Below are 41,995 nucleotides of genomic sequence, written 5' to 3' on the forward strand. Positions count from 1 at the left end.
AGATAATACGATCAATCTAGCGGATATCCTCATCTCCTCAATACCCCTAAATTTCATTCAATTATTTAGGGAGCTCCTCACAAATACCTTCACAAGAATACAATTGATTGCAGGCTGAGACCTTTGCAAAACTCCCATCTACGGCTCATTTCTGCGTTGTGTGCTGGTCGCTTGCCTATCTATATGATATGTCTGCCCACAAGGATTTCTGGCGTTCACGCTCGCTGCGCTGCTACGCCTTGAACTGTATCCACATCTGGGGGTTGCAAAGGCATCAGACTATACTTTTGGGCCTTATAACAATCAGTCTGTTTCTGATCGTTTTGAGAGGGGAGGTAAGTAATGTTTAAGTTGAATGAGAAGTTTACTATTGTTTTTTCAATAATCAGTGCTATTGCGGTTATTATTGGTGTTTATTTTGATATGCCGGACTCGGAGGAAAAAGTATTTCAAGATAGAAATAAAGCATTGGCGATAGAAGAAATTCATCGGCTAGCAGAAAATATGGGGGCAGAAGTACTGAAACAGGATACAAGCCATTAGGAGCAACTACAGTTGCCTATACTGCCGATTACCGATTACCTGAGTGTATCTCGTCTGAGAAATGGAAGGCCGTACTCACTCAGTCAGGCTATGAGTTTTCAAAAGTTGTTCCTGAAAATAGAGGTTTTTGGAAAAGAGGAATTATCGGCAGTGCCCCTCTGGGAAAGGATCAATATTGCAATGAAGAATTATGGATTAACTTGCAAGTTTCATATTATAGAAACAGCCAGAATAATCTTTTTTAAAAAAATCAGATATTTACAATACAAATTAGATACTTTATTATTTTATCTTAGAATAATTTATGATCATAGGTATAGAAGTGAAAAGATTAAATCAATTTAAGCCGTTCATTAACCTTTTGGGCAGGATATGTCTATTTTTTATCAGCGCCTATGTTTTATTTAACATTATTGACCCTCAAGGTTTTCTTTTTAAGAATAAATTGGATGGTTTTGAAAACGACAGATTGAGGGTAGTTAATGAAGTAACTGCATTATTATCTGATGATTATCACGTTACTTATACGGGAAAGGGGTTCCGAGCAAATATTGCTTATGTCTATCTTGAAGTAAAAAGTAAAAAGAAAAATGGAGTGGATGATTTAGATGTTATAAATTTGATTAGAACTTTGGGATTTGATGAAAGGCTTTGTCGAAATTTAGAAGCAATTTCCGTTTCTGGTGATGATAAAATTCAACCAGACAGAACTTATCAAACCGTTTATATAAAATGGAAATATCCTGATTATTCCTGCCAGAAGACAGCATCAGAATAAGAATTAAGCATTACTGTCCGTCCGGCCCGCCGTACCGGCAGCGCCAAGAAAGCCTGCTGTCCTTTTCCCTCATGACAGAGGCCGGGAATAAGTGAAGATAATCGGTAGTGTCAGAAAACCCGTATGCTTATCGTCCAAGCAGCAACTCCGCTCAAATAGGGGTTTTTGCCCGCTTTTACCCGACCGCCGGCCACGGCGCGGGGTGTTTTCCGTATAATCGCCGCCGTTTGCTTTTAACGGCCGTTTCGTTTTCAGGTAGCCTGATGTTCACCAAAATCTTCAAACCGTTTCTGTTCCTGCTTTGCCTCTGTTCGGCCTTTCACACCGCCCACGCGGTGGATGCCTCCGAGCTGCTGCCTGCCGATCAGGCCTTCCGCCCCACGGTGTTTGCCAATGCCGACCATTTGGAGCTGAATTTCCAAATTGCCGAAGGTTATTATTTGTATCAGGCCAAAATCGAGGCCGAAACCGAGCCGGCCGGCTTGTTGTCCGCCCCGCGTTTTGAGGGCGGTCAGGAAAAAGAAGACGAGTTTTTCGGCAAGCAGACGGTGTTCTACCGCCAAGCGCAAGGCCGGGTGGATTACACGGGCACGCCGCCCGCCGCCTACCGCCTCACTCTGCACTATCAGGGTTGCGCCGATGTGGGCGTCTGCTATCCGCCGGTGAGCAAAACTTTTGATATCCAAGGCGAAGGCGTGTACGGCGACACCGCAGCACCCGCCGGCGGCAGCCAACGCTTCGCCCCCGACAGCCGCCCTGCCCTGACGCCGGCGCCTTCCGCCGTGCCTGCGGAGAAAAGCCCGTTTTCCCTTTCGCGAGACACGCTCGGCGCCAATTTATTGGCGTTTTTTGTTTTCGGCATCGGCTTGAGCTTTACCGCCTGTATGTATCCGCTACTGCCCATCGTATCGGGCATCATCGTCGGCGACCGCAGCGCTTCCAAAGGACGCGGCTTCCTGCTGTCGTTTATTTATGTACAGGGTTTGGCCCTCACTTATACCTTGGTCGGCGTGGCGGCCGGTCTCACCGGCGCCCTGCTCACCGTGTGGCTGCAACAGCCGTGGGTGGTGCTGTCGGCAGCGGCTTTGATGGTGGTGCTGGCCTTGGGCATGTTTGACGTCTTCACCATTCAACTGCCCAGCCGTCTGCAAAGCTATTTCCAAAACCAGAGCAATAAATTATCGGGCGGCAAAGCAGCGTCGGTGTTTGTTATGGGCATGCTGTCGGCGCTGATTGTCGGCCCCTGCGTGGCGCCGCCGCTGGCGGTGGCCTTGGGCTATATAGGCCAAACCGGCGACGCCGCACTCGGCGGGCTGGCTTTGTACAGCCTGGCTTTGGGCACCGGTGTGCCGCTGATGCTGGTGGGCACCTTCGGCGGCCACATTCTGCCGCGTGCGGGCGACTGGATGAACGGCATCAAATATGCCTTCGGCGTGATTTTGCTGGCCGTTGCCGTTTATCTGGCGACACCGTTTTTGCCTTATCCGCTGGTGGCGGTGCTCTATTCGCTGCTGTTGGTGATTCCCGGCGGCCTGCTGCTGGCCCGCTGGCGCCGGCAAGCGCCGGCCGTGAAACCGGTGGCGCTCGGCTTGGGCGTGGCCCTGCTGACCTTGGGCGTGTTTTTTGCGGTGCAAAGCGGCCGCATGCAGCCCACTTTCCTCCATCACGCCTTAACCCTGTTTCCGCCCACAACCGCTGCCGAAGGCGCGACACACCACCGCTTTAGCGAGCCGGATAAATTGTCCGCCGCCATGCGCGCGGCTTTGGCCGAAGGCCGGCCGGTGCTGCTGGATTTTTATGCCGATTGGTGTGTAAGCTGCAAGGAAATGGAAGCCAAAACCTTTAACCAGCCCGAAGTGCAGGCCGCCGTACCTTTGGACCGTCTGTTCCAAATCGACCTCACCGCCAATACGCCCGAGCATCAGGCGCTGCTGAAAGAATACGGTCTGGTGGGCCCGCCCGGCCTGCTGGTGCTGTATCCGGACGGACGGCGCAGCGATCCCCTGATTGGCTTTGCGGCACCCGAAGAATTCATCCGCTGGTACCGGGCACGGCAGCACTAAGCCTGCGCTTACCCTACCCCTCTAAAACTGCTGACGGCACAAGGGAAAACCTTGTGCCGTTTTTTTGCGCTTAAAGATGCCCGCCTGTCCGAAAACATCTTGAAATTTTGCTTTCGCGCAAACAAGCGGCAGATTTTTCTGTATCCGGCCCGTCGGCAAATTGCCTATCGGGCGGGAAACCATTATCATATTCACGAATAAATAAGAACCACTATAATTCTCTTTGTTGCCCGTTTCCCCGGGTGATGCCGTGCTCGCCGCGTTCCTTCCCGGTTTTCAGGTAGCCTGAAGCCTTTGTCCGGCAACGTTTCTTCTTTTCTATCCCACTCTTGTGAGGTCATCCTTATGTCTGTTTTGCCCCTCTCCCGTGTGCCCAAAGGCGCACAGGTGCGGATTGAATCCATTGCGCCCAATCCCGCTTTCGGCGAATTGGATGCCGTGGTCAGCCGCCGTTTGGCCGATTTGGGTTTTTCCAACGGCATGCCGCTCACCCTGATTGCCGTCGGCCTGCTCGGCAAAGGACCTTATGCGGTGCGGCTGGGCAACCAATCCCAGTTTTCCCTGCGCCAGGCCGAAGCGCAGAAGATACTGTGCTGCACCGGCGATAGCTGAGCCGGCCGTAAGTATTCATCAAAACGTTTTTTCCGGCAGCCTGTCTTTCAGGTAGCCTGCCGCCCTGCTGAGGAACACAAAATGGATTTCAGTTATTACGTCTTGGTCGGTGCGCCCAACTGCGGCAAAACCGTGCTGTTCAACGGCCTCACTGGCTCGAATGCCAAAGTGGCCAACTACCCCGGCGTGACGGTGGACAAACGCGAAGGCGTCTTTATCGACGACAGCAACATCCACATCATCGACCTACCCGGCACCTACAGCCTGCGCACCACCAGCCCGGATGAAAACGTGACCCGCGATATGGTGCTGGGCAAATACGGCCAAGTGCCCGACGCCATCATCGCGGTGGCCGACGCCACCAATCTGCGCATGACGCTGCGCATGATTTTGGAGCTGAAAACGCTGGGCATACCGATGGCGGTTTCCTTAAACATGAGCGACGTCGCCCGCGCCCGCGGTCTGGAAATTGATGCGGCCAAACTGAGCGGGCTGCTCGGCATACCGGTATTGGAAACCGCCGCTGTGCGCCGCGAAAGTATTCAGACCGTACGCGAGGCGGTGGCCAAATTGCCGCGCAAACACACGCAAACATTCGACCCCGCCGCAGCGGCGCGCGATTTGGAAGCGCTGGACAGTGCTGCGCTGTACGCCGAAGTGGAAAGCATTTTGGCGCAAGTGGTACGCAGCGAAATGAAGCTGCCTGCTTGGCACCGCCGCTTGGACAGCATCGTGCTGCATCCGTTTTGGGGCATGCTGATTCTGATGGCCGTGCTGCTGTTGGTGTTTCAGGCCGTGTATTCGTGGTCGGAACCGCTGATGGGCTGGATTGAAGAGGGCTTCGGCGCCTTGGGCGAATGGGTGGCGGCCACCCTGCCGCCGGGCATTTTGCAGGATTTGCTGGTCAACGGCGTGATCGCCGGCATCGGCAGCGTGTTGGTGTTTCTGCCGCAAATCACCATTCTGTTCGCCTTCATCCTGCTGTTGGAAGATTCGGGCTACCTGCCGCGTGCGGCCTTTCTACTCGACAATCTGCTCGCCCAAAGCGGGCTGTCAGGCCGCTCTTTCATCCCGCTGTTATCGAGTTTTGCCTGCGCGGTGCCGGCGGTGATGTCGGCGCGCACCATTCATGATCCGCGCGAACGGCTGGTAACCATCGCCATCGCACCCATGCTCACCTGCTCGGCCCGCCTGCCGGTGTATGCGCTGATTATTGCGGCCGTGATTCCGCAGCAAACCGTGTGGGGAGTCTTCAATCTGCAGGGGCTGACGCTGTTCGGCCTGTATGCGGTGGCGATTCTGTCAGCCGGCTTGGTGGCCTATGTGATGAAGCTGCTGGCCACCCGCCGCGGCAAAGTGCAGCAGTTTCCGCTGCTGATGGAGCTGCCTACCTTCCGTATGCCCAATTTCAAACACATTGTGACCAGCTTGTGGGAGCGCGTTTCTGCCTTCCTGAAACGCGCCGGTACGGTGATTTTCGCCATCAGCGTGGTGTTGTGGGTGTTGGTGAGTTTCCCCGCCCCGCCGGAGGGGGCAACAGGTGCCGCCATCGACCACAGCTTTGCCGGCCAACTCGGCCATTTGATCCAACCCTTGTTCGCGCCCTTGGGCTTTACTTGGGAAATGTGCATTGCCATGATTCCCGGCCTGGCGGCTCGTGAAGTGGTGGTGGCGGCGCTGGGCACCGTGTACGCGGTGGGAGCCGATTCGGAAGAAGCGGTGCAGAACGCCCTGATTCCGGTGGTATCCGGCGGCTGGGGCCTGCCCACGGCCTTTGCTTTCCTGGCTTGGTATGTGTATGCCCCGATGTGCATGGCCACGCTGGCAGTGATCAAGCGGGAAACCAAATCGGCCAAGCATACCTTGCTGATTACCGCTTATCTGTTTGCACTGGCTTATGCCGCGGCTTTTGTGGTGTATCAAATAACTTCGAGGTTAGTCTGATGGAACAAATGATTATTGTCGGCATCATCGTGCTGCTGAGCGCGGGCTACCTGCTCCGCAAGTTTGTTTTCAAACCGAAATCGGGCGGCAATTCGGCTTGCGGCGGCTGCGACCGCTGCGGCGGCCGCAAAGGCGGCTGTCATTAGAGAATAGATGGATTTCTGTTTTCAGGTAGCCTGAGACGCCTATAAAAACAACCCCGATGCCTTTTGGCAGCAGGGCTGTTCTATTGGTGTCAAACCTTATTGGCCGGCGGCCTGACGGTTGATTTCCTGCAACACCGCCAGCGGATCGGCGGCGCGGGTGATCGGGCGGCCCATCACCAAATAGCTGGAGCCGGCGGCCAGCGCCTGTTGCGGGGTCATGATGCGGCGCTGGTCGTCTTGCTTGGCCGCGGTGTCCAAACGGATACCGGGCGTCACCAACACGAAATCGCCGCCCAAGCTTTGGCGCAAGGCAGCCGCTTCGTGGGCGGAGCAGACCACGCCGTCCAAACCCGATTGCTGCGCCAAGCCGGCCCACCGCAGCACGCACTCCTCAACCGGCAGCGGCCAGCCCAGCTCGGCCAAATCGGCCGCTTCCATGCTGGTGAGTACAGTGACGCCGATCAAGAGCGGTTTGTTTGCATAATTGGCCACTGCTTCGGCGGCAGCCTCCATCATGCGGCGGCCGCCCGAAGCGTGCATGTCCACCATCCACACGCCCATTTCCGCCGCCACCTTGCAGGCCTGCGCCACGGTGTTGGGGATGTCGTGGTATTTCAGATCGAGAAACAGTTTGAAGCCCTGCTGAATCAGCTGTTCGGCCAGGCGGCGGCCGGTGGCGGTAAACAGCTCCTTGCCGATTTTCAGCTGGCACAGATCGGGGCTGAGACGGCGCACAAAGGCCAGCGTATCGGCCTCGTTGGCGAAATCCAACGCCACAATCACCGGCGTGCGAGCAGAGGAAAGCGGATAGTCGGTAAGCAGGGGGTTCATCTTCGGTTCTCCTAATCTATGGAAGCGGAATGAATAAGGTATTCAATAAAAGGCCGTTTGCTTTCAGGTAGCCTGAGACCTTAGCAAAACCCCCAGATGTGGATGCAGTTCAAGGCGTAGCAGCGCAGCGAGTGCAGACATATCATATAGATAGGCAAGCGAGCGAGCAGCACACAACGCGGAAATGCGCCGCAGATGAGGGTGTTGCTAAGGTCTCAGTGAGCGCAAACGGCTTTGCTCTGTTTGGGGCCCGGGCAACCATTCATACAGCCACGCCGGCCAGTTTGCCGACCATGGCACTCAGCGCCAAAGCCGCCACGCCCCATCCCGTGATGCGCCGCACCGCCGGCCACGCAGGCGCGCCGCCCAATCTGGCCGACACCGCGCCCAATATACCCAAACCGAGCAAGGTGGCCGCTGCCAGCGCAGGCAGACGCCCACTTTCCGGCATGCCCGCCACGACCAGCAGCGGCGGCAAGGCGCCGGCGGAAAAAGCCAGCGCCGAAGTCCAAGCCGCCTGCAGCGGTTTGGCCTGCGCCGCATCGCTGAGGCCGATTTCATCGCGGGCGTGGGCGTCCAAAGCATTGTGTTTGGTGAGTGCTTGGGCTACCTGAAAGGCCAGTTTTTCATCCAGGCCGCGGCTGCGGTAGATGGCGGCCAATTCGGCCAGTTCGGCTTGCGGATTTTGCGCCAGTTCGCGGGCTTCCTGTTGCAGGTCGGCCCGTTCGGTATCGGCCTGGCTGGACACGGAAACATATTCTCCGGCCGACATCGACACCGCGCCGCCCACCCAGGCGGCAATGCCCGACAAGAGCAGAAAGCGGCTGTCGGGCGCGGCGGCGGCCACGCCCATGAGCAGGCTGGCGGTGGAAATCAAACCGTCGTTGGCGCCCAGCACCACCGCGCGCAGCCAGCTGTTGCGGCTGCTGTAATGCGGTTCGGCATGGTGGCTGCGGCTCACGACGCTCCCCTTTCGGTTTTCAGGTAGCCTGTTTGGCGGCGGCGCTTTCGGCCAGCAAAGCGGGGAAATCTTGCGGATGGGCGCGCACATAGGCGCTCACCAGGGGAAAATCGTCTTCGCAGATTTCGTAATACTCGGCATCCAGCTCTTCAAAATCGTTGAAGCGGCGGCGCAGGCTGTCCAGGTCTTCGCCCGCTTCGGCCAAGCGCTCGATTTCCGCACCGTGCTTTTGATACAGCGTCCGCGCTTTATCCAAAATTTTGGGCGTGGTTTTGATGCCCCAGCGGCGCAGGCTGTCGGCCAGCGGGTTGTCCAACACATAGCCGCCGTTACCGGCCGCAATCAGGTAAACCAAACCGCCGGCTTCCATGTGCTGGTCCATAAACAGATAGGCCAATAAAGTGTTTTCGGCATCGTTGTAGGCGGCTGCGGTCTGCTCGTCGAGTTCGGCCAGACGCAGCAGAGAATAATCGAGCAGATGGTAGAGTTGTTTGGAGTTCAGGGGTGTGTTCATAAGGGGGCCAAATCGGTTCAGGTAGCCTGAGACCTTTGCAAAACCCCCATCTGCGGCGCATTTCCGCGTTGTGCGCTGCTCGCTCGCTTGCCTATCTAGATGATATGTCTGCACTCGCTGCGCTGCTACGCCTTGAACTGCATCCACATCTGAGGGTTTTGCAAAGGTCTCAGCCTGGGGGGCGGTCAGACTTCGATTTTATTGGGGGTAAAGGTTTCCCATTTGTTGCAGGCGGGGCAGTGCCAGAAAAACACCTGCGATTTGAAATGGCAGTGGCGGCAACGGTACATCACGGCTTTTTGCAGCTGGCGGCCAACCACGCCGCGCATCATGTCGGCATCCGCCCGCCAGCTGGGGGTGAGACCGGAGAGGGTGAGGCCGAGCAGACGGTAAACGCCGCCCAAATCGGGCTTCTGGCGCACCAGTTCCACCGCCAGCGCGGCGGCTTGGTCTTCGCCGTGCAGCAGCAGGGCTTTTTCGTACACCACATTGATCAAATCGAGTTGGGGGAAGGTTTTCAGGTAGCCCGTGAGCACCGCCAGCCCTTCCTCGGCCTTGCCCTGCGCTTCGTAGGCGTCATACAGACGCTCGCCCACCATGCTCAGATAAGCGTGGTTTTGTTTTTCGATGGCGCTGTAAGCGGCCACGGCGGCGGCGTAGTTGCCCTGTTTCTGCTCGATGTCGCCCAAAATCATATTGGCGCGGGTACATTTCTTATTGGCATTCAGGGCATTGGCCACATGGCCGCGCGCCTCTTCGAAATCGGATTTGAACAGCGCCGCTTGCGCCAACTCGCAGTAAAACTGCGCGATTTCAAACTGATAGGTCTGCTCGTCGTGGCTGAGCAGCTGGGCGGTACGGATGGCTTCTTCCCAGTCGCGGTCCTGCTGGTAAATATTGAGCAATACCTGATGCGCCTGCTTGGCCATATTGCCTTCCCGCAGGCCGATGAAAATCTGCTCGGCGCGGTCCACCAAGCCGGCGCTTTGGTAGTTTTGGCCGAGTTCGAACAAGACCTGCTCGCGCTTTTCGCCCACGGTGTCGGGCATATCGAGCAAAGACTGGTGCAGCTGGATGGCTTTGTCGTTTTCGCCGCGCTGGCGGTAGAGCTTGCCCAAAGTCAGACTCATTTCGTAAGAATCCGCCCCCGGCCTCGCCTCGATGGCCTCGGCCAGATTGCGGGCGGCCTTGCCGGTATTGCGGTCCACCAAGGCATCCAAGCCGGCGTAAAAGCCGGCCGGCACCGATTTGGCCTGCTTCAACACCGCTTTCATGTCCACCCGCGCCGCAAACCAGCCCATGGCGAAGAAAACGGGCAGCAGGATAATCGGCGTCAGCCACCACCAGATATTGCCGTCCATGGGCGCTTATTCCTTCACCACCGGGTGCGCGCTTGCCGCCGGCACCGCAGGCGGTGTGATTTCTTCGCGGGCCACGCGGGCGTTTTTCTTCACCTCCGCGCGCAGGCGGTTGTTTTCATTTCGCAAGGTCAGCAGACGGCCGAACATGGCCAACACGCCAAACAGAGCGCCGATGACGAAAAACGCCAGCAACAGCACAATCAGCGGCAGCGTAATTTGGCTGCCCGGCAGCCAGCTGAACGGCACGCTGTGGGTGTTGAATACGGCCAATACAATGAAAAACAGCAGAATCAGTATCTTAACAAGCAAGGCAATCAGTTTCATGAGTCCGTCCCTTCCCGTGCGGATAAAGCTAGTCTGGAAAACGCCGAAGTGTAAACGATTTGGCGGTTTTCAGGTAGCCCGCCTCCGCCTGCCTAGGTGAGCCGAAAGACTACCCGCCGCCCATAGCAGGCGGTATAATCCGCCGCTTATTTTCAGCCTGTGCCAAACCACACCCTGACATAAGGACACGCCATGAATCCGCAAAGCGAACCCGTCATCCTCACCCCGCACGATCTGCCCCTGCATTGCAGCGGCCCCACCGGCCAACCCTGGAACGGCCACCCACGCGTATTCCTGCCGATCGAATCCAACAGCAGCATCGAATGTCCCTACTGCGGCACGGTCTATCAATTGGACGGCGAAATCAAAGGCCACCATTAAGCTGCCTTTCGCCGATCTCAAGCCAACCCACAAAGGAGTTTGCCCATGACCCGACACATCGCCATTTTGCCCGGCGACGGCATCGGCCCCGAAATCATCGCCCAAGCCGTGCGCGTGCTCGACAAACTGATTGCCGACGGCCTGGACGCCCGTTACGACTACGCCCCCTTGGGCGGCGCTGCCTACGACGAATACGGCCACCCCTACCCCGAATTCACCCAAAAGCTGTGCCGTGCCGCCGATGCTGTGCTGCTCGGCGCCGTGGGCGGCCCGCAATACGATAGTCTGGACCGCCCGCTGCGCCCCGAGCGCGGCCTGTTGGCCATCCGCAAAGATTTGAACCTGTTTGCCAACCTGCGCCCCGCCGTGCTCTACAAAGAGCTGGCCAACGCCTCCACCCTCAAGCCCGAAGTGGTAGCGGGCTTGGATATCCTGATCGTGCGCGAACTGACCGGCGACATCTACTTCGGCGAACCGCGCGGCATCCGCACGCTGGAAAACGGCGAGCGCGAAGGCTTCAACACCATGCGCTACAGCGAAGCCGAAATCCGCCGCATCGCCAAAGTTTCTTTTGAAGCGGCGCAAAAACGCAACAAAAAACTGTGTTCGGTGGACAAAGCCAATGTGTTGGAAACCACCGAGCTGTGGAAAGAGATTTTCACCGAGGTGGGCCGAGACTACCCGGACGTTACCCTCTCCCATATGTATGTGGACAACGCCGCCATGCAGCTGGTGCGTGCGCCCAAGCAGTTTGACGTGATCGCCACCGGCAATATTTTCGGAGACATCCTCAGCGACCAAGCCTCCATGCTCACCGGCTCCATCGGCATGCTGCCCTCGGCCTCGCTCAACGAAACCGGCAAAGGCCTTTACGAGCCTTCGCACGGCTCCGCGCCCGACATCGCCGGCCAAAACAAAGCCAACCCACTGGCCACCGTTCTTTCCCTGGCCATGCTGCTGCGTTATAGCTTGAACGACGAAGCGCGCGCCGCCCAAGTGGAGCAGGCGGTACGGAAAGTGCTGGAGCAGGGCTACCGCACCGGCGACATCTTCGAAGAAGGCTGCCGCCTGGTGTCCTGCTCGGAAATGGGCGACGCCGTTTTGGCCGCACTGTAAACAAACGCCCTTGAATTTTGCGGAGCCGCCCTTAATTAGGCTGCTCCGCACATTCATTTAAGAAAAGGAAAAGCTTATGGGCATTATTTGGTCGATCATCATCGGCTTCCTGATCGGCGTGTTGGCCAAGTTTCTGCATCCGGGCAAAGAAAACTTCGGTTTTATCGCCACCACGGTTTTGGGCATTCTCGGCTCGGTAGGCGCGGCCTTTGTCGGCCAGCAGCTGGGCTGGTACGCGCCCGACGAAAGCGCCGGCTTCTTCGCTTCCGTCATCATGGCCGTGGTGTTGCTGTTTGCCTATACCAAAATCAAAAGCAAGTAAACGCGCCTAAACCGTCAGGCTACCTGAAACCCTTTCAGGTAGCCTGACGCCTTTGCCTCCTCTGTTTACCGGCCGCCATGTCCCGCCATATCCTCATCATCACCCCCTCTTGGATCGGCGACTGCGTGATGACGCAGCCGCTCTACCGCCGCCTGCACCAACTCCATCCCGGCTGCACCATCGATGTACTGGCGCCCAAATGGTCGATGGCCGTTTTCGAACGCATGCCGGAAATCCGCCGCGTGCAGGAAAACCCCTTCGGCCACGGCGCCTTGCGCCTGCGCGAGCGTTGGCGTTTGGGCAAAACCTTGGGCCGGCAGGGTTACGACCAAGTGATTGTGTTGCCCGGTTCCTTCAAATCCGCCCTGATTGCCCGCGCCAGCGGCATTCCCCTGCGCACGGGTTATGTGGGCGAGAGCCGCTATCCCCTGCTCAACGACATCCGCAAACTCGACAAAGCCGCCCTGCCCCTGATGGTAGACCGCTACACCGCCCTCGCCCACCCCTGCCAAGCCGATTTCAACGGCCATTCCGACACCCCGCAGCTCAACATCACGCCCGCCGGCCGACAAGCCGCCCTACAGGCGCACGGGCTGAACACCGCCCACCCGATTGCCGCTTTCTGCCCCGGCGCCGAATACGGCCCGGCCAAACGCTGGCCGGCGGCGCATTTTGCCGAATTGGCCCGCCGTTATGCGGCGGAAGGTTATCAAATCTGGCTGTTCGGCTCGGCCAAAGACCAGGCCGTTGCCGACGAAATCAACCGCCTTTCAGGTAGCCTGTGCACCAATTTGTGCGGCCGCACCAGCCTGGCCGAAGCCATCGACCTGCTCTCCTTGGCCGATCTGGTGGTGTGCAACGACAGCGGCCTCATGCATTTGGCCGCCGCGCTCGGCCGGCCGCTGGCCGCAGTATACGGCTCCTCCAGCCCCGAACACACCCCGCCCCTCAGCCCCCGCGCCGCCGTGGTGAGCCTAAACTTAGACTGCAGCCCCTGCTTCAAGCGCGAATGCCCGCTCGGCCACACCCACTGCCTCCAACAATTGGATCCACAGCGGGTGTATGAGGCCGCCGAAAACGTGCGCCGGCCGGTTTAAAATCAGCGGCCATGCAGACCACAGGCTACCTGAAACGTTTTCAGGTAGCCTGTGGCTTTCCAAGCATGCCGATACACCTCCAGCAGCCGGCAAGGCCGCGATTCACACTTCTTTTTCCTGCGATTCCCGCGGCCGCCCCCAACGCGCCCACACCCGCAAGCGGCGCCAGCTGTCGGCATCGGTCATGTCCGGCAATACCGCCATATCGATGCGCCGGCCGTCGCACCGCCATTGCAGCAGCACCAGCCACGGCGTCACCCAGCCTTCGTGCAGCTGCGCTTCGGCCCACAATCCTTGCGGCTGCAGATACAGCGCCGCCCGCCCCTGCCGGTCCACAGCCACCCCTTCCACCCGCCGGCGCGGCGCACGCAAAGCGTAGCCGGCCAAAACAGCCGCAGCGGCCATGCCGCCCCACCGCCAAGCACCGGAGAAATAGACGGCAGACAAAGCCAGCAGCCACAAAAACGCCGCCGCCTTCAGCCAAAACAGGCGGCGCGAGGGGCGCAAGGCTAGCTGAAACGCTTGCATGCCGCGCTCACATCATGGTGTCCACCAGAGGGCTGACCAGCAATTCCTCCTCATCGGTATCCATCACCATATCGTGAAACTCCAAATCGAAGAAGCGGGCAAAGTTCTCCGGCGACAACGTCGGCCATTCGGCTTGCGGCACTTCCCAAGACGCCAACTCGCCGCTGAAGATTTCTTTCCAGCGCTCGCCGAAATAACCGGCACTCTCTTCCGGCGTCTCGGCCTGCGGCACCAAATACACGCTGCAATTGCTGCGCAGCTGCGAAAGCGTCAAATCGGGCAATTCGTCGGAGGTGCTTTTGAGCCAGTTTAAAAAAGCCTCGGTCGGCTTCACCACCACCGCGCTGCGGTCAACAAAATACATATTGTTTTTCCTTATTCAAACAAAATCGGGCTGAGACCTTTGAAAAACCTTCAGATGTGCATGCAGTTCAAGGCGTAGCAGCACAGTGAGCGTGAACGCATCTCGTGGGACAGGCATATCATGAAGATAGGCAAGTGAGCGAACAGCACACAACGCAGAAATGCGCCGCAGATGGGGGTTTTGCAAAGGTGTCAGGTTGTAAAAGAAACGGATTATAGCCTGAGGCTACCTGAAAACAAAAAACGGCTGCCCCACATGGGAGCAGCCGTTGGCGGGCATCGGCCCCGATAGCTTAGAAGCGTGCGCCCACGCCCAGTTGGACGGAGGTGCCGCCGCCGTCGCGGCCGAAATCACGCCCCAATTGGCCGAAAGCGCGCCATGGGGAGTTTTGCGGCTGCCATTGCACGCCCAAGCGGGTACTGAGCCAGCTGCGGTCGGCCTGCGGGGCGGCCAGGCTGAAACGGCTGCCGTTCATGCCGGCTTCTATGGGATCCTGATGGTTTTTCCAATCCCGCACCCAGCGCAGATTGGCATAAGGCTGCCAATCGCCCATGCGGTGGGCCGCTTGCCCGCCCAAACCGCTGCGCACCGAGGTATAGCTTTGCTTGCCGAACTGCATTTGGGTGGCGCCGCCGTCACGCTCCCCGAAGCCTTTGACTTTGCCGCTGAGCAGCATCAAATCGCCCAAGGCCGCCACTTTGGTCTGGCCCCATTGCCATTCGTAACCGCCGAATACGCCGGCGCCGAAGCTGGTGCCGCCGGTTTCACCGGTTTGCGTGAGATCGGCCTGCCCCAAACGGATGCTGCGGCGGGTTTGGTAATCGCTGTCGTTGAGCTGCACCATACCGCCCAACCACCATTGCGGGGCATCGTAACGCAGGGTGGAGGTGAGGCTGTTGGTTTTGGCATTGATGCGGGTGTGGCCGAATTGACGGTCTTGCTCTTGCCGGCTGAAGACCACGCCCAGCTGCCAATTCGGATTCAGACGGGCTTTGCCGCCGGCATACACGGTATGGCCGCCCGCGTCGTTGCTGCTGTGCTGGTAGGCAGCCACGGCATCCAGCGTCCGTCCGGTCTGCACGCCGCGCAGGCGGTTGCTGTCTTCGCGCACGAAATCCCAAGCCGCTTCGCCGTTTTGGCGGGCGGTCTCGCTCAAGCCGCCCATGTCCACCGGCGCACGCAAGGTGCTGAGCAGGTAGTCGGCCATGATGCGGTGGGCTTTGGGGCCGGGGTGGAAGCTGTCGGCAAACAGCAGGTTGTCGGGATTGGCATTGGCAGCCTGTGTATTGGCGCTGCTCAAGCCTTCGCCGCACAATACCGAAGCCGTGGCTTGGTTGCAGGCGCGGCCCAAGGTGTTGCTGAAACCGTATTTGGCCGGGTCGCTCAACATATCGGTAAACAGCTGGTTCACCGCCAAACGCACCACATTGCCGCCTTGCTGGTTGAGGGCTTGGGTGGTTTGCGCGTTGAGTAAGTCTGTGGCTTGGGTGGCGGCCGCGCCAAATTCGACATATTTTCCGGTTAGCTGGTCTTTAAAGCTTTCGGGAGTGTAGCCTTGGGCTGCCAGCATTTCGCCGTAAGTGCCATACGAGGCATATACGGGATACACGGATTCCGCCGCCCAAAAATCGTCCGCTACCTGCTCCAATATTGCCAAGCGGGCTTGCTTGAAATCCTCTAGGTTGTTTTGCCCACTGAGATTAGCCTCTTTGAGCCGTTTGTTATAAGCAGCGGAAATTTTCGATTCTATGTCGCGTTTTACCCGAGGTGCGCCCCATGCCGTCCAAATGCTGGAGGCCAAGGTATCGTACACCTGCTGACTCAGCGTGGTTTTGAATGCGGCCGTGTATTGATCTTGTATTTCCGGAGTGTAGAGCACATTCGGCACATCCGGCGCCACTACCAAATCGACGCCGGCCGCACGCAATCGCTGCCATTGGGCGCCGGAAGTGGCGGCGGCTTCGGCGGTGCGTTGTAGCACCAAGGCCTGGGCTTCAGCCGGATTGGCGAGCTTGTCGGCCGCATCGGTCAAAATGGCGGCCATGTCGTTGCCGCCACCCCAGAGGATGTGCAGATTATTGGCGTTCACTTTGCCGGAGGCGAGGTAGGCATCGATCTGGGTGTCGATGGCAACGCGCTGATTGGAATCTGGCAGATTGCTGCCCGATGCATTGGTACCCACCACCACGCCGCCGCTGTGGGCGTAGTTGGTGCCGGGCGCGGCAGCCGCATCCAGCGGGAAGGCCGCTTTCGGATTGCCGCCCAAGGCTTGCGCCACATGCTCGCCGTAGAGCAGGTTTTCGCTGCCGTCGGCTTTCAGGTAGCTGGCTTTTAAGTGGAGGTTGGTGGGATGGTCGGCCCAGCCTTTTTGGCCGACATCGCTTAAGCTGTCGCCGAAAATCACCACCTCCTGCGCCAGGGCCAAGGGGGTGTAGGCGGCCAACATCAGGGCCATCCATTTCATTTTCATGATTTCTCCTGTTGATGAGTGGGTTGCGTTGGGGGCGGTTAAGGCAGGCAGAATCCGGCGCCCCTTCCGGCTCCTGCTTGTGCTTTTCAGGCTGGCTATTTTCAGCCTATGCAGCAATTCGATGTTTAAGAAAGGCTACCTGAAAAGGCTTTCGCTTGGCAGAAACCTGCCCGCCCGTTTTCAGATAGCCCGATTCACCGCTTAATCGGCTTATTGATCAGATTTTTCTTCTTTTTTTCCGGCTTTTTCTTCTTTGGCCAGTTTCTTGTCCATCATTTGCTCAAACTCGCGCATGCACTGTTCGGCAACGGCCAGCATTTTGTCGATTTCTTTTTTGGTCATCACCAAGGGGGGCGCGGCCACCATATGGTCGCCGCAGGCGCGCATGATGAGGTTGTTTTTGAAGAAAATGTCGCGGCACATCAGGCCGGTTTCACCGGTATTGGGGAACAGCTCGCGCCTAGCTTTGTCTTTCACCAAAGTGAAGCCGCAAATCAAACCTTCGCTACGGATGTCATCCACGTATTTGAATTGGCTGAAGGTTTCTTCCCAGCGTTTTTTCATGTACGGGCCGGTTTCGTTTTTCACCTGATCGACAATGCCTTCGTCTTGCAGGATTTCCAGGTTTTTCTTGGCCACGGCGGCCGCCACGGGGTGGCCGGAGTAGGTAAAGCCGTGGTTGAACTCGCCGCCGGCTTTCAGGCCTTCGGCCACTTTGTCGTTCACCAGCACCGCGCCGATGGGCAGGTAGCCGGAAGACAGACCTTTGGCAGTGGTGAAGATATCCGGTTTGAAGCCCATGGTTTCATGGCCGAACCAGTTGCCTGTGCGGCCGAAACCGCAGATCACTTCGTCGGCCACCAAAAGAATGTCGTGTTTGCGGCAGATTTCTTCAATGCGCGGCCAGTAGGTTTTCGGCGGGATGATTACGCCGCCGGCACCCTGAATCGGCTCGCCGACGAAGGCGGCAATCTTGTCGGCGCCGATTTCTTCGATTTTCTCTTCCAGCCAATTGGCGGCGCGCAGGCCGAACTCTTCCGGGCTTTCGCCGTCTTTGGCCAAGCCGTAGTACCAAGGCTGCTCAATATGCACCACGTTCGGAATCGGCAAATCGCCTTGGCTGTGCATGCCTTTCATGCCGCCTAGGCTGGCGCCGCCGATGGTGGAGCCGTGGTAGCCGTTCCAACGGCCGATGATCACTTTTTTCTGCGGCTTGCCCACCGACGCCCAGTAGTGGCGCACCATGCGCATCATGGTGTCCACCGATTCGGAGCCGGAACCGGTGTAGAACACGTGGTTGAAGCCGGACGGCGCGATGTCGGTGATGGTGGCAGACAACTCCACTACTGCGGGGTGGGTGGTTTTGAAGAAGGTGTTGTAGAACGGCAGCTCCTTCATCTGTTTTTTGGCCACTTTGGCCAGCTCTTTGCGGCCGTAGCCGATGTTCACGCACCACAGGCCGGCCATGCCGTCGAGGATTTCGTTGCCCTCGTCGTCATACACATAAATGCCTTTGGCCTTCACCATCACGCGCACGCCTTCGCGTGCCAGAGCGGCGTTGTCGGAGAAGGGGTGGAGGTGGTGTTTGCCGTCTTGGCGGCTGTAGTCTTGTTTACTCATGCTTTACTCCTTTGAAAAATAAAGGTTATCAACAAAATAATCGGGATCATATTGCCCGAATGGAAATATTATAGCCAATGGCTGTCCGGTTCGGAAAAGGCGGCTCGAAAACCGGTTTACGATTTCCTTTAAATCATGACGATGGGGTTCGGGCCGACATCCGCCACCGTCAACCGGGAGGCTTCACTCAATACTGCGGCGCAGCAGCCACACCGAACCGACCACCAACAACATGCCGCCAACGGTCAAGATGCCGATGGGTGTGCCGAACACCCAATAATCCAGCAGCAAGGTACACACCGGCACCAAATACAACACGGCATTCACCCGGCTCACCGCGCCCTGCGACAGCATATAGAAAAACAGCAGCAGCGCCCCCACCGACACCAAGCCGCCCATCCAAGCCAAAGCGCCGACAAAAGGCCAGCTCCATTGCACTTGCCAGCCTTGATGCCATACTGCCAGCAAGTACACCGGCAAGGCAAGGGCGTATTGCAAAGCGGTCAGCGGCAGCAGGTGGCCGTCGAGCCGTTTCTGCACCATCGAACCGAGGCTGAACGAGAGCATGGCCGCCACCGCAAACAGCAGCCCCAAGCCGTTGACGCTGCCCAAATCCTTGGCGCCGTACACGGCCAGCACCACGCCGGCGAAGCCGGCAACCAAGCAGAGCATACCGGTTAAACTGCGGACATCGCGCAGCAAAAGCGCGGTGGCCAGCGGCTGCAAAGCCAATACTATCGTCACCAAGCCCGGCGAAAGATGATGGCGGATGCTCAGAAAATAGCAGCTGATGTACATCACTTGGATCAAAAACCCGCACAGCAAGAGCCACGGCCATTGGCCGGCTGCCACTTTCAGCGGCGGGCGCAGCCAGGCGATGGCCAAACCGAGCAAGGCCAGCGCCACGGCCATCCGCAACAGCAAGAACGACCAGACATCGGCATATTGCAGACCGACCTTGGTGGCGATGGCGCCAATGCTCCAGAAAGCCAGAAACAGCAAAGGGGCGTAGGTTTTCAACTGCATCACAAAACTTTCCGTTCGGTTTGCGCCTGCCGTTTCAGGTAGCCTGAAAGGCTACCTGAAAGCCGTTTATTTTGACACTTAAACGTGCAGCAGCAGGTATTTGCGCTCCCACGGGCTGATGACGCGGAAGTATTCGGCCACTTCTTTCTCTTTCAAGCCGATGTACATTTCCACAAAACGTTTGCCCAATACCTCGTGAATCGGCTCGCAAGTGCGCAGGCGCTCGATGGATTCTTCCACCGTGGTGGGGAATTGGTAAGGCAGCTCGTAGGCGTTGGAGAAATTCGGCGCGCTGGGCTGCAGTTTTTCCTTGATGCCCAAATAGCCGCAGGCCAGCGAACAGGCCACCGCCAGATAGGGATTAACGTCCACGCCGGGCAGGCGGTTTTCCACGCGGCGGCCTTGCGGCGAGGAGCGCGGCACGCGCAAACCTACGGTGCGGTTGTCGTAGCCCCACTCCACATTGGTGGGAGCGGCGGTGTAGCGGGTGAGGCGGCGGAAAGAGTTCACATACGGCGCAAAAATCGGCATGGTTTCGGGCAGGTATTTTTGCAGGCCGCCGATGAAGTGGAAAAACAGCTCGGACGGCGAACCGTCTTCCGGGTTGCTGAAGGCGTTTTTGCCGCTTTCGATGTGGGTCAGGCTTTGGTGCACGTGCATGGCGCTGCCCGGCTCGCCTTCCAAGGGTTTGGCCATGAAGGTGGCGTACATATTGTGGTGGAAGGCCGCCTCGCGCACGGTGCGCTTGAAGAGAAATACTTGGTCGCACAAATCCATGGCGTTGCCGTGCAGGAAATTGATTTCCATCTGCGCCGGGCCCAGCTCGTGAATCAGGGTGTCCACTTCCAAATTCTGCTTGTCGCAGTAATCGTAGATTTCTTCAAACAGGGGATCGAATTCGTTGACCGCGTCAATGGCGTAGGAGCGGCGGCCGAACTCTTTGCGGCCGGTGCGGCCGATGGGCGGCACCAGGGGAATGTCGGGGTCGGGGTTTTGCGCCACCAGATAAAACTCCATTTCCGGCGCAATCACCGGCGCCAGGCCGATGTTTTCATACAGCTTGAGCACGCGGCGCAGCACATTGCGCGGCGAAGTTTCCACCGGCAGGCCTTCGGGGGTGAAACAGTCGAAAATCAGGCTGGCGGTGGGGTCTTGCGCCCAGGGCACGTGACGGATGGTGCTGGGGTCGGGGCGCAGTTCCATATCGGGGTCGGTCAGATCCAGCATGTCGTCGCTGGGGAAATCGCCGGTAACGGTTTGGATCAGCACCACTTCGGGCAGGCGCATTTCCGGCTCCGACAAGAATTTGTCTTTGGGAATAATCTTGCCGCGGGCCACGCCGGTGATGTCGGGCAGAATACATTCCACTTCGGTGATGTGATTGTCTTTCAGCCACTGTTCGATATCTGGGTTTAGCATAATGGGGTCATCCTCGTTTCTGGTGGTTTCGTTTGTCGTTGGAATGGGTGCAGCTAAAGGCTGCATTAACAGGCTACCTGAAGGAGAAACCGGCTTTCAGGCAGCCTGAATCGGGTGTTTGCGGGCAGGTTTAACGGATGGTTTCCGCAGCCGGCTCATGATAGGCAGTAAGCCGCTTAGCCGGGGGCGGCCACGCAGATGCTGCCCCGGCCGCCCTGTTCGATTTCAATCAAATAGCGTCCGCGGTCATTCTTTCGCGCACCGTGCAGTTCCAAAAACAGACTGGCTTGGCCGGTATCGCCGTCCAAACGCGACTCCATACGTTGGGTGATGTCGTCATTGCCTTTGTAGAGCCGCACACGGATGTCGCCTTGGATCATCACGGCCCACATGCCATCTTGCGCATCAACACTGAACGGGAAGCGCTCGTCTTTTTGTATCTGCCTCGGTTGGCATTCGTAAGGATCGCTCTGCCCGTCGGCGGCGGCGATGGCAGGGGCGGACAAGGCCAGGCTGGCGCTCAGTAAAACCATGGATTTGAGGTAAGACATCGTATTCTCCTTCAAATGGTACCGAAAACAGCTGCCGAACGGATGTCGGCAAAGACTTCACACACGCTGTTGCAAATCAGGCTACCTGAAACCGTGTTGCCGATGGTTTTCAGGTAGCCTGTGTTCAGGATTTGCCTGCCCGGTAGGCTTCGCAGGCTTCTTTGAAAGCCTTGAAGAGGGCAACGGAGGCCGGTTTTTCGTTGAACAACCATTCGGGGTGCCATTGCACGGCATAGCCGAAATGGCGGGCGGCATCGATGCGGAAGGCTTCCACGATGCCGTCGGGTGCCAGCGCTTCTACGGTGAGGCCGCGGCCCAAATCTTTGATGCCCTGTTGGTGCAGGGAATTGATGGTGATGGTGTCGGCGCCGCTCAGCCATTGCTTGAGCAGGCTGTCGGCCTGCAAATGGGCCTCGTGGGCGTCGGCATAGAGGGTGGGGATGTCGCCTTCGGGCGGCTCGCGGTGGTCCATCTTGCCCGGCAGTTCCTGAATATGCTGGTGCAGGGTGCCGCCGAAGGCGACGTTGATTTCCTGAAAACCGCGGCACACGCCGAACAAGGGCATGCCCATGTCGATCACGGTTTGAATCAGCGGCAGCGTGGTGGCATCGCGGGCGGGGTCGTGCAGGGTACCTTCCCGGGCGGGCGGCTCGCCGTAGTGGTGCGGCTCGACGTTGGACAGCGAACCGGTAAGAAACAGGCCGTCCAGCAGCGGCAGGAAACGGGCCAATACGCTTTGGTCGCCCAAGGCGGGCAGAATCATCACGTCGCCCACCGCGGTTTGCACGGCGTGCACATATTTGTCGCCGACCGAATGGAACGGCCATTGCCCCTGGTATTTGATGTCGGCCGGAATGCCGATAACGGGACGGGTCATGAAACAGGCTCCTTTGTCGATTTTGGCATGGTTTTTATCAGGCGGGCGCTACTATCCCATGCGGCAGAAAAATTGGCAAGTGCCCGTATATCGGGGCATACGGGCTACCTGAAAGATTTTTGAGCCGCTTTCTGAGCATTTATTTGCTTAAGGGCTTGAGGCGAAAGACTTGGTGCTCTGCAGCAACGGTTTGCAGAAAATCTACGTTCGGATGCTTGCCCGGATGGGCCTGTGCATCAGCGGTGTGCTCGGCAAACCAGAGCAGGCCCTGCGCGGCGGCTTCGGCATCCAAGCGGCCGTTGAAACGCTGGCAGAGGGCGTAATACAGTTTGAGCGAACCGAGTTTGCCTTCCACGGCGGGGATATGGTGCACGGTATGGCCGGCGGCGTCTTCGATGTCCAAGCCGGCTAGGTGGACGATGTCGGGAAAAGTGGCGAGGTGGTCTTGAAAATTCATGGCAGGTCTTTCGGAAAGGGCGGCAGTCAAACGGGCGGGATGCCGACGCTGCTGCGCAAGGGGGAAAAGCAAGGCAGCCAAGCACCATAGCAAAGCCGCCGCCATTACCCAGCAGCGGAAACCGTTACAGCGTGCAGGAATATGGCGGCAGGCTACCTGAAAAGGCTGGCCGAGAGGCGGTTAGACTTCTTCTTCATCACCGTAGTATTTCACGCCGATTTTAATCGGCGCCCTGCCCTGTGATTTGCGGTGGTGGTTGGTATCGCGCAGAGAATAGGCGCAGCCGCAGTATTCCTGCTGGTAGAAATGCTCGCGTTTGCTGATTTCGATCATGCGCGCGCTGCCGCCGCCTTTGCGCCAGTTGTATTCCCAATAGGTGAGGCCGGGGTATTTTTCGGCCGCACGCACGCCGCATTCGTTGATTTGGTTCATGTTTTTCCAGCGCGAAATGCCCAGCGAACTGGTGATTACCGGAAAGCCGTGCTCATGGGCATACAGCGCGGTGCGTTCGAAGCGCATGTCGAAACACATGGTGCAGCGGCGGCCGCGTTCGGGGTCCATCTCCATGCCGCGTGCCCGCTCGAACCAGTTGTCCACATCGTAATCGGCGTCGATAAAGGGAATGCCGTGCTTTTCGGCAAAGGCGATGTTTTCGTTTTTGCGGATTTCGTATTCTTTTTTGGGGTGGATATTGGGGTTGTAAAAGTAGATGGTGAAATCGATGCCCGAAGCGAGCATGGCTTCCATCACTTCCCCGCTGCAGGGGGCACAACAGGAATGCAGCAGCACTTTCTTTTCGCCGCCGGGCGGGGTGAGCACCGGGCGCTCGATGGGGGTGGTGTTCGGTTTGTCTTGGCTCATGATGTGTGTAAAGAAGTATAGAGTGGACAACAGGCTACCTGAAAACGGGAAAACTATTCTTTCCTTTCGGAGTGAATGGCGGGTTCGCCCATCACGAATCCTGAATCTGGTGGCAGTGCGGCTTCGCGGCGAGTTGGTTCCGATAGCATCGGTCGGGCTTCTGCCGCAATACTTTTCGGATCAACCGGCCTGCTGTTTACATCCCAAGCTTCTGCTGTTTGTCCGAAATTTGTGGGATGCAGGCTGCAAGCGTCAGAATCAGGATACTCAAACCAAACCTCGGTTCATGTTTTTTCCTCGGTGATTATTTTCGGTTCGACCGCCGATTTTTGTTTTCTTGAAAAACGAATTGGCTTTAATCGGGATTCAAGATTATGTACAGCAGCCATTTTAAAGGAAAATCCCGTGCTTTGCACCGCTGGGTTGCGGTTTGGACAAACCATATGTGGTGGTGAAACTCTTATTTTTATTCCGTTCAAAACATCGGAAGCGGCATGTTGAATAAGAGAAGCATCCGCTGAAGCAAGAGAAAAGCTGCCGGATCATGAATACGGCAGCTTTCGAAAACCCCAATAGTTAACCATTTTTAGGTTGGGTTGTTTTAGGTTGGGTTGGTATCTGGGCTGCATTCAAAGCCACCGGTAGTTCCGGTGCTTTGCCGCACAAGCTGACCGCCACTACCGCCAATGTTGCGGCAGTAAAGCCGGGAACCACTTCGAATACTTCGAAAATTCCGCCCGTCTGCTGCTTCCAAGCGACCACTACGACGGCACCAGTAACCATACCGGCAATGGCAGCGGTGCCGGTCATGCGCTTCCAGAACAGGCTCAATAGAATTACCGGGCCGAAAGCGGCTCCAAAGCCACCCCAAGCATAAGCCACCATGCTTAACAGCGTACTGTCCTTTTGGCTGTATGCCATATAGATTCCCATACAGGCAAGAACCAGTACGGCAATGCGGGATACGTTCAGAATTTCGCGGTCGGAAGCATTTTTACGAAAATAGGTACGGTAAATGTCCTCCGAAAATGTTGTGGAACAAACCAAGAGTTGGGAGTCGATGGTACTCATGATGGCGGCTAGGATCCCCGCTATCACCAAGCCGGCAACAAACGGATGAAAAAGTGCCTGGGAGAGGGCAATCAACACAGTCTCGCTGTTAGGCAGCGGCGCTTCTTTGAAATAAGCTGCCCCCAAAAAACCGACAGCCAATGCCGACAGCATGGTTACGGTACTCCAAATCATGGCGATACGGCGGGAAACCTTGATGTCTTCGACACGGCGTACGCTCATGAAGCGTACCAATACATGGGGTTGTCCCAAATAGCCGATACACCAGCCGCTTAGGGAAATCAGTCCTAACAGCCAACCCATTTGTGGCTTCAAGTTATCGAGGGTTATCCGGTGCAGTTCCGCAGCTTGGTACGTCCCGGAAACACCGCCAAACAGGAAAAACAGCATCAGGGCAACCACCAGCATCGAAGCAGCCATCATCAGACCCTGGAAAAAATCCGTCCAAGACACAGCCAGATAACCGCCCAAAAAGGTGTAGGAAATAATTGCAACGCTGCCGACCAATAAAGCAGTATCATAATCGATACCGAATGTTTTTTCGAATACCACGGCACCGCCGCTGAGACCAGCTACCACATAAAGGGTAAAGAAAAACAGGGTAACTGCGGCAGAAACGGTTTTCAGCAGGATATTATTACCAAAGCGGTTCGACAGATATTCCGGGATGGTTTTTGCATCGTTCAAAGCTTCGGTCAGGAGACGCAAGCGTGGGGCAATCAGCTTCCAATTCAGATAAACGCCTGCCAAAGTAAAGAAAATAATCCAAATATTGCCGAAACCGCCGGCATAAATCGCGCCGGGCAGCCCCATCAGTGCCCAACCGCTCAAGTCCGAAGCGCCCGCACTTAAAGCAGCCACAGAAGGGGGCAGATTGCGCGAACCGAGGATATAGTCGGAAGCGTTTTTGGTTTTCAGATAAAAATAGATACCTACGGCCAGCATACCCAGAAAATACAGGCCGAAAGAAAAATAAAGGTTATTCATAATTTGGCTTTCAGGCTACCTGGAAAAGGTGTGTTCCATGATGAAAAGTCGACAGAGCCATGCTACTTGGATGACTGCTGCGGCATGGCCTGCCGCAATCAGTAGGCGGAGGATTCGCTGCCGTCCAGTTTGTGTCGCTCGTTGCCTTTAAGCGGCGGATTGAAGACGCTGACCAAGATCAGATCCACGTCGGCGTCGGCACGCAGATAATGCTTGTCGTGTTTGTCCAGAACATAAATTACACCGGGAACAATACGGTAACGTTTACCGTCCATATCTTCCACCTCACCACGACCCGCGATGCAGTAGCAGGCTTCCAAGTGGTTTTTGTACTCCAGCAGAGATTCGCTGCCTTTGGTAACGACGGTGTGGCAGACGGTAAAGCCCATGCCGTCGGTTTGGGTCAGCAGGCGGTGGCTGGTACCGTTGCCCCAATCGACAAAGTTTTCGGTTGTTGCAACTTCTTCCAAACTGCGGATAAACATATTTATTTTCCTTTCTCAAAAAACGAAAAAACGGCAGAAATAAGCTGCCCGCAGCGCTTATGGCGCTTCCGATAGCCTGAAGTGTCTGCTTATGAGGAAGGATAAAGTTGCGTAAAGATCTATACAAATCATTATTTCTTGCGTATTTTGTCAGGAAATCTGACAGCAGACGAAACCTGTCCTTTACGATGAATCTCCCCTTGAAAGCCATCCAGTATTTCGATGCCACTGCCCGTTTCGGAAGTTATAGCCAGGCGGCAAAGTTTTTGTGCGTCAGCCACGGCGCGGTCTTGGCACAGGTGCAGAAGTTGGAAGCCTATCTTGGGGTTAAGCTTTTTGTCCGCCATAAAGGACGTATCGTATTAAGTGAGGCGGGCTTGCATTTATCCCGTGCGACTGCCCCTGCTTTTCAGATGATAGGTGCGGCGGTTCAGGAATTGAAGGCTGTGAAACGGCAAACTCTGGTGCTCAGTACCATTCCTTCTCTGGCCGCTCATTTCTTATTACCGAATATTCACGAGTTCCATGCGGTCTGTCCGGAAGTCGATTTGGAACTGCATTACTGTATCAACGGCCAATATCATCCCGGCAGCCATTTCGTTTTGGATTACCATGACAAAGGGCTACCTGAAAGCCCAGATACGTATTTGCTGTTTTCCGGCGCCAGCGTTCCGGTTTGCGGCAACGGTCTGAAACAGGCGCGGGAACGTGGAGATTGGGTATTTGAAGACGGTATGCTGCTACATGATTCGGATAAAAATTATTGGCAGCAGTGGTTTACACATAACCGTCCCCATCAGGCGGTAGACTGCGGTAAAGGCGCGGTATACAGTGATTTTAATTTGCTGCATACGGCTGTATTGTGTAACAACGGTATTGCCTTGTGTCCTTATGTGTTGCTTTATGAGGATTTGAATCAGGGGCGGCTGCACCTGCTTTCTGTGGAAAAAGGAAATACCGAACGCTGTTACCGGTTAACGGTGGGTGAGAAAAGCGGCGGAGAGGCGCAAGATCAAATGAAAGAATGGCTGTTGAATTTGGCGGCTGCCAGGCGCAATGCTGCCGAGGATTATCTGGACAGTTTCCGGTCTTCGATGTGTGTATGATGTCAATGGGTGTAACACGGTTAATAGTTAAACGAAAATAAGGGGATAGTCAGCCATTGCTGATATCCCCTTGTTCTTGCGAATGGTTTTCCGGATTAGAGTAAACCTTTTTTGGCAAGATAGCTTTCGTAATCGCCCAGATAATGTTCGTAGCCGCCGTTGCCGTCCAACTCAATCACTTGGGTGGCGAGGGAAGATACAAACTGGCGGTCGTGCGAAACGAAAATCAGCGTGCCTTTGTATTTTTCCAAAGCCATATTCAGCGACTCGATGCTTTCCATGTCCATATGGTTGGTCGGTTCGTCCATGATCAGCACATTGGGCTTGAGCAGCAGCAGTTTGCCGTACAGCATGCGCCCTTTTTCGCCGCCGGAGAGCACTTTCACCTGCTTCACCACATCGTTGCCGCCGAACAGCAGGCGGCCGAGCGTGCCGCGGATCACTTGTTCGTCGTCGCCTTCCTGGCCCCATTGGCGCATCCATTCGGTGAGGTCCATCGCCACGTCGAAATCGTTTTCGTGGTCTTGCGGATAGTAGCCGACGCTGGCTTTTTCCGCCCATTTGATGCTGCCGGCATCGGGGGTGATGCCTTCGGCGTATTCGGCTTTATAGGCGCCGGCCAACAGCTTCAAGAGCGTGGATTTGCCCGCGCCGTTGGGGCCGATGATGGCCAAGCGCTCGCCGGCTTCCAAAATAAAGCTGAGTTTTTCAAACAGTTTTTTGTCGAAGGATTTGGCCAAACCTTCCACTTCCACCGCCTGACGGTGCAGCTTGGATTTTTCGTCCATTTCAAAACGGATATAGGGGTTTTGGCGGGTGGAGGGCTTCACTTCCACCATCTCGGCTTTGATCTTGTCGGCCTGTTTCAGGCGGCTGGTGGCCTGGCGGGCCTTGGATTTGTTGGCCGAGAAGCGGGCCACGAATTCCTGCAGCTCCTGCAGTTTTTCTTTGACTTTGGCGTTGTCTTTCATGGTGCGTTCGCGCGCCTGGGCCGAGGCCAGCATGTAGTCGTCGTAATTGCCGGGGTAGAGGGTGATGGTGTTGTAGTCCAAATCCGCCATGTGGGTGCACACTTCATTGAGGAAGTGGCGGTCGTGCGAGATGATGATCATGGTGGAGTCGTATTGGTTGAGCACGCCTTCCAGCCAGCGGATGGTGTTGATGTCCAAGTTGTTGGTGGGCTCGTCCAACAGCAGCACGTCGGGCTTGGAAAACAGCGCCTGCGCCAGCAGCACGCGCAGTTTGAAGCCGGGCGCGACTTCGCTCATGGTGGCGTTGTGCAACGATTCGTCGATGCCCACTCCGCTTAAGAGCTCGGCGGCGCGCGCTTCGGCGGTGTAGCCGTCGTATTCAGCAAATTTGGCTTCCAATTCGGCCGCCTGCATATAGTCGTCTTCGGTGGCCTCGGGGTTGGCGTAGATGGCGTCGCGTTCGGTCATCGCCGCCCACATTTCGGTGTGCCCCATCATCACCACGTCGAGCACGCGCATGTCTTCGTAGGCAAACTGGTCTTGGCGCAGCTTGCCCAAACGCACGCCGTGTTCGATGGCCACTTCGCCGCCGGTTTGCTCCAAATCGCCGCCGAGGATTTTCATAAACGTCGATTTGCCCGAGCCGTTGGCGCCGATCAGGCCGTAGCGGTTGCCTTCGCCGAACTTCACGGACACGTTTTCAAACAGCGGCTTGGCGCCGAACTGCATGGTAATGTTGTTGGTGCTGATCACAATATTTCTTTCAAAACAAACTGGTAAACAAAGCGGCGGATTTTATCACAAGCGCAGGAAAACAACACGGATATCGGCTATAATGCGCCGCTTTCCATTTTGTCGAACCCGTTGAAGAATATGTCTTTACCCAAACTGAGCACCAAAGAAATCGCCGGGCTGAAACAGCGCGCCCACCATTTGCACGCCGTGGTGATGGTGGGCCAAAACGGCCTCACCGATGCCGTGGTCCGCGAAACCGATGCCAATCTCACCGCCCACGAGCTGATTAAGGTTCAGGTAGCCGGCGACGACCGCCAAGAGCGCATTGCCGTGGCCGAAGCCCTGTGCGAAGCCGTCGGCGCCCTGCTGGTGCAGCACATCGGCAAACAGCTGGTGTTGTGGCGTCCGAAACCGGAAGAGGCGTAAAACCCGAGACCTTTGCAAAACCCCCATCTGCGGCGCATTTCTGCGTTGTGCGTTTATGCCCTATGGGTACTGCTCGTTCGCTTGCCTATCTGTATGATATGTCTGTCCCACGGGGATTCCTGCGTTCACGTTCGCTGCGCTGCTACGCCCTGAACTGCATCCACATCTGGGAGTTTTGCAAAGGTCTCAGACAAGCTATAACCTTCTCAAAACCGGTTCCTCAGCCTAGCCAATCGGCAAACCTTGTTACTGGGTTACTGGGTTCTAACTTGTCTCAGTAACTTGCGCACCTCTTCCAAAGCGTACCAACCTTCATCATCCTCTCCAGCTTCATGAACGCCTACAACTTCGCACATAGGCTCAAGACTTTGAAGGGGCTGATGCCCTACTAATTTATCCGCAAGCAGTGGGATGACCAGCCTGAACGCTTTAGAATAAATCCATGCCAGCTAATGGCGGGACTAAACACCTAGAGCATCTCGTCTTTTGTATATGAAATTTTGGGATGAATTCGAAGATATGATTGTAAACTGGCGGATGTCCGGCTTTGTCAGCATCGGTTAAAGCCGTTACAATGCCGCCTTTCCGTATCAACCTTTTCTTTCAATCTACCCATCATGTTTGAAATCGTCGAAAAAAACCGCACTGCCGCCCAAATTTTACTCGGCTTAATCGCCGTTACTTTCGTGGGCTTCGGTGTGGGCACTTTGGCTGCGCCTGGCAGCGACTACATTGCCAAAGTAGGCGATGTCAAAATCGATACTTTTCAAGTCAACGAGCTGGCTCGTGCCGCCCGCAGCAGCGGTACGCCGCTTGACGAGCAGGCTGTTTACCAAACCTTGGTTCAGCAGGCGTATTTGGAGGCCGGCGCCCGAGCAGCCAATGTGGGCGAGCCTTCTTTGGAACATATTCAGCAGGAATTGGTGAAAGACCCGCAGTTTCAGATAGACGGCCAATTCAGTAAAGCCGCTTTCGAAAACTATCTACGTCAGCGTGGATTGAACGAAGACCAGTTCATTGAAGAAATGCGCAATCAATACCGCCGCCAAACCATGTTCAGCCTGCTGGCCGGCGGCAATATCGTGAGCGATATTCAAGCCAAAAGGCTGCTTGCCGTCATGGACGGTGAACGCAGCCTGCGCAGCGTGGCGTTCGAGGCCAAGTCATTTGCCGGCCAAGTGCCGGTGAGCGATGATCTGCTACAAAAATATTTCGATGCCCACAAAGCAGACTATGCTTTGCCTTTAGCGGTAAAACTGGAATATGTCGAACTGAGCGTGGAAGAGTTGGCCAAACAACAAAGTGTCACGGCAGAAGAACTGCAACAGGCTTATCAGAATATGGCTGTGCCGAGCGGACAGGAAAAGCCGGACTTTGCAGCCGCCAAAGCAGGTTTGGAAACCGAATTGCGCAACCGGAAAGCTTCGCAAAGCCTGATTACCGAGCGCGAAAAATTGTCGCAATTGGCATTCGAGCATCCCGACAGCCTGCAAAAAGTGGCTGAACAAATGAAGCTGCCGCTGCAAAAACACGAAACTTGGCTCAGCCGTTCAGAAGCGGAAGCCAGCCAACTGCCGGCACCGGTATTGGAGGCGATGTTTGGTGACGACGTGGTGGTGCGCCGCCATAATTCCGACGTTTTGGACATGGGCAACGGCGTGTTGCGCGTATTGCGGGCCAGCGATGTGAGCCAAGCGCGCGAACAAACCTTTGAAGAAGCCAAAGCCGCAGTGCGCCAAGACTATATCGCCGTCGAGAGCGCCAAACTTGCCCAGGCCGCCGCTGCGGCAGCTTTGGAAAAAGCCAACAGCGGCAACCATGCCGGCTTGTCTTGGTCTGGTGTGGAGAAGATTGGTTCGCCGCAGCTGCAGCAAAACTTAGGCATGGACAACTTCTCGGCCATTCTGAAAGCCCGTCCGCAAAACGGCAAGCCGGCCTACACCGTGATCAAGCTACCGCAAGCCTCCTTACTGGTTGAGGTACAGGCAGTCGAACTGCCTGCCGACAGCGACGCCAAACTGGCGCAGATGCGTGAGTTGGCCGGTCAACGCACCGCCGAATCGTTCTATGCGCTCTATATGCAGTATTTGGAAAAGCGTTTTCCCTTGCAAAGCGGCGCACAAAAATTAAACAGCGAAGCAGCCAATTAAAAGAAACATACCGCAACAGGCTACCTGAAACCGATTCAGGTAGCCTGTTTTTCTTGTGAAGCGGTAGTGCAATCCATAAACATCATAAGACTTTTTCCTCATCTGCAGCGTATGTCCGCATTGAGACCTTTGCAAAACCGCCAGATGTGGATGCAGTTCAAGGCGTAGCAGCGCAACAAGCGTGAACGCTAGGCTTTAAACGCATGCACATCTGTTTTTTTACAAAGGTCTCTTTATCTGAAGAAACAGCAGACCAATGGCAACTTTTGGTTCCTATCTTCCGGGTCTTGGATTTAGCCGGCGCGGCTCACAGCCTTGTCCGGCGGATACCCTCAGCCATGAAGGGGGATAACGGTTAGCGTTCGGTCACCGATTTCACCACCAAACGCACCTTTTCACCTTCCATTCGTTGCGACAACCAAGCCGATAAGCGTTGGGCCTCCTTTTCCGACAAAGGCTCCGGCAGCAACATCCAAACAAAAACGGCCTGCTCCGCCTCTTGAACCTCCGGCGCACTGGCTGCTACGGCATCAGAAGCGGCAGTTGTCTGCTCGGCCTCCTCCCACATCACGCCGCGGCCGACCGCCAATTGTCTGACTTCCGGATATTGCGCCCGGATCTCTTTTAAAACGGCGGCTTCATTCTGGCTCTGCTCGTTCAAACTGGTTTGCAGGGTATGGATGTAGTCGGCCTGTTGTTTGAGCTGGTCTTGCAGACGCAGCGAATCGTTCTGGCTGGCTTCGATTTCCTTACGCACCGCATCCAGATTGCCCGAATCGCCGCCCGCATACACCACCTGCACTTGCGGTTCGCGAATACCCGCCGCTTCCAGCTTTTGGTGCAGGCGTTGGCTGATTTGCTCGGCATTGCCCACACCGTTGATGATGAGGCGCACCAGTTTTTGGCGGTCGTCGGTGTGGCTGCGCAGCACAAAAAAGCCTTCCTCCTGCTGGGCCGCTTTCACCACCGAGGCCACATTGGTATTAAAAATTTCTTTTTGCACCAAACGCATGGCCAGATAGCTGCTGGGCAGCATCACCGCCACCACCACCAGCAAAATCACCGCCCGGTGCACCCGGCGGGTGGACTCGGTAACCAAGCCGCGGCGCGGTAATTTCAGCAGGCGAGAAAAAATCAAGGTGGCAAAGGCGATGAACACACAGTTGATCGCGAACAGATAAAAAGCGCCGAAAAAATACCCCCAATTGCCGTGCGCCAAGCCGAAACCGGCGGTACACAAGGGCGGCATCAGCGCGGTGGCGATGGCCACTCCGGGAATCACGTTACCGCCATCCTTGCGCGTGATGGCCACGATGCCGGCACTGCCGCCGAAAAACGCAATCAGCACGTCCCACAGAGTTGGCTGAGTGCGGGCCAGCAACTCACTTTGCGCCTGTTCCAGTGGCGTAATCAAAAAATACAGCGTGGCCGTCAGCAGGCTGATGAGGATAAACACCATCATATTGCGCGCCGCCAAACGGATCAGACGGACATCGCCTACCGCCGCGCCATAGCCCATGCCCACAATCGGGCCCATCAAGGGCGAAATCAACATGGCGCCGATGATGACGGCGGTGCTGTTCACATTCAGGCCGATGCTGGCAATCGCAATTGCAAACATCAATACCCACAAATTGGTGCCGGAAACGCGCACATTATTGCGGATGGCCGCATCCACCTTATCGGCATGGGCTTGGTCGTGATGCAGGCTGAACAGCTCATGCAGGGGGGAAGGCGGAGCAACTTCTTTTTCTTTTTCAGATGTGGTGTTCATGGTTTATGCTCTTTGTGATGGTGAAGTATTTGGGTCAGCCGGCGGTTTCAGGTAGCCTGCGGCCGCTGGTATCATGCGGCCTGATCGGCCCGGGCGACAGGCTACCTGAAACGCACACCAAACCACCCGGATTGGCCGGCGGAAAAAGCGCGACATTATGCCCGTTTTCCGGCGGAATAAAAGCCCTCTGCCCCGACCATTTTTCAATTCCTTACCGAGTGATGACCCGCCATGACACAGCCCCCTCCTCCCTGCCCATTGTGCCACCCCGCCAAGGAAACCCTGCTTTGGCAAACCCCGAAACTGCGCGTGATCGCAGTAAACGACGAGCCCGGCGTGCCCGCCTTCTGCCGCGTGATCTGGCAGGAGCACATTGCCGAAATGACCGACCTGCTCCCGGCCGAACGCCAGGAGCTGATGGAAGCCGTATTCAAAGTGGAAGCCGGGATGCGCCATATTCTGCGCCCCAGCAAAATCAATCTGGCCAGCCTGGGCAATATGGTGCCGCACCTGCATTGGCACATCATCGCCCGCTTTGAAGACGACGCCCACTTTCCCGCGCCGATTTGGGCCGCCCCCAAACATACGCACACACACCCGCTGCCCGACGGCTGGCAGCAAAAACTGGCCGCCTATCTGCGCGGACAGATGCCGAACGGTTAAATTGTTTCAATCGCCTTAGCAAAACAGGCAGAAAACTGGTATGGTTGGCTGCCGGCTTTCGCCTGCACCGCAAGCCGAGACCTTTGCCCCCCGATCTGAATGCCCTTCAAGGCGCAGTAACACAATAAGCCTGTACGCCGGGAATCCCTGCGGAAAAGACAGATCACATACCCGGCCAGACAAGCCAACAACACCCATACCCATGCAAACAGGCGCCGCACATAAAGTTTTTGCAAAAGTCTCAGGCCATCTGAAACCCCAGCTTTACCGAGAACCCCATTCATGCAGACACACAACCCTTCCCGCCGCCACTTTCTGCAAACCTCCGCCGCGGTGGCCAGCGCCGGTATCCTACAGGCTTGCGGCACCAGCGCCGCCCCTTCCTCCTCCGGCAACACCGTCCGCCCTGTGCTGCCGGCCGGCCGACCCGCTGCCGGCCGCGGCAGCGGAGAAGACAACACCTTGCGCGTGGTGGCCACGTCGGGTTTTGCCCCCCGACCCGATCAAGCCGAACGCGGCTTGCGCCGCCTGTATGATGCCGGTTTCGTCATCACCAACCAACACGCCGTATCGCGCCGTTACCAGCGCTTTGCCGGCAGCGACGCCGAAAGGATTGCCGACTTCCAAGAAGTGGCCACCGGCCGCGTGGCCACCCCGAAAGTATTGATGGGCCTGCGCGGCGGCTACGGCGCCGTGCGCCTGCTGCCGCATATCGATTGGGCTTCCTTGGGCAGCCGCATGCGCGAACACGGCACCCTGTTTTTCGGCTTCAGCGACGTTTGCGCCGCCCAACTGGCACTACTCGCCCGCGGCAACTGCCCCAGCTTTGCCGGCCCCATGCTGTATAGCGAATTCGGCAAAATCCAACCAACGGCCTACACCATGCAGTCGTTTATCGACGGCAGCACGCGAAGCCAGCATACCATTGACGTCTATGCGGTACAGGCGCAGGACTTCCGCCCGCTGCAAGGCACTTTATGGGGCGGCAATCTCAGCGTGATCGCTTCTTTGGTCGGCACCCCTTATCTGCCCGATATCGCAGGCGGCATTCTGTTTTTGGAAGACGTGAGCGAACAGCCCTACCGCATCGAACGTATGCTGCAAACCCTGCATCTGGCCGGCATTCTGAAAAAACAGCAGGCCGTGGTGTTGGGCGACTTCCGCATGGGCAATATCCGCGACGTTTACGACAGCAGCTACGATTTTTCTTCCGTCATCCACACCATGCGCCGCGTCACCGGCATCCCGATTCTCACCGGTTTCCCTTTCGGGCACGTGGCCAACAAAGCCACTTTCCCGCTCGGCGCCCACACTGAAATCCGCCCCAACGGCAGCGGCGGCTACCGGGCGGTGTTCAGTGCCTATCCCACCCTGAATCCGGCCGCTTTAAATCTGAGCAGTCTGATTACCCCGATCACCGCCGCGCCCGTGGTCGGCGATGACGGCGGCGGCGAATCCGAATAAACCGATAAACCCGCCCTGCCCGCACCGGCGCAACAGGCTACCTGAAAAGCCGAAATGCAGACTGAGATCAGCCCTCAGCCGCCGGACAAACGGTTTTGCCATTTTTTACCACCCGATACTTGATTGCTGTTGCGCCTTTGTCTTAAAGTGCGCTGCCGCAGCCGGCCGTTTCGGGCCGCACGCACCCCATTCCGCCTACATCCGTTATTTGGAAAACAAACAAGATGTCCCAACAAACCTTCAAAAAAATCGCCCTCTACACCTTGGGCACCTTCACCGGCATCGCCGTGAGCCTGAGCGTACAAAGCTTTGCCGAAAGCCGCGGCAGCAAACAGGCCCTGCCGGTGGACTCGCTGCGCACCATGGCCGAAGTGTACGGCCAGATCAAAGCGAACTATTACGAAAACAAAAACGACGACGAAATTCTCGAAGGCGCCCTCAAAGGCATGGTGTCGAATCTCGACCCGCATTCCGAATACATGACGGTGAAAGACTATGCCGACCTGCAGGAATCCACCAAAGGCGAATTCGGCGGTCTGGGCATGGAAATCGGCTCCGAAGACGGCTTCATCAAAGTGGTGTCGCCGATTGAAGACACCCCGGCCGAGCGGGCCGGCATCCGCAGCGGCGACTACATCATCAAAATCGACGAAGACTCCACCCGCGGCATGAGCGTTACCGACGCCGTCAAGCGCATGCGCGGCGAGCCGGGCACCAAAATCACCCTCACGCTGACCCGCAAAGACGAAGCCAAACCCATCGTGGTGCACCTTACCCGCGCCATCATCAAAGTGCGCAGCGTGCGCCACCACCTGATCGAGCCGGGCTATGGCTATGTGCGCATCAGCCAGTTCCAAGAGCGCACCGTGCCGGCGCTGGCCGATGCGGTAAAAGCCCTGCGCCGCCAAAACGACGCCCCCCTCAAAGGCGTGATTCTGGATTTGCGTGACGATCCGGGCGGCCTGTTGAACGGCGCGGTGGGCGTATCCGCCGTCTTTCTGCAGCCCGGCCAGCCGGTGGTGAGCACCAAAGGCCGCGACGGCCGTGCCAGCATGAGCCTGAAGGCCCAACCGCAAGACTACCGCGTGGGCGCCGGCAACGACCCGCTGGCCGACCTGCCGCCCGAGCTGAAAAACATCCCGCTTACCGTGCTGATCAACTCCGGCTCCGCTTCGGCTTCCGAAATCGTGGCCGGCGCCCTGCAAGACCACAAACGCGCGGTGATTGTCGGCACCCAAAGTTTCGGCAAAGGCTCGGTGCAAACCGTGATGCCGCTGTCCAACGGCGGCGCCATCAAGCTGACCACCCAGCTCTACTACACGCCGAACGACCGCTCCATCCAAGCGCAAGGCATCGTGCCCGATGTGGAAGTGGCCGATAAAAACCGCCGCTACGAAAGCCGTGAAGCCGACCTTTCCGGCCACATCGGCAACCCCAAAGGCGGCAACGAAGTGAAAGGCCGCGCCCTGCAGCATCAGGCAGACCCGGCCGAAGCGGCGGAAAGCAAAGCCGCTTCCGAAGCCGAAAGCGGCAAAAACGAAGAAGAAGCGCTGTCTTCCCGCCACATTCCGAATCCGGAAAAAGACGACCAGCTGCGCCGTGCGCTGGAACTGGTGAAATCGCCCCAGCAATGGCAGGCCTCACTCGGCCAGGCCGCCCGCCAGCCGGCCAAAGCCGAAAGCGGCAAATAAGCGTTTTGATGCACCGTAGAAAGCACAACAGGCTACCTGAAACCTTCAGGTAGCCTGTTTTTATGCCCCAACGACTCAGCTGCAAATTTCCGTCAGCGGCCAACGCGGGCGCACACTGAATGCCGCCGCCGTTTCGGCGTCCCGCACCCGCATGGCGCCGGCAAAAGCAATCATGGCGCCGTTGTCGGTGCACAAAGACAGCGGCGGAAAATACGTTTGCACCGCCTCGGCAGGCGCTTTGGGCGCAGGGCGGACGCTCAATTGCGACAATGCCTGGCGCAACTGCCAATTGGCGCCCACTCCGCCGGCCACCACCAAACGGCGGAAACCGGTTTGCAGCAAAGCCGCTTTCGCTTTGGCAGTCAGCACCTCAACCACCGCCTCCTGAAAGGCACGGCAAATGCTGTTGCGCACGTCTTCAGGTAGCCTGTCGCCGTATTCGGCACGGGCTTTTTCCACTGCAGTCAGCACCGAGGTCTTCAGGCCGGAAAAGCTCATTTGCAGGTCGCCCGAATGCAGCATCGGCCGCGGAAATTCGAACCGTCCGGCTTCGCCGGCCTTGGCCAACTCCGACAGCTTGGCCCCGCCCGGATACGGCAAGCCGAGCAGCTTGGCGGTTTTATCGAAGGCTTCGCCGGCCGCATCGTCCACGCTCTCGCCCAATAAGGTGTAGTCGCCGATGCCGCGCACGGCCATAAACTGGGTGTGGCCGCCGGAAACCAAAAGGGCGACAAAGGGAAACGCCGGCTGGTCTTCCGCCAGCAGAGGCGACAGCAAATGGCCTTCGAGATGATGCACCGGCACCACCGGTTTGCCCAAAGCAAACGCCAAGGCATTGGCGTAAGCCGTACCCGCCAACAAAGCCCCGCCCAAGCCCGGGCCTTGGGTGTAGGCCACGGCGTCGATGTCGGCATAGTTTTTGCCCGCTTCGGCCAGGCAGGCTTGGGTGAGCGGCACCAGGCGGCGGATGTGGTCGCGGCTGGCCAGCTCGGGCACCACGCCGCCGTATTCGGCGTGCATCGCCATTTGGGTGTGCAACTGGTTGCCCACCAGACCGCGTTCGGTGTCGTACAGCGCGACGCCGGTTTCATCGCAAGAGGATTCAATACCGAGAACAAGCATAATCGGGGGTTGGCCCATCAAAAAAGAGGACGATTATAGCAGATGCGCCCTTGGCCGCCGTGGGTGTTTTGGGCTCAGGCTACCTGAAACCGGCTCAACCGGTTTTCAGGTAGCCTGAGACCTTTGCACCCCCCCCAGATGTAAATGCAGTTCAAGGCGTAGCAGCACAGCAAGCGAAGACATATCACACGATAGGCAAGCGAGCGAGCAGTACCCCGAGGGCATAAACGCACAAGGCAGAAATGCGCCGCAGATGGGGGCTTTGCAAAGGTCTCAGCCCGTAGATCGCAGCCACACAGACGCAAAAAAACCGGAGCAGGGACGCTGCTCCGGCGATGAGGGAAAACCTGTTCGAGGTTTATTTGTAACCGGCCTGCTGCATCAGCATCACGGCTTTACGTTGGTTGCGGCCGGCAACAGATACGTTGATCACGTCTTGCTTGAAGCGGCCCCAACGCGCCACTTTCGGATCGGGATTCACGCGCGGGTTGGCGGGATATTCGTGGTTGAGGTCGGCAAACAGGTTTTGCGCTTCGCTGCCGGAGAGCCATTCGATGAACTTCTGCGCTTCGGCAGGCTGACGGCTATGCTTGGCCACGCCGGCACCGGATACGTTCACATGGGTGCCGCGGCCTTGTTGGTCGGCAAAAAAGATGCCGATGGGCAGGTTGGGCTGTTTCTCCATCAGGCGGCCGTAGTAGTAGGTGTTGGCGATGCCGACATCACAACGGCCGGCGCCGATGGCCTCCAGCATGGCGGTGTCGTTGGCAAACGGTTCGGCAGCCAAATTGGCTACCCAACCCTGTACGATTTGTTTGGTGCGGGCATCACCGACGTTGGCAATCATGGTGCCCACCAGCGACTGGTTATACACATTGTTGGAAGTGCGCAGGCAGAGGCGGCCGCGCCATTTGGGATCGGCCAAGTCGGCATAGGTGGAGAGCTGGTTGGGGCGCACTTTGTTGGTGTTGTAGAAAATGGTACGGGCGCGTACGGAGAGGCCGAACCATTTGTTGCCCGGGTCGCGCAGGTGGGCGGGGATGTTGGTGCGCAGGGTGTTGGAGTTGACGGTGCGCAGCAAGTCCATTTGGGTGGCCTGCCACAAATTGCCGCCATCTACCGTAATCAAAACGTCGGCCGGGCTGTTGGCGCCTTCTGCACGCATACGCTCCATCAGGGGGCCGGCTTTGTCATTGACCAGTTTGACGGTGATGCCGGTTTTCTGTTGGTAGGCTTGCGCAATCGGTCTGAGCAGATTGTCCGCACGGGAAGAATACACCACCAGCTCTTGGGCGAAAGAAGGTGCGGTCGCACCGATGGCGGTCAAAGCTAAAAACAGACTTTTTTTCAACATCAGATTTTCTCCTGTTTCAGGGTAGATAGGCCGGAATGCCTCGGTTAAAGTCAGGCCGCATCTTAGCATTGAAACTTGTCTGCAAACAATATCGAATATCATTTATTTTCTTAGCCAGCTTGCATCCGTATCCCGACTCTAAGATAATCGCCAACTTTATCCAAACAGGCTAACTGAAAACTTATGGCCTCCTTTTCCGCTTCCCGCCTGCTGCCGCGTTTTTGGCTGCTGTTGTGCCTGGCCGCCTTGCTGTTGCCGCTGTCGGTCATTGTGGCGGCGCTGGGCGATTTCGATGCCGAATTGTGGGCATTTTTGCTGGAATACCAATTGCCGGTGCTGATCAAAAACACCGCCTATTTGGTATTGGGCGTCGGCTTCGGCGTGGCGCTGCTCGGCACGTCCGCTGCCTGGCTGACTGCTATGTACGACTTTCCGCTGCGAGGTTTCTTCTTCTGGGCCATGATGCTGCCCTTGGCGGTACCGGCCTATGTATTGGCTTTTACCCAACTCGGCCTGTTCGACTACACCGGCCCCATCAGCACCTGGCTGCGCGAAAGCCAAGGTTGGGAACAGGGCCTGCCCGATGTGCGCAACGGCTTCGGCCTGGCGGCGGTGATGAGCCTCACGTTTTACCCTTATGTGTATCTGTTGGCGCGCAACGCCTTTTGCAGCATGGGCCAACGCGCCTTGGAGGCCGGCGCTTCTCTGGGGTTGTCGCCGTGGCAGTCTTTCCGCCGCATCGCTTTGCCCATGGCACGGCCGTGGATTGCCGGCGGCACCATTTTGGCGCTGATGGAAACCTTGGCCGATTTCGGCACCGTGTCGGTATTCAGCTACGACACCTTTACCACCGCCATCTATCAGGCTTGGTTTGATTTCTACTCGCTGGAAACCGCCAAACAGCTGGCTGCACTGCTGATTTTCGGCGTGTTCGTGTTATTGGTGCTGGAGCAGCTCTCGCGCGGCAACCGCCGCTTCAACCCTTCCGGCAAAGCCGCCAAGCAACGCCGCACCCCGCTTTCAGGTAGCCTCAAATGGTTGGCTTTTGCTTATTGCGCCCTGATTCTGCTGGCCGCCTTTATCGTGCCTGTGATCCAGCTCATCATCTGGGCCTACGAAACCTTCCACGACCGCTTCAATACTTCTTTATGGGAACAGGCTTGGCATTCTTTGGCCGGCTCGCTCGCCGCCGCTTTGCTCACCGCCGCCGTTGCCCTGCTGCTCGCCTTGGCCAAACGGGCCGACCGCAGCCGCTTTGCCGCCGTCGCCGCCCGCACCGCCACATTGGGTTACGCCGTTCCCGGCACCGTATTGGCGGTAGGCATTTTCGTGCCGGTGGCTTGGTTGGACAATCAACTGATCGCCCACCTCGGGCTACCTGAAGGCACCACCGCCATCTTCAAAGGCACTTTGGCCGTGATGCTGGCGGCTTTCGCCCTGCGTTTTCTGGCCGTGGCCTTCGCCGCCGTCGAAGCGGGTTTGGAGCGCATCAGCCCGTCGCAAGCCGAAGCCGCCCGCTCCTTGGGCTGCAACGGCATGGGCGTGCTGCGCCGCATCTACCTGCCGCTGCTCAAAGGCTCGGTGGGCACCGCCATGCTGATGGTGTTTGTGGACGTGATGAAAGAAATGCCGATCACCCTGATGACCCGCCCCTACGATTGGGACACCCTCTCGGTGCGCGTTTACGCCTTCACCATCGAAGGCCAATATGCCCAAGCCGCCCTGCCCGCCCTGCTGATTGTGGCCACCGGCCTCTTGCCCGTTATCCTGTTTTCCCGCACCGAGTCCCAACCATGACCCTGCACGTTCAAGACCTCAGCGTAGCCTTCGGCGACAAAACCGTTCTGCACCATTTCGGTTTTACCTTAGAGCAAGGCGAAACCGCCTGCCTGCTCGGCCATTCCGGCTGCGGCAAAACCACCGCTCTGCGCGCCATCGCCGGTTTCGAAACCCCCACTACCGGCAGCATTTCCCTGCACGGCCGCTTGCTCAACGACGTACCCGCGCACCAGCGCCAAATCGGCATGGTGTTTCAAGACTACGCCCTGTTTCCCCACTTGAATGTGGCCGACAACATCGCCTTCGGCCTGCACCGCCGCCCACGCAGCGAACGCCAACAGCGGGTGGCGGAGCTGCTCGCCCTCACCGGTCTTGAGACGCAGGCCAAACAATATCCGCACCAACTCTCCGGCGGCCAACAACAACGGGTGGCACTGGCGCGCGCGCTGGCGCCGAAACCCGATCTGATTCTGTTGGACGAGCCGTTTTCCAATCTGGATGCCGATCTGCGTACCCGCCTCTCCAAAGAAGTGCGCCAACTGCTGAAACAGCAAAACACCGCCGCCATCATGGTCACCCACGACCAGCAAGAAGCCTTTGTGATGGCCGATAAAATCGGCGTAATCAAACAAGGGCGGCTAGTGCAATGGAGCGACCCCTACACCCTCTACCGCCAGCCGGCCGATGCCGAAACCGCCTGCTTTATCGGCAGCGGCGCCCTGATTAGCGGCCAGGTGGCAGACCAGGGCGTTCAAACCGGTCTTGGCCTACTGCCCGCAGCTGACACCACCGCCTTGACTCCCGGTCAAGCCGTGCGCGTGCTGATCCGGCCGGACGACATTGTTTTCGACCCCTCTGCCGCCGAACAGGCCGAAGTCATGGAACAAGATTTCAAAGGCGGTCACTTCCTCTATACCCTGCGCCTGGCCGACGGCAGCCTGTTTCCCGCCCACTCCGCCGAACACCTCACTATCGGCCAGCGCTTGGGCGTCCGCTACCGGGGCGCTGCCGCAGTAGCTTTTCCGCTCTAGAGCTGTTTCGATTTAATTAA

41 protein-coding genes and 3 pseudogenes are annotated in these 41,995 nt (G+C 57.2%); 21 read left to right on the plus strand and 23 right to left on the minus strand.

Features of this window, described 5'->3' with window-relative positions; translation table 11 throughout:
* Positions 1-342: 342 nt before the first annotated feature.
* The 6 genes from HMPREF9371_RS01800 to HMPREF9371_RS11300 all read left to right on the plus strand — a co-directional run bounded on the left by HMPREF9371_RS01800 (position 343) and on the right by HMPREF9371_RS11300 (position 6,086).
* The gene (locus HMPREF9371_RS01800; RefSeq protein ID WP_009118118.1) at positions 343-543 is read left to right on the plus strand and encodes a hypothetical protein; all 201 of its coding nucleotides are present in this window, start codon (positions 343-345) and stop codon (positions 541-543) included.
* Between the two features lie 304 nt (positions 544-847).
* Positions 848-1,321: a hypothetical protein gene (locus tag HMPREF9371_RS12390; RefSeq protein WP_009118120.1), complete on the plus strand. Its 474-nt coding sequence runs from the start codon at positions 848-850 to the stop codon at positions 1,319-1,321.
* 263 nt (positions 1,322-1,584) lie between these two features.
* Entirely contained in the window at positions 1,585-3,384 is a 1,800-nt protein-coding gene (gene dsbD, locus HMPREF9371_RS01810) for a protein-disulfide reductase DsbD (protein WP_050797900.1), read from the plus strand.
* Positions 3,385-3,729: 345 nt separating this feature from the next.
* Entirely contained in the window at positions 3,730-3,996 is a 267-nt protein-coding gene (locus HMPREF9371_RS01815; protein WP_009118123.1) for a FeoA family protein, read from the plus strand.
* Positions 3,997-4,077: 81 nt separating this feature from the next.
* Entirely contained in the window at positions 4,078-5,940 is a 1,863-nt protein-coding gene (gene feoB / locus HMPREF9371_RS01820; protein ID WP_009118124.1) for a ferrous iron transport protein B, read from the plus strand.
* Complete coding sequence (locus HMPREF9371_RS11300) at positions 5,940-6,086, plus strand: FeoB-associated Cys-rich membrane protein (RefSeq protein WP_009118125.1); 147 nt, start codon at positions 5,940-5,942, stop codon at positions 6,084-6,086. The genes feoB and HMPREF9371_RS11300 overlap by 1 nt, the downstream gene beginning before the upstream one ends.
* A gap of 96 nt (positions 6,087-6,182) precedes the next feature.
* Here the strand turns inward: HMPREF9371_RS11300 and pyrF are convergent, their stop codons facing one another.
* The 6 genes from pyrF to HMPREF9371_RS01845 all read right to left on the minus strand — a co-directional run bounded on the left by pyrF (position 6,183) and on the right by HMPREF9371_RS01845 (position 10,077).
* Complete coding sequence (pyrF, locus tag HMPREF9371_RS01825) at positions 6,183-6,917, minus strand: orotidine-5'-phosphate decarboxylase (protein WP_009118126.1); 735 nt, start codon at positions 6,915-6,917, stop codon at positions 6,183-6,185.
* A gap of 63 nt (positions 6,918-6,980) precedes the next feature.
* Positions 6,981-7,112: a lipoprotein signal peptidase gene (locus HMPREF9371_RS13000; protein ID WP_083813952.1), complete on the minus strand. Its 132-nt coding sequence runs from the start codon at positions 7,110-7,112 to the stop codon at positions 6,981-6,983.
* A gap of 67 nt (positions 7,113-7,179) precedes the next feature.
* The gene (locus HMPREF9371_RS01830; protein WP_009118127.1) at positions 7,180-7,878 is read right to left on the minus strand and encodes a VIT1/CCC1 transporter family protein; all 699 of its coding nucleotides are present in this window, start codon (positions 7,876-7,878) and stop codon (positions 7,180-7,182) included.
* Between the two features lie 19 nt (positions 7,879-7,897).
* Complete coding sequence (locus HMPREF9371_RS01835; protein WP_009118128.1) at positions 7,898-8,392, minus strand: DMP19 family protein; 495 nt, start codon at positions 8,390-8,392, stop codon at positions 7,898-7,900.
* A gap of 185 nt (positions 8,393-8,577) precedes the next feature.
* Positions 8,578-9,753, minus strand: coding sequence for a lipopolysaccharide assembly protein LapB (lapB, locus tag HMPREF9371_RS01840; protein ID WP_009118129.1), 1,176 nt, complete (start codon positions 9,751-9,753; stop codon positions 8,578-8,580).
* A 6-nt stretch (positions 9,754-9,759) separates the two neighbouring features.
* Entirely contained in the window at positions 9,760-10,077 is a 318-nt protein-coding gene (locus tag HMPREF9371_RS01845) for a LapA family protein (protein WP_009118130.1), read from the minus strand.
* Between the two features lie 192 nt (positions 10,078-10,269).
* Between HMPREF9371_RS01845 and HMPREF9371_RS01850 the strand changes: the two genes are divergently transcribed.
* The 4 genes from HMPREF9371_RS01850 to waaF all read left to right on the plus strand — a co-directional run bounded on the left by HMPREF9371_RS01850 (position 10,270) and on the right by waaF (position 12,993).
* Complete coding sequence (locus HMPREF9371_RS01850) at positions 10,270-10,458, plus strand: zinc-finger domain-containing protein (RefSeq protein WP_009118132.1); 189 nt, start codon at positions 10,270-10,272, stop codon at positions 10,456-10,458.
* Positions 10,459-10,503: 45 nt separating this feature from the next.
* Complete coding sequence (gene leuB, locus HMPREF9371_RS01855) at positions 10,504-11,574, plus strand: 3-isopropylmalate dehydrogenase (RefSeq protein WP_009118133.1); 1,071 nt, start codon at positions 10,504-10,506, stop codon at positions 11,572-11,574.
* Positions 11,575-11,650: 76 nt separating this feature from the next.
* A complete protein-coding gene (locus HMPREF9371_RS01860; RefSeq protein ID WP_009118134.1) occupies positions 11,651-11,896 on the plus strand; it encodes a GlsB/YeaQ/YmgE family stress response membrane protein in 246 nt (81 codons plus the stop codon).
* Positions 11,897-11,973: 77 nt separating this feature from the next.
* Entirely contained in the window at positions 11,974-12,993 is a 1,020-nt protein-coding gene (gene waaF, locus HMPREF9371_RS01865) for a lipopolysaccharide heptosyltransferase II (RefSeq protein WP_009118135.1), read from the plus strand.
* A gap of 102 nt (positions 12,994-13,095) precedes the next feature.
* Here the strand turns inward: waaF and HMPREF9371_RS01870 are convergent, their stop codons facing one another.
* From HMPREF9371_RS01870 to HMPREF9371_RS01920, 10 genes are all read right to left on the minus strand, one after another.
* Complete coding sequence (locus tag HMPREF9371_RS01870) at positions 13,096-13,521, minus strand: protein YgfX (RefSeq protein ID WP_009118136.1); 426 nt, start codon at positions 13,519-13,521, stop codon at positions 13,096-13,098.
* A 7-nt stretch (positions 13,522-13,528) separates the two neighbouring features.
* On the minus strand, positions 13,529-13,885 hold the full coding sequence (locus tag HMPREF9371_RS01875; RefSeq protein WP_009118137.1) for a hypothetical protein: 357 nt from the start codon (positions 13,883-13,885) through the stop codon (positions 13,529-13,531).
* A gap of 292 nt (positions 13,886-14,177) precedes the next feature.
* The gene (locus HMPREF9371_RS01880; protein WP_009118139.1) at positions 14,178-16,355 is read right to left on the minus strand and encodes an autotransporter domain-containing protein; all 2,178 of its coding nucleotides are present in this window, start codon (positions 16,353-16,355) and stop codon (positions 14,178-14,180) included.
* 210 nt (positions 16,356-16,565) lie between these two features.
* Entirely contained in the window at positions 16,566-17,975 is a 1,410-nt protein-coding gene (locus tag HMPREF9371_RS01890) for an aspartate aminotransferase family protein (protein WP_009118141.1), read from the minus strand.
* A 183-nt stretch (positions 17,976-18,158) separates the two neighbouring features.
* Positions 18,159-19,001, minus strand: a complete 843-nt coding sequence (locus HMPREF9371_RS01895; protein ID WP_009118142.1) for a DMT family transporter — start codon at positions 18,999-19,001, stop codon at positions 18,159-18,161.
* Positions 19,002-19,079: 78 nt separating this feature from the next.
* A complete protein-coding gene (locus tag HMPREF9371_RS01900) occupies positions 19,080-20,420 on the minus strand; it encodes a glutamine synthetase family protein (protein ID WP_040659948.1) in 1,341 nt (446 codons plus the stop codon).
* A 176-nt stretch (positions 20,421-20,596) separates the two neighbouring features.
* Positions 20,597-20,971 carry a hypothetical protein gene (locus HMPREF9371_RS01905; protein WP_009118144.1) on the minus strand — a complete coding sequence of 125 codons (375 nt, stop codon included), beginning with the start codon at positions 20,969-20,971 and terminating at the stop codon, positions 20,597-20,599.
* Between the two features lie 124 nt (positions 20,972-21,095).
* Positions 21,096-21,848 carry a gamma-glutamyl-gamma-aminobutyrate hydrolase family protein gene (locus HMPREF9371_RS01910; RefSeq protein ID WP_009118145.1) on the minus strand — a complete coding sequence of 251 codons (753 nt, stop codon included), beginning with the start codon at positions 21,846-21,848 and terminating at the stop codon, positions 21,096-21,098.
* 139 nt (positions 21,849-21,987) lie between these two features.
* Positions 21,988-22,305, minus strand: coding sequence for a DUF2322 family protein (locus HMPREF9371_RS01915; protein ID WP_040659950.1), 318 nt, complete (start codon positions 22,303-22,305; stop codon positions 21,988-21,990).
* 180 nt (positions 22,306-22,485) lie between these two features.
* The gene (locus HMPREF9371_RS01920; protein ID WP_009118147.1) at positions 22,486-23,166 is read right to left on the minus strand and encodes an epoxyqueuosine reductase QueH; all 681 of its coding nucleotides are present in this window, start codon (positions 23,164-23,166) and stop codon (positions 22,486-22,488) included.
* A 75-nt stretch (positions 23,167-23,241) separates the two neighbouring features.
* On the opposite strand from HMPREF9371_RS01920, the gene HMPREF9371_RS12395 reads away from it, so the two are divergent.
* On the plus strand, positions 23,242-23,667 hold the full coding sequence (locus tag HMPREF9371_RS12395) for a hypothetical protein (RefSeq protein WP_156786967.1): 426 nt from the start codon (positions 23,242-23,244) through the stop codon (positions 23,665-23,667).
* Positions 23,668-23,742: 75 nt separating this feature from the next.
* Here the strand turns inward: HMPREF9371_RS12395 and putP are convergent, their stop codons facing one another.
* Positions 23,743-25,224, minus strand: coding sequence for a sodium/proline symporter PutP (gene putP, locus HMPREF9371_RS01925; protein WP_009118148.1), 1,482 nt, complete (start codon positions 25,222-25,224; stop codon positions 23,743-23,745).
* Between the two features lie 98 nt (positions 25,225-25,322).
* Positions 25,323-25,709, minus strand: a complete 387-nt coding sequence (locus HMPREF9371_RS01930; protein ID WP_009118149.1) for an ectoine synthase — start codon at positions 25,707-25,709, stop codon at positions 25,323-25,325.
* Positions 25,710-25,816: 107 nt separating this feature from the next.
* Here HMPREF9371_RS01930 and HMPREF9371_RS01935 point away from each other — a divergent pair, with 107 nt between their 5' ends.
* Positions 25,817-26,815, plus strand: a complete 999-nt coding sequence (locus HMPREF9371_RS01935) for a LysR family transcriptional regulator (protein ID WP_156786968.1) — start codon at positions 25,817-25,819, stop codon at positions 26,813-26,815.
* Between the two features lie 95 nt (positions 26,816-26,910).
* Here the strand turns inward: HMPREF9371_RS01935 and HMPREF9371_RS01940 are convergent, their stop codons facing one another.
* Positions 26,911-28,539 carry an ABC-F family ATPase gene (locus HMPREF9371_RS01940; protein WP_009118151.1) on the minus strand — a complete coding sequence of 543 codons (1,629 nt, stop codon included), beginning with the start codon at positions 28,537-28,539 and terminating at the stop codon, positions 26,911-26,913.
* Positions 28,540-28,659: 120 nt separating this feature from the next.
* On the opposite strand from HMPREF9371_RS01940, the gene yhbY reads away from it, so the two are divergent.
* The 4 genes and pseudogenes from yhbY (at position 28,660) to HMPREF9371_RS01950 (ending at position 31,097) form a co-directional block, all read left to right on the plus strand.
* On the plus strand, positions 28,660-28,947 hold the full coding sequence (gene yhbY, locus HMPREF9371_RS01945) for a ribosome assembly RNA-binding protein YhbY (RefSeq protein ID WP_009118152.1): 288 nt from the start codon (positions 28,660-28,662) through the stop codon (positions 28,945-28,947).
* A 12-nt stretch (positions 28,948-28,959) separates the two neighbouring features.
* A pseudogene (locus HMPREF9371_RS13005) lies at positions 28,960-29,176 on the plus strand (ATP-dependent exonuclease).
* A 91-nt stretch (positions 29,177-29,267) separates the two neighbouring features.
* Positions 29,268-29,420, plus strand: a pseudogene (locus tag HMPREF9371_RS13010) (IS481 family transposase); the annotation flags it as partial.
* Positions 29,421-29,564: 144 nt separating this feature from the next.
* Positions 29,565-31,097 carry a SurA N-terminal domain-containing protein gene (locus tag HMPREF9371_RS01950; RefSeq protein ID WP_009118153.1) on the plus strand — a complete coding sequence of 511 codons (1,533 nt, stop codon included), beginning with the start codon at positions 29,565-29,567 and terminating at the stop codon, positions 31,095-31,097.
* Positions 31,098-31,452: 355 nt separating this feature from the next.
* Here the strand turns inward: HMPREF9371_RS01950 and HMPREF9371_RS01955 are convergent, their stop codons facing one another.
* Positions 31,453-32,871 carry a DUF389 domain-containing protein gene (locus tag HMPREF9371_RS01955; protein WP_009118154.1) on the minus strand — a complete coding sequence of 473 codons (1,419 nt, stop codon included), beginning with the start codon at positions 32,869-32,871 and terminating at the stop codon, positions 31,453-31,455.
* A gap of 231 nt (positions 32,872-33,102) precedes the next feature.
* Here HMPREF9371_RS01955 and HMPREF9371_RS01960 point away from each other — a divergent pair, with 231 nt between their 5' ends.
* The 3 genes from HMPREF9371_RS01960 to HMPREF9371_RS01975 all read left to right on the plus strand — a co-directional run bounded on the left by HMPREF9371_RS01960 (position 33,103) and on the right by HMPREF9371_RS01975 (position 36,689).
* Entirely contained in the window at positions 33,103-33,534 is a 432-nt protein-coding gene (locus HMPREF9371_RS01960) for an HIT family protein (RefSeq protein ID WP_040659957.1), read from the plus strand.
* A gap of 282 nt (positions 33,535-33,816) precedes the next feature.
* Positions 33,817-34,998, plus strand: coding sequence for an LD-carboxypeptidase (locus HMPREF9371_RS01970; RefSeq protein WP_009118157.1), 1,182 nt, complete (start codon positions 33,817-33,819; stop codon positions 34,996-34,998).
* Between the two features lie 224 nt (positions 34,999-35,222).
* On the plus strand, positions 35,223-36,689 hold the full coding sequence (locus HMPREF9371_RS01975) for a S41 family peptidase (protein WP_009118158.1): 1,467 nt from the start codon (positions 35,223-35,225) through the stop codon (positions 36,687-36,689).
* A gap of 75 nt (positions 36,690-36,764) precedes the next feature.
* On the opposite strand, the gene tsaD is transcribed toward HMPREF9371_RS01975, so the two are convergent.
* From tsaD to HMPREF9371_RS01985, 3 genes and pseudogenes are all read right to left on the minus strand, one after another.
* A complete protein-coding gene (tsaD, locus tag HMPREF9371_RS01980) occupies positions 36,765-37,811 on the minus strand; it encodes a tRNA (adenosine(37)-N6)-threonylcarbamoyltransferase complex transferase subunit TsaD (RefSeq protein ID WP_040660636.1) in 1,047 nt (348 codons plus the stop codon).
* Positions 37,812-37,916: 105 nt separating this feature from the next.
* Positions 37,917-38,079: pseudogene (locus HMPREF9371_RS13015) on the minus strand (lipoprotein signal peptidase).
* A 90-nt stretch (positions 38,080-38,169) separates the two neighbouring features.
* Positions 38,170-39,165, minus strand: a complete 996-nt coding sequence (locus HMPREF9371_RS01985) for a Fe(3+) ABC transporter substrate-binding protein (protein ID WP_040659959.1) — start codon at positions 39,163-39,165, stop codon at positions 38,170-38,172.
* Between the two features lie 183 nt (positions 39,166-39,348).
* Between HMPREF9371_RS01985 and HMPREF9371_RS01990 the strand changes: the two genes are divergently transcribed.
* On the plus strand, positions 39,349-40,962 hold the full coding sequence (locus tag HMPREF9371_RS01990) for an ABC transporter permease (protein WP_009118161.1): 1,614 nt from the start codon (positions 39,349-39,351) through the stop codon (positions 40,960-40,962).
* Positions 40,959-41,975 carry an ABC transporter ATP-binding protein gene (locus tag HMPREF9371_RS01995; protein WP_009118162.1) on the plus strand — a complete coding sequence of 339 codons (1,017 nt, stop codon included), beginning with the start codon at positions 40,959-40,961 and terminating at the stop codon, positions 41,973-41,975. The genes HMPREF9371_RS01990 and HMPREF9371_RS01995 overlap by 4 nt, the downstream gene beginning before the upstream one ends.
* Positions 41,976-41,995 lie beyond the last annotated feature (20 nt).

Source organism: Neisseria shayeganii 871 (assembly GCF_000226875.1).
Lineage (GTDB): Bacteria > Pseudomonadota > Gammaproteobacteria > Burkholderiales > Neisseriaceae > Eikenella > Eikenella shayeganii.

Excerpts from the sequence above, each read along its gene's own strand:
- HMPREF9371_RS01930 (WP_009118149.1), bottom strand. The coding sequence starts at position 25,709 with ATGTTTATCCGCAGTTTGGAAGAAGTTGCAACAACCGAAAACTTTGTC.
- pyrF (WP_009118126.1), bottom strand. The coding sequence starts at position 6,917 with ATGAACCCCCTGCTTACCGACTATCCGCTTTCCTCTGCTCGCACGCCG.
- HMPREF9371_RS01950 (WP_009118153.1), top strand. The coding sequence starts at position 29,565 with ATGTTTGAAATCGTCGAAAAAAACCGCACTGCCGCCCAAATTTTACTC.
- HMPREF9371_RS01985 (WP_040659959.1), bottom strand. The coding sequence starts at position 39,165 with ATGTTGAAAAAAAGTCTGTTTTTAGCTTTGACCGCCATCGGTGCGACC.
- HMPREF9371_RS12390 (WP_009118120.1), top strand. The coding sequence starts at position 848 with ATGATCATAGGTATAGAAGTGAAAAGATTAAATCAATTTAAGCCGTTC.
- HMPREF9371_RS01990 (WP_009118161.1), top strand. The coding sequence starts at position 39,349 with ATGGCCTCCTTTTCCGCTTCCCGCCTGCTGCCGCGTTTTTGGCTGCTG.
- putP (WP_009118148.1), bottom strand. The coding sequence starts at position 25,224 with ATGAATAACCTTTATTTTTCTTTCGGCCTGTATTTTCTGGGTATGCTG.
- dsbD (WP_050797900.1), top strand. The coding sequence starts at position 1,585 with ATGTTCACCAAAATCTTCAAACCGTTTCTGTTCCTGCTTTGCCTCTGT.
- HMPREF9371_RS01845 (WP_009118130.1), bottom strand. The coding sequence starts at position 10,077 with ATGAAACTGATTGCCTTGCTTGTTAAGATACTGATTCTGCTGTTTTTC.
- HMPREF9371_RS01910 (WP_009118145.1), bottom strand. The coding sequence starts at position 21,848 with ATGACCCGTCCCGTTATCGGCATTCCGGCCGACATCAAATACCAGGGG.
- HMPREF9371_RS01835 (WP_009118128.1), bottom strand. The coding sequence starts at position 8,392 with ATGAACACACCCCTGAACTCCAAACAACTCTACCATCTGCTCGATTAT.
- HMPREF9371_RS01955 (WP_009118154.1), bottom strand. The coding sequence starts at position 32,871 with ATGAACACCACATCTGAAAAAGAAAAAGAAGTTGCTCCGCCTTCCCCC.
- HMPREF9371_RS01870 (WP_009118136.1), bottom strand. The coding sequence starts at position 13,521 with ATGCAAGCGTTTCAGCTAGCCTTGCGCCCCTCGCGCCGCCTGTTTTGG.
- HMPREF9371_RS01995 (WP_009118162.1), top strand. The coding sequence starts at position 40,959 with ATGACCCTGCACGTTCAAGACCTCAGCGTAGCCTTCGGCGACAAAACC.
- HMPREF9371_RS01970 (WP_009118157.1), top strand. The coding sequence starts at position 33,817 with ATGCAGACACACAACCCTTCCCGCCGCCACTTTCTGCAAACCTCCGCC.
- HMPREF9371_RS01895 (WP_009118142.1), bottom strand. The coding sequence starts at position 19,001 with ATGCAGTTGAAAACCTACGCCCCTTTGCTGTTTCTGGCTTTCTGGAGC.
- HMPREF9371_RS01900 (WP_040659948.1), bottom strand. The coding sequence starts at position 20,420 with ATGCTAAACCCAGATATCGAACAGTGGCTGAAAGACAATCACATCACC.
- lapB (WP_009118129.1), bottom strand. The coding sequence starts at position 9,753 with ATGGACGGCAATATCTGGTGGTGGCTGACGCCGATTATCCTGCTGCCC.
- HMPREF9371_RS01915 (WP_040659950.1), bottom strand. The coding sequence starts at position 22,305 with ATGAATTTTCAAGACCACCTCGCCACTTTTCCCGACATCGTCCACCTA.
- HMPREF9371_RS01880 (WP_009118139.1), bottom strand. The coding sequence starts at position 16,355 with ATGAAAATGAAATGGATGGCCCTGATGTTGGCCGCCTACACCCCCTTG.
- HMPREF9371_RS01860 (WP_009118134.1), top strand. The coding sequence starts at position 11,651 with ATGGGCATTATTTGGTCGATCATCATCGGCTTCCTGATCGGCGTGTTG.
- waaF (WP_009118135.1), top strand. The coding sequence starts at position 11,974 with ATGTCCCGCCATATCCTCATCATCACCCCCTCTTGGATCGGCGACTGC.
- HMPREF9371_RS01890 (WP_009118141.1), bottom strand. The coding sequence starts at position 17,975 with ATGAGTAAACAAGACTACAGCCGCCAAGACGGCAAACACCACCTCCAC.
- tsaD (WP_040660636.1), bottom strand. The coding sequence starts at position 37,811 with ATGCTTGTTCTCGGTATTGAATCCTCTTGCGATGAAACCGGCGTCGCG.
- HMPREF9371_RS01800 (WP_009118118.1), top strand. The coding sequence starts at position 343 with ATGTTTAAGTTGAATGAGAAGTTTACTATTGTTTTTTCAATAATCAGT.
- yhbY (WP_009118152.1), top strand. The coding sequence starts at position 28,660 with ATGTCTTTACCCAAACTGAGCACCAAAGAAATCGCCGGGCTGAAACAG.
- HMPREF9371_RS11300 (WP_009118125.1), top strand. The coding sequence starts at position 5,940 with ATGGAACAAATGATTATTGTCGGCATCATCGTGCTGCTGAGCGCGGGC.
- HMPREF9371_RS12395 (WP_156786967.1), top strand. The coding sequence starts at position 23,242 with ATGGCGGGTTCGCCCATCACGAATCCTGAATCTGGTGGCAGTGCGGCT.
- HMPREF9371_RS01850 (WP_009118132.1), top strand. The coding sequence starts at position 10,270 with ATGAATCCGCAAAGCGAACCCGTCATCCTCACCCCGCACGATCTGCCC.
- HMPREF9371_RS01815 (WP_009118123.1), top strand. The coding sequence starts at position 3,730 with ATGTCTGTTTTGCCCCTCTCCCGTGTGCCCAAAGGCGCACAGGTGCGG.
- HMPREF9371_RS01905 (WP_009118144.1), bottom strand. The coding sequence starts at position 20,971 with ATGTCTTACCTCAAATCCATGGTTTTACTGAGCGCCAGCCTGGCCTTG.
- HMPREF9371_RS01975 (WP_009118158.1), top strand. The coding sequence starts at position 35,223 with ATGTCCCAACAAACCTTCAAAAAAATCGCCCTCTACACCTTGGGCACC.
- HMPREF9371_RS01960 (WP_040659957.1), top strand. The coding sequence starts at position 33,103 with ATGACACAGCCCCCTCCTCCCTGCCCATTGTGCCACCCCGCCAAGGAA.
- HMPREF9371_RS01875 (WP_009118137.1), bottom strand. The coding sequence starts at position 13,885 with ATGTATTTTGTTGACCGCAGCGCGGTGGTGGTGAAGCCGACCGAGGCT.
- feoB (WP_009118124.1), top strand. The coding sequence starts at position 4,078 with ATGGATTTCAGTTATTACGTCTTGGTCGGTGCGCCCAACTGCGGCAAA.
- HMPREF9371_RS01920 (WP_009118147.1), bottom strand. The coding sequence starts at position 23,166 with ATGAGCCAAGACAAACCGAACACCACCCCCATCGAGCGCCCGGTGCTC.
- leuB (WP_009118133.1), top strand. The coding sequence starts at position 10,504 with ATGACCCGACACATCGCCATTTTGCCCGGCGACGGCATCGGCCCCGAA.